At 42.0% G+C, this 57,671-nt stretch carries 52 protein-coding genes (1 of these 52 running past the window's edge); 18 read left to right on the top strand and 34 right to left on the bottom strand.

Annotation, left to right across the window (positions count from 1 at the left end; all coding sequences use genetic code 11):
- Window positions 1-563, top strand: the 3' portion of a protein-coding gene (locus tag C1E24_RS02030) for a penicillin-binding protein 1A (RefSeq protein WP_138478275.1). It extends 1,888 nt beyond the left edge of the window; 563 of the gene's 2,451 nt are visible here — the last part of the coding sequence; its start codon lies off the left edge, out of view; it ends in the stop codon at window positions 561-563.
- Window positions 564-646: 83 nt separating this feature from the next.
- Here C1E24_RS02030 and metL read toward each other — a convergent pair whose 3' ends face one another.
- The gene (gene metL / locus C1E24_RS02025) at window positions 647-2,995 is read right to left on the bottom strand and encodes a bifunctional aspartate kinase/homoserine dehydrogenase II (protein WP_138478273.1); all 2,349 of its coding nucleotides are present in this window, start codon (window positions 2,993-2,995) and stop codon (window positions 647-649) included.
- A 6-nt stretch (window positions 2,996-3,001) separates the two neighbouring features.
- Window positions 3,002-4,225, bottom strand: a complete 1,224-nt coding sequence (gene metB / locus C1E24_RS02020) for a cystathionine gamma-synthase (RefSeq protein ID WP_138478271.1) — start codon at window positions 4,223-4,225, stop codon at window positions 3,002-3,004.
- A 299-nt stretch (window positions 4,226-4,524) separates the two neighbouring features.
- Here metB and metJ point away from each other — a divergent pair, with 299 nt between their 5' ends.
- Entirely contained in the window at window positions 4,525-4,848 is a 324-nt protein-coding gene (metJ, locus tag C1E24_RS02015; RefSeq protein WP_058031143.1) for a met regulon transcriptional regulator MetJ, read from the top strand.
- An 80-nt stretch (window positions 4,849-4,928) separates the two neighbouring features.
- Here metJ and C1E24_RS02010 read toward each other — a convergent pair whose 3' ends face one another.
- Entirely contained in the window at window positions 4,929-6,182 is a 1,254-nt protein-coding gene (locus C1E24_RS02010) for a malic enzyme-like NAD(P)-binding protein (RefSeq protein ID WP_138478269.1), read from the bottom strand.
- A gap of 808 nt (window positions 6,183-6,990) precedes the next feature.
- Window positions 6,991-7,206: a 50S ribosomal protein L31 gene (rpmE, locus tag C1E24_RS02005; RefSeq protein WP_058031145.1), complete on the bottom strand. Its 216-nt coding sequence runs from the start codon at window positions 7,204-7,206 to the stop codon at window positions 6,991-6,993.
- Window positions 7,207-7,460: 254 nt separating this feature from the next.
- Here rpmE and priA point away from each other — a divergent pair, with 254 nt between their 5' ends.
- From priA to C1E24_RS01980, 5 genes are all read left to right on the top strand, one after another.
- Window positions 7,461-9,632, top strand: coding sequence for a primosomal protein N' (priA, locus tag C1E24_RS02000; RefSeq protein WP_138478267.1), 2,172 nt, complete (start codon window positions 7,461-7,463; stop codon window positions 9,630-9,632).
- Between the two features lie 7 nt (window positions 9,633-9,639).
- Window positions 9,640-10,173 (top strand): SPOR domain-containing protein, encoded by a 534-nt coding sequence (locus C1E24_RS01995; RefSeq protein WP_138478265.1) that lies wholly within the window; start codon window positions 9,640-9,642, stop codon window positions 10,171-10,173.
- Window positions 10,174-10,257: 84 nt separating this feature from the next.
- On the top strand, window positions 10,258-10,776 hold the full coding sequence (gene hslV / locus C1E24_RS01990) for an ATP-dependent protease subunit HslV (protein ID WP_058031148.1): 519 nt from the start codon (window positions 10,258-10,260) through the stop codon (window positions 10,774-10,776).
- 9 nt (window positions 10,777-10,785) lie between these two features.
- Window positions 10,786-12,114 (top strand): HslU--HslV peptidase ATPase subunit, encoded by a 1,329-nt coding sequence (hslU, locus tag C1E24_RS01985; protein ID WP_138478263.1) that lies wholly within the window; start codon window positions 10,786-10,788, stop codon window positions 12,112-12,114.
- A gap of 85 nt (window positions 12,115-12,199) precedes the next feature.
- A complete protein-coding gene (locus C1E24_RS01980; RefSeq protein ID WP_138478261.1) occupies window positions 12,200-12,583 on the top strand; it encodes a gamma-butyrobetaine hydroxylase-like domain-containing protein in 384 nt (127 codons plus the stop codon).
- Window positions 12,584-12,670: 87 nt separating this feature from the next.
- Here C1E24_RS01980 and C1E24_RS01975 read toward each other — a convergent pair whose 3' ends face one another.
- Both C1E24_RS01975 and C1E24_RS01970 read right to left on the bottom strand, forming a co-directional pair.
- Window positions 12,671-14,527, bottom strand: coding sequence for a methyl-accepting chemotaxis protein (locus C1E24_RS01975; protein WP_138478259.1), 1,857 nt, complete (start codon window positions 14,525-14,527; stop codon window positions 12,671-12,673).
- Window positions 14,528-14,657: 130 nt separating this feature from the next.
- Window positions 14,658-15,686, bottom strand: a complete 1,029-nt coding sequence (locus C1E24_RS01970) for a glycosyltransferase family protein (protein ID WP_138478257.1) — start codon at window positions 15,684-15,686, stop codon at window positions 14,658-14,660.
- 251 nt (window positions 15,687-15,937) lie between these two features.
- Between C1E24_RS01970 and rraA the strand changes: the two genes are divergently transcribed.
- A complete protein-coding gene (rraA, locus tag C1E24_RS01965; RefSeq protein ID WP_138478255.1) occupies window positions 15,938-16,447 on the top strand; it encodes a ribonuclease E activity regulator RraA in 510 nt (169 codons plus the stop codon).
- On the top strand, window positions 16,447-17,499 hold the full coding sequence (locus C1E24_RS01960; RefSeq protein ID WP_138478253.1) for a formimidoylglutamase: 1,053 nt from the start codon (window positions 16,447-16,449) through the stop codon (window positions 17,497-17,499). The genes rraA and C1E24_RS01960 overlap by 1 nt, the downstream gene beginning before the upstream one ends.
- 18 nt (window positions 17,500-17,517) lie before the next feature.
- On the opposite strand, the gene C1E24_RS01955 is transcribed toward C1E24_RS01960, so the two are convergent.
- Window positions 17,518-19,296, bottom strand: a complete 1,779-nt coding sequence (locus C1E24_RS01955; protein WP_240721920.1) for a GGDEF domain-containing phosphodiesterase — start codon at window positions 19,294-19,296, stop codon at window positions 17,518-17,520.
- Between the two features lie 31 nt (window positions 19,297-19,327).
- Window positions 19,328-20,551 (bottom strand): imidazolonepropionase, encoded by a 1,224-nt coding sequence (hutI, locus tag C1E24_RS01950; protein WP_138478251.1) that lies wholly within the window; start codon window positions 20,549-20,551, stop codon window positions 19,328-19,330.
- Window positions 20,552-20,663: 112 nt separating this feature from the next.
- Between hutI and hutC the strand changes: the two genes are divergently transcribed.
- On the top strand, window positions 20,664-21,383 hold the full coding sequence (gene hutC / locus C1E24_RS01945; protein ID WP_138478249.1) for a histidine utilization repressor: 720 nt from the start codon (window positions 20,664-20,666) through the stop codon (window positions 21,381-21,383).
- Window positions 21,384-21,390: 7 nt separating this feature from the next.
- On the opposite strand, the gene C1E24_RS01940 is transcribed toward hutC, so the two are convergent.
- Window positions 21,391-22,161 carry an NADP-binding protein gene (locus C1E24_RS01940; protein ID WP_431188311.1) on the bottom strand — a complete coding sequence of 257 codons (771 nt, stop codon included), beginning with the start codon at window positions 22,159-22,161 and terminating at the stop codon, window positions 21,391-21,393.
- Window positions 22,162-22,285: 124 nt separating this feature from the next.
- On the opposite strand from C1E24_RS01940, the gene C1E24_RS01935 reads away from it, so the two are divergent.
- Complete coding sequence (locus C1E24_RS01935) at window positions 22,286-24,316, top strand: methyl-accepting chemotaxis protein (protein WP_138478245.1); 2,031 nt, start codon at window positions 22,286-22,288, stop codon at window positions 24,314-24,316.
- A 107-nt stretch (window positions 24,317-24,423) separates the two neighbouring features.
- Window positions 24,424-25,794: an oxygen-independent coproporphyrinogen III oxidase gene (gene hemN / locus C1E24_RS01930; protein ID WP_138478243.1), complete on the top strand. Its 1,371-nt coding sequence runs from the start codon at window positions 24,424-24,426 to the stop codon at window positions 25,792-25,794.
- A gap of 71 nt (window positions 25,795-25,865) precedes the next feature.
- On the opposite strand, the gene envZ is transcribed toward hemN, so the two are convergent.
- Window positions 25,866-27,167 carry a two-component system sensor histidine kinase EnvZ gene (gene envZ, locus C1E24_RS01925; protein ID WP_138478241.1) on the bottom strand — a complete coding sequence of 434 codons (1,302 nt, stop codon included), beginning with the start codon at window positions 27,165-27,167 and terminating at the stop codon, window positions 25,866-25,868.
- A gap of 8 nt (window positions 27,168-27,175) precedes the next feature.
- Complete coding sequence (gene ompR, locus C1E24_RS01920) at window positions 27,176-27,895, bottom strand: osmolarity response regulator transcription factor OmpR (protein WP_138478239.1); 720 nt, start codon at window positions 27,893-27,895, stop codon at window positions 27,176-27,178.
- Between the two features lie 182 nt (window positions 27,896-28,077).
- Between ompR and greB the strand changes: the two genes are divergently transcribed.
- Both greB and C1E24_RS01910 read left to right on the top strand, forming a co-directional pair.
- A complete protein-coding gene (greB, locus tag C1E24_RS01915; RefSeq protein WP_058031162.1) occupies window positions 28,078-28,551 on the top strand; it encodes a transcription elongation factor GreB in 474 nt (157 codons plus the stop codon).
- Window positions 28,552-28,639: 88 nt separating this feature from the next.
- Complete coding sequence (locus C1E24_RS01910) at window positions 28,640-30,964, top strand: Tex family protein (RefSeq protein ID WP_138478237.1); 2,325 nt, start codon at window positions 28,640-28,642, stop codon at window positions 30,962-30,964.
- Window positions 30,965-31,175: 211 nt separating this feature from the next.
- On the opposite strand, the gene C1E24_RS01905 is transcribed toward C1E24_RS01910, so the two are convergent.
- From C1E24_RS01905 to bioH, 3 genes are all read right to left on the bottom strand, one after another.
- Window positions 31,176-32,081, bottom strand: a complete 906-nt coding sequence (locus C1E24_RS01905) for a putative metalloprotease CJM1_0395 family protein (RefSeq protein ID WP_138478235.1) — start codon at window positions 32,079-32,081, stop codon at window positions 31,176-31,178.
- A gap of 5 nt (window positions 32,082-32,086) precedes the next feature.
- Window positions 32,087-32,395: a hypothetical protein gene (locus C1E24_RS01900; protein ID WP_138478233.1), complete on the bottom strand. Its 309-nt coding sequence runs from the start codon at window positions 32,393-32,395 to the stop codon at window positions 32,087-32,089.
- Window positions 32,396-32,499: 104 nt separating this feature from the next.
- Window positions 32,500-33,237 (bottom strand): pimeloyl-ACP methyl ester esterase BioH, encoded by a 738-nt coding sequence (bioH, locus tag C1E24_RS01895; RefSeq protein WP_138478231.1) that lies wholly within the window; start codon window positions 33,235-33,237, stop codon window positions 32,500-32,502.
- Window positions 33,238-33,293: 56 nt separating this feature from the next.
- Here bioH and C1E24_RS01890 point away from each other — a divergent pair, with 56 nt between their 5' ends.
- The gene (locus C1E24_RS01890) at window positions 33,294-33,998 is read left to right on the top strand and encodes a ComF family protein (protein WP_171040724.1); all 705 of its coding nucleotides are present in this window, start codon (window positions 33,294-33,296) and stop codon (window positions 33,996-33,998) included.
- On the opposite strand, the gene C1E24_RS01885 is transcribed toward C1E24_RS01890, so the two are convergent.
- A complete protein-coding gene (locus C1E24_RS01885) occupies window positions 33,960-36,515 on the bottom strand; it encodes a M14 metallopeptidase family protein (protein ID WP_138478227.1) in 2,556 nt (851 codons plus the stop codon). The two genes, C1E24_RS01890 and C1E24_RS01885, sit on opposite strands and share 39 nt — an antisense overlap.
- A 146-nt stretch (window positions 36,516-36,661) precedes the next feature.
- Between C1E24_RS01885 and nfuA the strand changes: the two genes are divergently transcribed.
- Window positions 36,662-37,237 carry a Fe-S biogenesis protein NfuA gene (gene nfuA / locus C1E24_RS01880; protein WP_138478225.1) on the top strand — a complete coding sequence of 192 codons (576 nt, stop codon included), beginning with the start codon at window positions 36,662-36,664 and terminating at the stop codon, window positions 37,235-37,237.
- 2 nt (window positions 37,238-37,239) lie between these two features.
- Entirely contained in the window at window positions 37,240-37,515 is a 276-nt protein-coding gene (locus tag C1E24_RS01875; RefSeq protein WP_138478223.1) for a hypothetical protein, read from the top strand.
- On the opposite strand, the gene C1E24_RS01870 is transcribed toward C1E24_RS01875, so the two are convergent.
- The gene (locus C1E24_RS01870) at window positions 37,460-38,791 is read right to left on the bottom strand and encodes an MATE family efflux transporter (RefSeq protein WP_171040722.1); all 1,332 of its coding nucleotides are present in this window, start codon (window positions 38,789-38,791) and stop codon (window positions 37,460-37,462) included. The two genes, C1E24_RS01875 and C1E24_RS01870, sit on opposite strands and share 56 nt — an antisense overlap.
- Between C1E24_RS01870 and C1E24_RS01865 the strand changes: the two genes are divergently transcribed.
- Complete coding sequence (locus tag C1E24_RS01865; protein ID WP_240721918.1) at window positions 38,768-39,805, top strand: polysaccharide deacetylase family protein; 1,038 nt, start codon at window positions 38,768-38,770, stop codon at window positions 39,803-39,805. The genes C1E24_RS01870 and C1E24_RS01865 overlap by 24 nt on opposite strands.
- On the opposite strand, the gene C1E24_RS01860 is transcribed toward C1E24_RS01865, so the two are convergent.
- The 18 genes from C1E24_RS01860 to lexA all read right to left on the bottom strand — a co-directional run bounded on the left by C1E24_RS01860 (window position 39,795) and on the right by lexA (window position 57,251).
- Complete coding sequence (locus tag C1E24_RS01860) at window positions 39,795-40,826, bottom strand: protein-glutamate methylesterase/protein-glutamine glutaminase (RefSeq protein WP_138478217.1); 1,032 nt, start codon at window positions 40,824-40,826, stop codon at window positions 39,795-39,797. The two genes, C1E24_RS01865 and C1E24_RS01860, sit on opposite strands and share 11 nt — an antisense overlap.
- Before the next feature lie 8 nt (window positions 40,827-40,834).
- Window positions 40,835-41,452: a chemoreceptor glutamine deamidase CheD gene (gene cheD / locus C1E24_RS01855; RefSeq protein ID WP_138478215.1), complete on the bottom strand. Its 618-nt coding sequence runs from the start codon at window positions 41,450-41,452 to the stop codon at window positions 40,835-40,837.
- Between the two features lies 1 nt (window position 41,453).
- Window positions 41,454-42,266, bottom strand: coding sequence for a CheR family methyltransferase (locus C1E24_RS01850; RefSeq protein WP_138478456.1), 813 nt, complete (start codon window positions 42,264-42,266; stop codon window positions 41,454-41,456).
- A gap of 100 nt (window positions 42,267-42,366) precedes the next feature.
- The gene (locus C1E24_RS01845; RefSeq protein ID WP_138478213.1) at window positions 42,367-45,084 is read right to left on the bottom strand and encodes a methyl-accepting chemotaxis protein; all 2,718 of its coding nucleotides are present in this window, start codon (window positions 45,082-45,084) and stop codon (window positions 42,367-42,369) included.
- A 24-nt stretch (window positions 45,085-45,108) separates the two neighbouring features.
- Entirely contained in the window at window positions 45,109-45,594 is a 486-nt protein-coding gene (locus C1E24_RS01840; protein ID WP_138478211.1) for a chemotaxis protein CheW, read from the bottom strand.
- Window positions 45,595-47,700, bottom strand: coding sequence for a chemotaxis protein CheA (locus C1E24_RS01835; protein ID WP_138478209.1), 2,106 nt, complete (start codon window positions 47,698-47,700; stop codon window positions 45,595-45,597).
- A 14-nt stretch (window positions 47,701-47,714) separates the two neighbouring features.
- On the bottom strand, window positions 47,715-48,077 hold the full coding sequence (locus C1E24_RS01830; protein WP_058031180.1) for a response regulator: 363 nt from the start codon (window positions 48,075-48,077) through the stop codon (window positions 47,715-47,717).
- A 14-nt stretch (window positions 48,078-48,091) separates the two neighbouring features.
- Entirely contained in the window at window positions 48,092-48,358 is a 267-nt protein-coding gene (locus C1E24_RS01825; RefSeq protein ID WP_138478207.1) for an STAS domain-containing protein, read from the bottom strand.
- 155 nt (window positions 48,359-48,513) lie between these two features.
- Window positions 48,514-49,116, bottom strand: a complete 603-nt coding sequence (locus C1E24_RS01820; protein WP_431188310.1) for an SCO family protein — start codon at window positions 49,114-49,116, stop codon at window positions 48,514-48,516.
- Window positions 49,104-50,003 carry a heme o synthase gene (cyoE, locus tag C1E24_RS01815; RefSeq protein WP_138478203.1) on the bottom strand — a complete coding sequence of 300 codons (900 nt, stop codon included), beginning with the start codon at window positions 50,001-50,003 and terminating at the stop codon, window positions 49,104-49,106. Before cyoE ends, C1E24_RS01820 begins: the two co-directional genes overlap by 13 nt.
- Complete coding sequence (locus tag C1E24_RS01810) at window positions 50,000-51,001, bottom strand: COX15/CtaA family protein (protein WP_138478201.1); 1,002 nt, start codon at window positions 50,999-51,001, stop codon at window positions 50,000-50,002. The genes cyoE and C1E24_RS01810 overlap by 4 nt, the downstream gene beginning before the upstream one ends.
- Before the next feature lie 8 nt (window positions 51,002-51,009).
- Window positions 51,010-51,498 (bottom strand): transmembrane cytochrome oxidase associated protein, encoded by a 489-nt coding sequence (locus tag C1E24_RS01805; protein WP_138478199.1) that lies wholly within the window; start codon window positions 51,496-51,498, stop codon window positions 51,010-51,012.
- Entirely contained in the window at window positions 51,488-52,210 is a 723-nt protein-coding gene (locus C1E24_RS01800; protein ID WP_138478197.1) for an SURF1 family protein, read from the bottom strand. Before C1E24_RS01800 ends, C1E24_RS01805 begins: the two co-directional genes overlap by 11 nt.
- Window positions 52,211-52,230: 20 nt before the next feature.
- Window positions 52,231-53,100 carry a cytochrome c oxidase subunit 3 gene (locus tag C1E24_RS01795; RefSeq protein ID WP_138478195.1) on the bottom strand — a complete coding sequence of 290 codons (870 nt, stop codon included), beginning with the start codon at window positions 53,098-53,100 and terminating at the stop codon, window positions 52,231-52,233.
- An 8-nt stretch (window positions 53,101-53,108) separates the two neighbouring features.
- Window positions 53,109-53,660, bottom strand: a complete 552-nt coding sequence (locus tag C1E24_RS01790) for a cytochrome c oxidase assembly protein (protein ID WP_138478194.1) — start codon at window positions 53,658-53,660, stop codon at window positions 53,109-53,111.
- 1 nt (window position 53,661) lies between these two features.
- Entirely contained in the window at window positions 53,662-55,242 is a 1,581-nt protein-coding gene (ctaD, locus tag C1E24_RS01785; RefSeq protein ID WP_138478192.1) for a cytochrome c oxidase subunit I, read from the bottom strand.
- 2 nt (window positions 55,243-55,244) lie between these two features.
- Window positions 55,245-56,384 carry a cytochrome c oxidase subunit II gene (gene coxB / locus C1E24_RS01780; RefSeq protein WP_138478190.1) on the bottom strand — a complete coding sequence of 380 codons (1,140 nt, stop codon included), beginning with the start codon at window positions 56,382-56,384 and terminating at the stop codon, window positions 55,245-55,247.
- 249 nt (window positions 56,385-56,633) lie between these two features.
- Window positions 56,634-57,251: a transcriptional repressor LexA gene (gene lexA / locus C1E24_RS01775; RefSeq protein ID WP_138478188.1), complete on the bottom strand. Its 618-nt coding sequence runs from the start codon at window positions 57,249-57,251 to the stop codon at window positions 56,634-56,636.
- Window positions 57,252-57,671: the final 420 nt, after the last annotated feature.

The following is a 57,671-nucleotide window of genomic DNA, read 5'->3' as shown; positions in this document are numbered from 1 at the left end:
TCAGTGAACAAAATGCTTTTCTCGTCTCAAGTGCATTACATAGCGCGATTTGGGGTGGCGGTAGCTGGAAACACAAAACAGGATGGGTTGGTACAGGTTGGCGAGCGCAAGCTTTAAAGCGAAGAGACTTATCAGGTAAGACAGGTACCACCAATAACTCAGTGGATACTTGGTTCACAGGTTATAACCGTAATGTATTAACCACAGTGTGGGTAGGTTTTGATGATGCAAGTAAATCTCTTGGTCGCGCAGCCTATAACAGCAATTTAGGTAAAGGCCAAGCCGTTGGTGCTGAAGCAGGTGCGATTACCGCACAGCCAGCTTGGGTGCGCTTTATGAGAACGGCACTTCAAAATGAACCGCTCGCACCGATTGACCCTGCACCAGGCTTAACTTCTGTTAGAGTTGATTTAAAAACTGGCTTATTAAGTTCAAAAAACGATCATACTAGCCGTTTCGAATACTTTGAGTCTGACACTGTACCGACTAAATATGTTCAGCAAGATAAGTCAAAAACCCCATTCTCTTCTGACTCTTTGCCTGAACAAGATGAGCTATTTTAATTAACATACAGAATAGCCTTAACAAAAAAGCGAAGTGCTAAAAACACTTCGCTTTTTTGGCTCTAAATTCGCCTAGCTATCCACTACTTAAGATTCTGACATAACCAGAATAAGTCTGAGTGAATGCCCGCAGCGGTCACTTCTTTACCAGCGCCAGGCCCTTGGATAACCAGTGGGTTCGCGTCATACCATAGTGTTTTCACTACAAAGATATTATCACCCGGTGTTAAATTGGCAATCGCTGAGCCTTGCTCTGCAAACGCAATACCCACTTTTGCGTCAACTTTGCCATCTTCAGCGATACTTAATAAACCGGTATAACGCAGCTCACAGTTATTTGCTTTCGCCTGTGCAAACTTAGTCTCATAAAACACATCCAGCTCGTCTTTCTTAGCTAGAAAGTCTTGCCAGCTACCTGCAGCTAAATGCTCAGGCATTAATGGTTCTAAACCAATATCATCTACATCCAGTGACAGACCAAGCTCTCGAGCAAGAATTAACAACTTACGCTGCATGTCTCGTCCCGATAAGTCTTCGCGAGGATCTGGCTCGGTATAGCCCATAGCTTGCGCTTCTAGCACTAAATCTGAGAAAGCTTTGCTACCATCATACTCACTGCACAGCCAAGATAAAGTGCCCGAAAAAACACCCTCAACCTGAGTGATTTTATCACCACTATTTTGTAGGTCAGCTAGCGCAAAGTTAACCGGTAAGCCCGCACCAACACTGGTGTTATAACGCCATAGCAAATTGCGCTCTTCGAGCTGCTGACGCAAAGCTACATACCAGTCTTGTTGTGCAGTGCCGGCATACTTATTAGCACTGATAAGATGACAATCACGCTTCACGAACTCTGGGTATAAGAGGCTAAATGATTCACTCGCAGTGATATCAATGACAACTTTATGCTCGTAATCTAGCTCTTCAATACGCTCTAGTACTTCATTTTGTTCATATGCTTGCGCTTCATTTTGCCATTGAGTTTGCCAGTTATCTAAATTCAAACCACTGGCAGCAAATAGCATTTGCTGCGAACGTAATAAACCAACGACTTTTAAATCAAATTGCGCTTGTAAACGAGCAACCTGAGTTTGGCACTGCTCAAGGAAAACCTCACCAACATTACCAAGACCCGCAATGATAACCGCCAGCTCTCGGCCTTTATTCACGAGCTTGTCATGTAAAATCGCCAAAACATCGCTGTCAATCGCTTGGTCAGTCAAGAACAGTGCATAATCTTCATCACTATGTGCAAACCTGAGTACCACGTCTTGCTCTGCCAACACTGATTTAGCCTGCAGCTCTAATGCAGAGATATCGGATTTTGGTGCAACCAGTGCAAAGCCTTGTAAGTGGCTTTCAACCAAGGTGAGACGGCCAGCAAAATATTGGCTTACTTGATGTGTGAAAGCACCTGGTAGCAATAAAAACTCTTCGCCATTTTGTACAAAGTGATGAATGCTATGCTGAATAAGCTGACTCACTTCACGCACTTCATTAACACCTAAACGGTCAACACGCACAAGATCTAAATTATCAAATGACGTAATAAAACGTTTCGCCTTACTGTAACCCGCTTTGACGATTTCAGTACCTGGCGCTTCAGAGTCAAAACTGCTACGAACCTGTAACTTGATGCTGGTATTTTTCAAAGGAGATAAAGTTTTAGCATGCAATACAGGATTACCTAAACGCGCTAGTAAATTTGCTTGTTCACGACACACTTTAGGGTATTTAATTGCATTGCTGACTTTTCGTGGATCGGTGCTGAATACACCTTGCGTATCGGTCCAGATAGAGACTGCTTCTGCATCGCTATAATTTGCTAACAATGTTGCAGTGTAGTCACTGCCATTACGTCCCAGCGTCACAGTATTACCCTGGTCATCTGCAGCAATAAAGCCTGTGACCACAAAGATGTGATCGTTATCTAAGGTCGCTAAGCACGCTTGCTTATTTTGTTGATGCACTAACTGACCGTTATGCACAGTAAATAACGTTCTGGCATCAATCGCTTGGGCTTGTAAATCGGACTCTGATAAGTAGTTTGCTAGAATGCGCGCAGACCATAATTCACCGTGTGCTAATAGCTCAGCTTCATTTAGAGTTTTACTGTTCGCAGCTTGGGTGATCACTTGTAATTCAGTTAACAGTGTATCGGCCAATTGACGCTGCTTTTCCCCCTGGAATAGTGCGTTAATCAGTTCGACTTGATGGTTCTCAACCTGTAATAGAATATCGTTAAAACTTTGCTGCTCTTGTTGCTGATAACTCTGCCATAGTTTAACTAGGGTATTGGTTGTTTTACCTGCTGCAGAAACCACAACACAATCGCCCAACTGACACTGGCCAACCACGATCTGTGCGACAGCCTGATAACGCGAGGCCGAGCTTAAGCTCGACCCACCAAATTTATGTACTACTCTTGTCATTTTCTTTTACCAAAGTGCTGGATGGGCAGGTGTTAATTTACAGGCTTTGTTATCAGCAGACGCAGGAGCTTTACCTGGCTGTGTTTTAGCAAAAGCCGCTTCGAGGTCTGCAAGTAGATCTACTACTTCCTCAATACCGACAGAAATACGGATCAAAGTATCGCCTACACCCGCTTCTAAACGTGCTTTAGGTTCCATGCCTGCATGTGTCATGGTTGCAGGGTGACAAATTAAACTCTCAACACCACCTAAAGACTCAGCCAACGAGAACTCTTTCACTGTTGTTAAGAATGCCGCAGCATCTTCAAGACCACCTGCGATATCAAAACTCACCATGCCACCAAACCCTAACTGCTGTTTTTTCGCCAGTTCGTGTTGTGGATGTGATTCAAGACCTGGGTAATACACTTTGCGAACGTACTCAGACTGTTCTAAGTACTTGGCGATAGCTAAGGCATTTTCTTCGTGCTGCTTAAGACGCACTTTAAGAGTTCTTAAACCACGTAATGTCAGATAGCTATCGAATGGTGCACCAGTAATACCAATATTATTTGCCCACCAAGCCAGCTCTTCGCCTAACGCTTGGGTTTTCGCAATCACGGCCCCACCAACGACATCAGAATGGCCGTTAATGTATTTCGTGGTCGAATGCACCACAATATCAACACCAAACGAAATTGGGTTTTGTAGCGCAGGAGATAAAAACGTATTGTCAGCCCCAACTAATGCGCCCACTGCATGGGCTGCATTCACAACCGCCTCTATGTCTGTAAGACGAAGAATTGGGTTACTCGGTGTTTCAATCCAAACCAGTTTAGGTTTGATCTCTGCAATTTGTGCAAGGCTGTCAGCGCGAGTTAAATCTAAAACTTTTAGTTTTAACAAGCCACGCTTTTCAAGTGATGTAAATAAACGATAACTACCACCATAACAATCATGTGGAATAACTAAAGTATCGTCGTGATTTAAAAGTTGTGTTACTAGGTGTACAGCTGCCATACCGGTCGCTGTGATGATGCCTTTTTCTCCACCCTCAAGCTGCGCTAGTGCTTCAGCTAGAATATCGCGATTTGGGTTACCGCTACGGCCGTAATCGTAATCACGCTTAGTATCGAAGTCAGCGAACGAATACGTTGTTGAAAGATAAAGAGGAGGCACAACCGCACCATGATGTTTATCGGCTTCGATACCATGTCTGACTGCGACTGTTGATTTATTGCGTTGGCTCATATCACCACCTAGTATATGGATGTTTAGACGTCCAAAAGGTTAGATGATCAAATTAGAGAAGTCAAAACATTTATACTGCTAAATGGCTATTTAACTAGAATTTGACTATCTTTTTTAAACCGATAAAATTTCGCCACCTCGTTAACTAATATTGTTAATAAGACTGGGTTTTTGACCATAAATCGGTACATCAACCTTAGTTTGAGTTGGGCGTTAGTCAAACTAGGTCAATTAAAGCCGTCGCAAACGAGCGTAGTCTTATTGGCAGTAATTACTCTAAAGGCATCAGAAAAAATATTATGGCTAAATGGAATGGTGAATATATTCACCCTTATGCAGAGCATGGCAAAAAATCAGAGCAAGTGAAGAAGATCACCGTATCTATTCCTTTAAATGTGTTAAAAGTACTGACTGATGAGCGTACCCGCCGTCAAGTGAACAACTTGCGCCATGCAACAAACAGCGAGTTACTGTGTGAAGCATTTCTGCATGCCTTTACGGGCCAACCGTTGCCGAGCGACGAGGACTTACGTAAAGACAATCCGGAGAAGATCCCTGTTGAAGTGCGTAATATTATGAAAGAGATGGGCTTAGAGATCCCTGAGATTAACGAAGAAGGTTAATCAGCTTTTTTCTTATTACAAAGAAAACATAAAAAAACCTCGCCATTGCGAGGTTTTTTTTTGCTTAATCTTAGTATTGATCAGGCTTCAAATTGTGCCATGTAGTTTTCTGGTAAATCGATTTGCGCAACGCCAGAATCAATCGCAGCCTTTGCTACAGCTTTAGCAATGCGAGGCAATAAACGCGGATCCATTGGCTTAGGAATAATATACTCAGCGCCAAATTCTAACGACTCAACATCGGCCGCTTTAAGCACTTGCTCAGGCACTGGCTCTTTCGCAATACCACGAATGGCTTCTACCGCTGCGATCTTCATTTCATCGTTAATCGCTGTTGCACGCACATCAAGTGCACCACGGAAGATAAACGGGAAACATAAAACATTGTTCACTTGGTTAGGATAATCTGAACGACCTGTCGCCATAATTAAATCGTTACGTGCACCATGTGCAACTTCTGGATTAATTTCAGGGTCTGGGTTTGAACACGCAAACACGACCGGCTTGTCTGCCATAAGCTTTAGGTCTTCTGGAGAGAGTAAGTCAGGGCCAGATACACCCACAAACACATCAGCTTCTGCAATTACGTCTTGCAGCGTACGCTTATCAGTATTATTAGCAAATAGTTTTTTATATTCGTTTAAGTCATCACGACGCGTATGGATAACGCCTTTACGGTCTAGCATGTAAATGTGTTCACGCTGTGCACCACATTTAATCAGCAGTTCCATACATGCGATTGCTGCAGCACCTGCACCTAAACATACAATGATAGCGTCATGAATGTCTTTGCCTTGTACTTCCAATGCATTCAACATACCCGCAGCAGTTACAATCGCTGTACCATGCTGGTCGTCGTGGAATACAGGAATATCACAACGCTCTATAAGTGCTTTTTCAATCTCAAAACACTCTGGTGCTTTAATATCTTCAAGGTTGATACCACCAAAGGTGTCTGCAATATTCGCAACCGTATTAATGAAGTCTTCAGTGGTGCGGTGCTTTACTTCAATGTCAATTGAATCTAAGCCTGCAAAACGTTTGAATAGTAGCGCTTTACCTTCCATTACTGGTTTAGAAGCAAGTGGGCCTAAGTTACCTAAACCTAAAATTGCAGTGCCATTACTGATCACCGCAACCATATTGCCTTTACCTGTATATCGGTAAGCATTAGCAGGGTCTGCAGCAATTTCTCGAACCGGCTCAGCCACACCTGGGCTGTAGGCCAACGCAAGATCTTTAACTGTTTCGGCTGGTTTAGTTAATTCAACACTGATTTTACCTGGAACGGGATGAGCGTGGTAATGTAAAGCTTGTTCACGAAAGTCTGACATGACGCGATTTTTTCCTGCAAAGAAGTTAAAAGTGAGAGTGAAATAATTCGCAATAACTAAAAGATACTCGCTTTCTAGATATATTCAAGCAATTTCAGGTCTATCCACTTTTTAGCGAAATTTATCTGCAAGATGCCGTAATTTTGCAGATTTTATGAAACATTCTTTTAGCTTTTTTGACATTTTACTGACCTAAAAAAGGGTCAATACGTTTAATAAACCAGCAATTTATACGACTAAAAATGTCACCCTATCAATCACAAAAAGAAGCCTCAACTTAGCTACATTTACTGCATTTTAGACTCTTTTAAACACATTTAGATAACTTTAAATCTCAATCAAAACCAGTTTAAGCAGCCGTACCTTTGAGAAAGCTAAAGTCAATCTCAATAAAAAGTGCAAAGTTATGCATTTAGTTATTACGCCATTTTCTACGGCTGTGCTATGAAAAGGGTTTGATGTATCAGAAATAATTTTGCAGAAGAACGATCAGATAAGCAATGCTAAGCCAGCTGGAAATAATGAATATTCAGAGGATTAATGAGTTTTATACCAACCCTCAATAATACTCAATCATTTTGAGGGACTAAAACTGACGCTAGTTCCTTAATAATTTCTTATTTAGAACAACTAAATAGCAAAATTTTAGCCTTGCCTACATGGAAGTAGGTACCTCAGCGATAGCAGGACACGTGAGCGGTGCTATCGACCGGTTTTCCTTGCCTCAAAATAGAGCGCTTAATTAAGAGGATTGGTATTAGACATAAAAAAAGCACCCAAATGGGTGCTTTTCTCAAACAAGCGATGCTTATTTCTTGCTGCTAAGAGCACCGAAACGCTTGTTGAAGCGATCAACACGACCACCTGTATCAAGGATCTTCTGCTTACCAGTGTAGAACGGGTGACATGCAGAACATACGTCTAGGTGAATGTCTTTACATAGTGTTGAACGAGTTTCGAATTTGTTACCACATGAACAAGTTGCTGTGATTGACTCGTACTTAGGGTGGATACCTTCTTTCATAGTAAACCTCTAGGTTAGGCCGTATCGCTCTCCAAACCCGGAGTTTGGCACCATACGTAGTTATATTCAAATTAGTGGACGCGTATTTTATTGAAGTAGCCAGAGATCTACAAGCAATAATTGCACAAAAAGTAAATAAATCCCGTGTTCATTACACCTAATCCAATGAACAGCAATTTACCGAGCGTTTTTCACTGGGATTTCAAGGTCTGCTTTAGTACATTATAACCATCTACTGTCATGTTCGAGCATTCATGCTATTTGTTGAAGTTGCCCTAAAAGTCCCCCTACATAGAACCTTTGATTATAAAATCGATCCGAATATCACAGTTCAAAAAGGCTGTCGTGTATGGGTGACTTTTGCCAATAGAAAATTGGTCGCCATGGTCGTTGACATCAAGACTCAGTCTGATGTGCCCGATAATAAAATCAAAGCCATTACCTCTGTCATTGATGAGCGCCCGATTATCAATGATGCGTATCTTACCTTTTTGAAATTTACAGCTCGTTATTATTGCCACTCACTAGGCGAAACTATTTTTACTGCGCTGCCAGCATCTTTGCGTCAAGGTGAACACCCAGATAAAACCCAAGTGCCCGATTACACTCTCACTGAGGAAGGAAAAGCATCCCCCAAGCTTCGCGCAAAAAAGCAATTAGCACTGATTGAGCATTTAAAAGGCTCTGGCATAACGAGCCTCACTGAGTTAAAGGCATTAGGGTTTACAACACAACAAATTAAACCGCTCAAAGAGAAAGGCTTAATCACAGAAGCCATTAATCACTGTGAAGCTTGGTCATCACATACACTTGAGATTGCAAGCAAACCGCGTCTAAATGAAGAGCAAGCTGCGATTTGTGCCGCTGTGAATCAACAAGTGGGCTATCGCACTTTCTTAATTGAAGGGGTCACGGGCAGTGGTAAAACTGAAGTTTACTTACAATGTTTAGAGAAAGTGCTTAATGCCGGTAAACAGGCACTGGTTTTAGTACCAGAAATTGGCCTGACGCCGCAAACTGTTAATCGCTTCAGACGTCGCTTTCCAAATACACCCATTGATTTATGGCATTCAAACTTAACCGATAATGAGCGCTTACACACTTGGCGACGCGCTGAGCAAGGTAGTAGCGCGCTAATTATTGCAACACGCTCTGGAGTTTTCCTACCTTTTAAGAGCCTAGGCATGGTCGTAGTAGACGAAGAGCATGACGGGTCTTTCAAGCAGCAAGATGGACTGCGTTATCACGCTCGAGACTTGGCTGTTTACCGCTGTGCGACACAGCAAATACCACTTTTATTAGGCACTGCAACCCCCGCACTAGAAACCCTACACAATGCACTCAGTGACAAATATCAATTAGTGTCGCTCACCAAACGTGCACAAACCAAAGTTGATAACGCCTACTTGTTGGTTGATATGAAGGGCCAGCCGCATCAAAATGGTTTTGCACCAACCACTTTACAACATATTGAACATACGCTTGCATGTGGTAAGCAAGTCATGGTGTTTTTAAACCGACGGGGTTATGCGCCTACTTTAATGTGTCATGAGTGTGGCTGGCTCAGTGAATGTCACCGCTGTAGTGCTAGTGCCACCTACCATAAAGGCATGTCTCGTTTAGTCTGCCATCACTGTGGTGAGCAAAGCTATGTGCCGCCCCAGTGTGTTGACTGTGGCAGTACCAATATTTTGCCCGTGGGTTTGGGCACTGAACAGGTGGAACAGTTTTTAGAAGCACAGTTTCCCGACACGCCACTGAGCCGTATAGATCGAGATTCAACCCGCCGTAAAGGCGCACTCGAAGAAGCCCTCAATGAAATTAATGAAGGTGGCGCACGAATTCTGGTTGGCACTCAAATGCTGGCGAAAGGTCATCACTTTGCCGATGTCAGCCTAGTGGTTATCTTAGATGTCGACAGTGGTTTATATAGTAGTGACTTTAGAGCTACTGAGCATATGGCTCAGTTAATCACTCAAGTTGCTGGACGCGCTGGGCGTAGTGGCGAACCCGGCACGGTATTATTACAAACTCATTATTGCGAACACCCGCTGTTACAAGATCTAGTCAATAATGGCTACGGCGACTTTGCCCGTTATGCACTCAAAGAGCGTGAAGAAGTTGCCCTACCACCATTTAGTTTTTTGGCTTTAATACGCGCCGAAGCTAACAATGCCAAATTAGTCATCGACTTTTTATCGGATCTGGTTCCTGCAAGCCCATTCTCTGGTATACAATTGCTCGGACCAATTCCCGCGCCGATGGAGCGTGTGGCAGGAAAATATCGATATCAATTACATATTCAAGCGCAGGACCGTGCAATTCTACATAGTTACTTAACTCAGTTATTAACCTATGTAGATAAGCATCCATTAGCAAACCGACTGCGCTGGAGTATAGACATAGATCCTATGGATACTTATTAAGTAACTTATGGCACAACACGACTTTATAAATAAAAAGCCCAAAGGCAGAAACACCAAAAAACCGGCACCTAGCCCAAAACCCGTCTCAAAATTGCTTATCTTGCTAGCCTTACTGCTCGTTGGCGGTTTTGCATATGGTCTTTGGTATATCACACAAAATGCCGACCCTAAAAAAGTAGAAGAAGCCGCCAAACCCGTTGCTAAACAAGAGCAACCTCTAGAGAAGCCAAAACCTAGAGATCCTGATTTTATTCAAGAGATTAAAGACGCAGAAATCAAAGTTGAAATTAAAGAAATCAAAAAACGCGGACCATACCAGATGCAATGTGGTTCATTTAGAAAACACGAAGACGCAGAGAGCATGAAAGCACAAATTGCGTTTGTTGGCCTAGTTGCTGAAATCCGCAGAACCGAAGGGTCAAATGGTGTCTGGTTTAGAGTACGTCTAGGCCCTTATGAAAGTAAGAGACATGCGGAAAGCGATAAAAACAAGCTCAAACGTATCAACATAGTAAGCTGTGGAATTTGGGGTTGGACTTGATTTCTCACTAATAGCCCATATACCTACAGCAATCTAAGATATTTAAGTAAGACAAGTGTGAGTTAACGCACAGTAAGGAATTTTATGACTACTATCGTAAGCGTGCGTCGTGACGACAAAGTTGTTATCGGCGGCGACGGTCAAGTGTCACTTGGCAATACAGTAATGAAAGGTAATGCCAAAAAAGTACGCCGTCTTTATAACGGTAAAGTATTAGCGGGTTTTGCCGGTGGTACTGCAGATGCATTTACGTTATTTGAGCGCTTTGAAAGCAAACTAGAAATGCACCAAGGCCATTTAACCAAAGCGGCAGTTGAAATGGCGAAAGATTGGCGTAGTGATCGCGCTCTTCGTAAACTAGAAGCCTTGCTGGCAGTGGCTGATGAAACTGCTTCATTGATCATCACAGGTAACGGTGACGTAGTGCAACCAGAGCATGACCTAATCGCCATTGGTAGTGGTGGTAACTTTGCACAATCTGCTGCAACTGCACTATTAGAGAATACAGATCTAAGTGCACGTGAAATCGTAGAAAAAAGCCTGAAAATTGCTGGCGATATTTGCGTATTCACTAATAATTTCCAAACCATCGAAGAACTATAGAGGATTGCCATGACTGCGATGACCCCAAGAGAGATCGTGCACGAGTTAGATCAGCACATTATCGGTCAAGATAAAGCCAAAAAAGCCGTGGCAATTGCACTTCGTAATCGCTGGCGTCGTATGCAACTTAACGACGATTTACGCGCTGAAGTTACACCAAAGAATATTCTTATGATCGGCCCAACAGGTGTCGGTAAAACGGAGATTGCACGCCGTTTAGCAAAACTTGCAAATGCACCTTTCCTGAAAGTTGAAGCAACTAAATTCACAGAAGTGGGCTATGTAGGTAAAGAAGTTGAGACTATCATCCGTGATCTGGTTGATATCTCAATCAAGATGACTCGTGAGCAACAAGCGAAAAAGCATCAACATCGCGCTGAAGAAGCCGCAGAAGAGCGCATTCTAGATGCACTACTTCCACCTGCAAAAGACGCTTGGGGCGAATCTCAGCCTGCTGAAAATAACAGCACACGCCAGGTATTCCGTAAGAAATTGCGTGAAGGTCAGCTAGACGACAAAGAAATTGACATTGATGTTGCTGAAGTTGCACCTCAAGTTGAAATCATGGCACCACCGGGTATGGAAGAAATGACCAACCAATTACAAGGTCTATTTCAAAACATGGGTGGTGACAAGCGTAAGAGCCGTAAGCTGAAAATCAAAGATGCTTTCAAGCTACTTGTTGAAGAAGAAGCCGCTAAAATGGTGAATCAAGAAGAGCTGAAAGAACAAGCTATTTTTGCCGTAGAACAAAACGGTATTGTGTTCATCGATGAAATCGACAAAATCTGTAAGCGCGGTGAAGCACAAGGTCCAGACGTGAGCCGTGAAGGTGTACAGCGTGATTTACTGCCTCTAATTGAAGGTTCAACGGTCAGCACGAAACACGGTATGGTTAAAACTGACCATATTCTTTTCATTGCCTCTGGCGCGTTCCAAATGGCAAAGCCGTCTGACTTAATTCCTGAGTTACAAGGTCGCTTACCTATTCGTGTAGAACTTGAAGCTTTATCGGCAGCTGATTTCAAACGCATTCTTACCGAGCCTCATGCATCGCTTACTGAACAGCAACAAGCACTACTTGGCACCGAGCAAGTGACTGTCGACTTCACTGATGATGCGCTCACTAAGATTGCAGAAGCAGCATGGCAAGTAAACGAGAAAACAGAAAACATCGGTGCACGTCGCCTTCATACTGTGATGGAAAAGCTGATGGAAGAAATCTCTTTTGATGCTTCTGAGAAGACAGGCACAACGCTTTCTATCGATGCAAGCTATGTTGAGCAGCATTTAGATATGCTGGTACAAGACGAAGACTTAAGCCGCTTTATTCTTTAAATTTAGTAAAGAATATGCGTTATTATTAAGCGGGGCCTGTGCCCCGCTTTTTTGTAATACAAAAAAATATCCATTGAGAAACGTCATGTATATTGTCAATAAACTTCACTATCATACAGTATCTAAAACGCTCGACATTCATTTCGATGATGAGCAAGTATTCACGTTAAGCTGTGAGTATTTACGAACCCACTCTCCTTCTGCTGAAGTCCAAGGACATGGTAATCAATCTAAAGATCCACTGAATCTGGTGTTGAATAAACAAGAGGTAGCCGTCAAAAAGCTTGAGCCTGTTGGACATTATGCCGTAAAACTGGTTTTTGATGATGGCCATGACTCAGGTTTATATAGCTGGCAATATCTTCGTGCACTTTCAGAAGAACAGACTGAACGCTGGCAGAGATACCAAGCGAGGGTTGAGGACTATCATGCCAATAAAGATCGTATTCCAATCAAGTTCACGCCCTAGCCTAGAGCGCTAAAACTTGAATATAAAAAAACGCAGCAAACGCTGCGTTTTTTTAATTTTATTAGCAAGCTAGTAGCGGTACTAAATTTAGTATCTATATTTAGCAACCGCCTCATGTAGTACTTTGGCTTGCTCTGAAACCTCTTCACTACTTTGGGCGTTACTCTGTGCATGCTCAGATGCAACTTGCGCAATATCTCGAATACGAACAACGTTCTTATTCACCTCAGAAGCAACTTGGTTTTGTTCATCAATGGCAGTAGCAATGTGCGTGCTCATTTCCATGATGGTTTGCACATCTGCTGTAATCGAGCTTAACAACTCACCAGCCTTCTCGGCTTGGGAGACACTTTCACTACCTTGAGTACGGCACTGTTGCATGATACTCACAACAGACTGAGTGCGCTCTTGCAGAGTAGAAATGATACTCTCAATTTCTTGTGTCGAATCTTGTGTACGCTGTGCTAAAGAGCGTACTTCATCAGCAACAACAGCAAAGCCTCGACCTTGCTCACCTGCACGTGCAGCTTCAATTGCTGCATTCAAAGCAAGTAAATTTGTCTGCTCTGCAATGCCACGGATTACATCTAAAACCGAACCAATTGTTTCTGCATCACGCTCAAGTTGCGAAACAACGTCTGATGCGCCACCTAATGAATCAGATAACGCCATAATACGCTGAATTGTCGCGTCAACTTCTACTCGACCTTGTTGCGCATTACCATTGGTTGACTCAGCTTTATTCGCTGCAGCTTCAGTATTATGGGAGATATCTTGAATCGTCGCCTGCATCTCAGTCGCTGCAGTCGCCACCATATCTGCCTCGTGCAATTGTTCATGCATACCCGCACTGGTTTGTGCGGTGGTTTCACTTAAATGATGAGTCGCTTCATTAATCGTACCCAAAGCCGTGTTTACTTCTGAGATCAGAATCTTGAAGTCATCTATCAAGCTATTAAAATCTTCTGTCATCGTGGTAATTTCATCATTACCAGTAGACTCAATTTTAATTGCTAAGTTGTTTTCACGACGAATTCGCTCAATGGTTTGATAGACACGTTCCACTGGTCCAATGATTGAACGACTGGTAGACAGTACCAAAATCATAACGATAATCGCTGCGACGACAAATATACCTATGGCAGCAGCTTGCGTTGCTTTAGCGTTATCTTCGATAGCTTGCTTAGTTTGCAATACGATATTTTCAACCGTTGCATCACCTTGCTTTACAATTTTAACCATCTCGCCTAATGCACCGTTATCAAGTGATACACCTAGTTCGACTTGTGCATCAACAAGGTTAGTAAACTTGTTCTTATATTCCAGAAGTAAAGGTGATAAACCGTAAGGCTGTAACTTAGGATAGAGTTGATCATAAGTTTTATTGAATTTACCCAGATATTTAGTATCTAAACGAAGCATAAAATCTTTTTCTGCACGTCTTAGTTGTAGCATCAAGCTTAGTAATTCGAAGTTGTTGTGTTGCTTTAACCCTGTTTCTACTTCATGCACAGCAGAACGTAACGCACCATATAATGCATCTTTAGGGTGTAAACCAATTTTCTTTTGCAGAAAGACTACATTCTCAAACGTTTCTTTGTAAGATCGACTTAACCCTCGAAATTTTTCTAGTTCCCCTTGATCAATAGATAAATCATCCAGTAAAACATTTAATAGATCTATCTTTGTGATTAAGTGCTGATATTCTTTATCAAATTGACTAAGCGCTTCCGTGTCCTTATAAAATAGAAAATTCTTTTCATACTTGCGCATGGATAACTCATGTATTTCAAGCTCTTCAGCGTACAGAATTGCTTCATTGAGTTTCAGCATTGTGCGAGCTTCAAAGATAATCACCGCAAGCATTACCAGCATTGCAATGCCAACAACAATCGCATTGAGCTGTAAACGCCTTTTGATGGTTAAATTTTCTAATAAGGCCATACTGTTACCTAAGGTTATAAAACATATGTTTAGTATAGACCAAGGCTTAAAGTTAGGCTTTTAGATTTAACAAAAAAACAATAAAAAAGTGCCAACATGCGCAATAATTAAACTAGTTTACTATTTGGAACTATCCAACTTTTAATGAATTCCAAGCAAAATCATGCAATGCGGTAACATCATGCCATTGCTCAGCTTTAATCCACTCAACAAGGGCACACGGATCTGCTGAAAAATCCACCGACTTTTTAGGCACTGTGTCCAAAAAATCTTCAACCGCATTAGCATTTAAATAATGCATCTGCTTTGCCCAACCAAGCTTAATTAGCAAACTTGCATCAATAACCTGTGTGAGCTCTTGCTCAAGCGGTTTAATTAATAGGCTTTTCCCCATATTCAGTGCAGCGTTAATTACTTCAAATTGCGCATGTGCAATCACACCTTTGCAACTTTTCATATCATGTAATAACTGCTCATGATCATCGGGCCGGTAATGAATATTGCCCACCGATTTCACTTCTGCTGCTGGATGAAAACAATAAAACTCCGTATTTGGAAAACTTGCCAATAATACCTGTATCGCCTCTAATTTTTCTGACGGCAAATAAACGACCACCTTATTTTTAATACAAGTCGTGTGATAGCTTGGTACGATAGGCGGCAAAATATTTTTCGCAAAAGGGATCCAGTGAAACCCTACACGGTAATCAGCAGGCACTAACCATTGCTGCCAAATTCTCGTTAGATTCGCCCCTTCAAAAGGCAGTTGATGATGATTTATTGCGACATGATGCCCCAAAGCAAGCACAGGGATCCCTGAAAGCTTTGCCGACCAGGCGACAATCGACTCATTGTCAGTAATGACTAAGTCATAATTTGCGACTTTAAAATATGCTCGATGAGTAAAAATATCAGAAACTTTTTGTCTGAAGGTTTTCGTAAAGCGATTTGATTTATGCCGCACCAAGCAACTCCCCACTTTAAGCGCTTCAATTTCGGCAATTATCTGCTTGCTCATAGGGTTTGACAGACTATTACCGGATAGGATCACATCTGTGTTTACTTGATGCGCTTTGAAGCACTGAATCAACAAAAGTGTTTGCTGTAATTGTGCAAGATCGATGATTTTTGCTGCATATAACACTTTCAATGAATTCACCTTATTCGTTCCTTGTGGCAAGAACACCTGGGCGTTGTCAAAACTGGCACTTCTTACACAAAACCGTTGTCTACTGATTAAACTTTAGACTTTAAAAGTAACAGTTGGGTGAACTTTTTAAGACACTATTATGGAATTCAAAAGACTTTGATTGAACGCACAAAGTGCCTGCTTTTACAGCAATTTTGCCATTGCTATGAGCTTGCATCAGAGTATACTGGAACAAACACACACTCTCTGGAGAACTCAATATGGACTACAGCACATCTGACTTATGCGATCATTTTGCAGATGCAATCGATGTACTTGAACCCATGTTCATTAACTTTGGTGGACACTCTGCATTTTGCGGTCGCATCGTCACAGTGAAATGCTTTGAAAACAACGAACTGATTCAAGAGATTTTAGAACAAGACGGTACTGGTAAAATTCTATTAATTGATGGTGGAGGCTCTTCGCGCCGAGCACTGATTGATATCGAATTGGCTGAACTGGCTGTAGAGAATCATTGGCAAGGTATTGTTGTTTATGGTGCAGTTAGGCATGTTGATGAACTCGAAGAGTGTGATTTAGGCATACAAGCTATTGCGTCTATTCCTGTCGCAGCTGATAGCCAAGGCAGTGGCGAGCAAGGTGTCCCCGTCAACTTTGCAGGTGTTTCGTTTTATGAAGACGATTACCTATATGCTGATAGCACAGGGATTATCATTTCCGCCGAAGAGCTGGTACTTGAAGATGCGCTTGAAGAAGTCGAAGCATAATGAGTAACTGGTTAATTCGATATAGTGAAACCGATACAAAGTACTTTACTACCAGCAGAGCGAATGAAACTCGCTTTTGGCAATCAATCTCTTATTTAGATCAATCAGCTCCTTTAGAAAGTGCACTAAAAGATGCAGCTGAGTTTGGTATTAAATATGTTTTACTCGGCATTAACGAGGACATAGGCCCAAGAGCAAACTGTGGTCGCGGAGGCGCAACACAAGGTTGGCAAGCGTTTTTAAAACGCTTTTTAAACTTACCTAGTAATGAGTTCCTAGATCCCAAATCAGTATTGCTGTTAGGCGAAGTCAATTGTGATGATTTGCAATCACAAAGCAAAACATTGGATAACGCAAATGCCGAAGGTTTAGCACAACTAAGACATTTATGTGGCGAATTAGATGAGCGAGTGACAGCCGTTTTAAAACCTGTTTTTGATGCAGGTTTAGAAGCGATTGTCATAGGTGGTGGCCACAATAATTGTTACCCAATTTTAAAAGCCTTAAGCACCAGTGAAGCTAAGCCATGTAATGCCATTAACTTTGACCCACATGCTGATTTTAGGGCCATTGAAGGTCGTCATAGTGGCAACGGTTTCCACTATGCATATCAAGACGGATACTTACATGATTACCATGTAGTTGGCATGCATGAGCAAAAAAATAACCAAACCATTATCAGTTCACTGACTAATGCCGGGTTTACCTACACCACTTACCAAACCTTGCAAGTTATGCGTAGCCGTAGTTTAACTTCAGACTGCACACACAGTTTAGCCCGCTTTAAAATTGATAAGCCATTAGGTATCGAAGTTGATGTAGACGCCATTAGTGGCATGCCTGTCAGCGCTTTCACGAATTGTGGCTTTTCTGCCAGCGATGCAGAACATTTTGTCTATTTGGGTGCAACGCACAGCGCTAGCCGTTATTTACATCTGTGTGAGGCAGCACCTTCGACACACCCGAATGGCTTAGAGCAGGGCATAACTGAAGCTGGGCAAGTACTAAGTGGACTAGTCTGTAGTTATTTATTGGGTAAACTGCAAGGGTAGCACAATGCTACCCACTTTTTAGTGATCAACTAAATGATGATGCTCAAGCTGATACTGTTTTATCCAGCTCAGCATACCCACACTACTCAACGGCCTTTCGAAATAATATCCCTGAGCGGCAAAGGTATTTAAGCTTTGCGCAAAGTTAAGCTGCTCTTGGCTTTCAACGCCCTCACAAATAACCGCACAATCTAACTGATGCTGCATGTCTACTAGCCCTCTGACAATACCTCTGAGTGCACCTTGATGTTGATGGTCTCGGGTAAGAGACTGCCCTACTTTGACGTAATCAACGGTTAACTTAGGTAATTTAGCCAATACCAGCGGAGCCTCACCAAAGCCGTCCACACACAGACGGACACCGATACTGCGAAGACGTGCTATCATGGCCACGCCCTGTGCATCCAAAGACATAAACAACGCAGACGGACACTCTATTATCAAATCGCCAGCTTCAAGGTGGTGAGTCAGCAGCACATCGTCTAAAAACTCAATAAATTCTTCATGCAGCATTTCTGGACCAAAAACATTAACGCTCAACGCCATTTTGATCCCTTCCATTTTTAGCGCCATCGCAATCTCCGCAGCTCGTTCTATAACGAACTGAGCGACAGGCAAGGCCAACCCAGCAATGCGAATATCATCGATGAACTTACCAGCTGCTAAAATCCCCTGCTTTGGGTGCTGCCAACGTAACAATAACTCTAGGAACTCGATACCATTGTCGCTATGACGAATAATCGGTTGAAAATACAGCTCGAGTTGATCTCTAAAGTCATGATGAGTAAGCTCAGCCAAACGCGCTTGCTGCTCTTGTTTCGCTGTTCTCATGCTATTTTGATATTCAGTCACGACCTTATTAGGCTCTGAATCGAGCGCTAAAAATGCACACGTGATGGCATTATCAAAATCACTGACCTTATCAGCGAAAGAAACATAACTTGCCTTAGCTTTTATTTCTATGGTGCAATGACCTACGTTGAACGGCTTTAACGTAGTTTGCACTATGGCACCTATAACTTGTTCATGAAGATGTTGCTGATGGGCCAAGGAGCATAAGAACACAAAGTTTAACCCCCCTAAGTGCGCAAGCTTAGCGCATTCACCCCCTTGTTCTATATTTACAATGTCTTCGTTTTGCAATTGCTGCTTAATTCGGTTCGCAGATTGCGCTAGTAATAAATCGCCATACTCTCGACCTAAGTGAAAATTTATCTGTTCAAACCCTTCGAGGCGGATCATCACTAATACCATAGGAGAAGCATCTTGCTCTATGTGAGCATAATAAGCATCTCTCAGCGCACACCTAGGGGGTAAACCTAGCACATCCTGCTTTCTTAGTTCGCTCTGCTCTGGTATATCTGAGGCGCCATTATTACTTGGTTTTAAAGAGAACTCATAAAGCTGTGAAATATAAACCAAAAGTAAAGGTAGTAACGTTAACTGAATTGGCCAGTACCAAACTATCGCTCCCCCTAATAACAGTAAATATGCTGCAGCCGCGAGAAACGACACCATAAGTAAAGGTTTTGAACCAAGTTTAAGCGCTAGGTAGAGGTGGCCGAATAACACCAGAGAGATTGTATACGTTGCCCACATATTGGGAAGCAATGCGGTGAAAGCCACCAGCATAGTGACAACATGAAGTGCACGACTTGATTGCGAATGGGTAAGGATAATTAAAGCGATACTGCCCATTAACACTAACCCACCTAAAAATGCGGTTAGTAGTGCCAGCTCCCCCTGTTGCAATCCATTGAATACAGGAAAGCTGGTCAATGTACCTAGTAAGGTCATCACCAACTTTCACCTATAAATTAAATACTTCTTATTGGATCAGTTTACCTGAGATCCACAAATTTGATAGCTCATTTACACCAAATTGATAACTTAATTGCGCTGGTGTTGCAATATCCCATAGGGCTAAATCGGCTCGCATACCCACTTTAAGCACACCTCGATCTGCCAGCCCTAGTGCTTTCGCAGCGTTTACCGTTACTCCCAGCAAAGTCTCTTCAGGTGTTAATCTAAACAGAGTACAGCCCATATTCAGCATCAAACGTAATGAGCACAGCGGCGCAGTGCCTGGGTTGAAGTCACTGGCAATCGCCATCGGGACTTCATATTGACGAAGTAACTCAATCGGTGGCATTTGTGTTTCTCTCAGGAAATAAAAAGCACCAGGCAATAACACCGCCACCGTACCGGCATCAGCCATCGCTTTTACACCTGCTTCATCGAGATACTCAATATGATCTGCCGACAAGCCTTTAAACTCAGCAACCAACTCAGTGCCATGTTGATTCGATAATTGTTCTGCATGACACTTCACTGGCAAGCCTAACTGACGTGCTCTCTCAAATACCCGCTTTGTCTGCGTATAACTGAATCCTACATTTTCACAGAATACATCGACCGCATCTGCCAAGTTAAGCTCAGCCACTTTTGGTAACATGACATCGCATACTAAATCGATATATGCATCTGAGTCATGTTTAAATTCGGGCGGTAATGCATGTGCGCCCAAAAATGTACTTTGAATATCAACAGGGTGGTTGTCATTTAAGACTTTATTTACTTCAAGTAATTTAATTTCAGTGTCTAGATCTAAGCCATACCCCGACTTACTCTCAACCGTTGTTACACCTTCACTCATAAGGCTATTTAAGCGATTTTTCCCAGCTACAAACAAGGTTTCTTCATCCGCCTCTCGAGTTGCTCGAACGGTACTGGCAATACCACCGCCTTGTTGTGCTATCTCTTGGTAAGAAACACCATTTAGACGTTGTTCAAACTCACCAGCGCGGTTTCCTGCAAAAAGAATATGCGTATGACAATCAATTAGGCCAGGCGTTAACCACTGTCCTTTTGCGTTAATCACAGGTGTCGCTAGAGCATCGAACTCAGGCAAGTCACTTTGCTTGCCGAGCCAAGCAATTTTATCGTCTTTGATCATCAATGCGCCTTGCTCAATAGCACCATACGGGGCATCTACATTGCTATCCATGGTTGCCAAATTAACATCGGTGATCACTAAATCTGCTTCAAACATCACTGCCTCATTTGAGTTTGTTTAACTGCCTATAAGCCTATCATGCAAACTTGTATATACAAGAAATCTATGCCATTTTTAATGGCATATACTCTCTATTTAGTTATCTAGTATGGCCAACGAACCTAAATTTGCATTGATAAAGCAGCATATAACCGACCAAATTAGTGCCGGTATTTGGAAAGAGGACCAACGTGTTCCCTCTGAAAATGAACTTGCTGAGCAATTTAGTGTAAGCCGCATGACCGCCAGACGCGCGTTGAGCGAGTTGACTGACAGTGGTGTATTAACGCGAAGTCAAGGTCTAGGTACATTTGTAGCCAGCCTCAAATCACAGTCTTCTATGCTTGAGATTAAAAATATCGCCGATGAAGTAAAAGAGAGAAATGGTGCGTACAGTTCTGAGGTCTTGGCCCTAGAAGAAATCGCCGCCATGGCGCCTATCGCTATTGCACTCGGTGTTGATATAGACAGTAAAGTCTATCGCAGCGTGATTGTTCACCACGAAAATGGCCAAGCACTCCAAGCTGAAGAGCGCTTCGTCACCCCAGCACTTGCACCTGATTATCTGGCACAAGATTTTACTATCGTCACACCACATGAATACCTTTCGGCAGTGGCGCCGCTGACTGAAGCAAAACACACTATTGAAGCCATTATGCCAAGCCAAGATGTTTGTCAGTGGCTTGGCTTATATAACGAAGAGCCTTGCTTACAAATGATCAGAAGAACATGGAGTGCTAATGGTATTGTCAGCTTTACTCGGCTCATTTCGCCGGGCAGTAAATACCGTCTTGGCGGTCATCTCACCTTTAAGAAAAAGCTGAAATAACGCACAGTTAAATCTCAGCTTGATAGCTAAAACCCAAGGCTTCAATGGCTGAACCATCAATCACTCTTGCACTGGCGATGTCACTTGAAAATAAAGGGGGCTGTGTGCCTAACTTAGCGCATCTCTTCAAGTAATAATCTTGTCGAGTTGGATGATCAGGGTGACAAACATTATAAACAGCATTAGCTTCTGCCCAGTTCAGTATTATCGTCTCAATGGCGGCTACAACATCGGCTTGGTGAACCATATTTACAGCCGCTTGACTGCTACTTTTTAGAGTTTTACCTGCAACAAATTTCCCAGGTTCTCGATTTGGCCCCACTAACCCAGCCAAACGTAAAACCTTCCCTTTGCTATCAAACACTCTTTGCTCTGCTGCAAGCAAAATCTTTTTACGCGTGGTTCCACTGTCTAATTCACCACTTTCGGTATAGGTACCATCTTGCTCTGAATACACACCTGTACTTGAGCATAACAAAAACCCTTTACACGCTAAATCATCAGAAAGCCTTAACGCAGCAGATAGAGTTTCAAGATAATTGCTATCAGCATGACGTGCTCTCGGAGGAATAGCGCACACCCAATAAGCATCTGTTAAATCCACAGAATGGATTAATTTATCTTCTTGCAATGTAAACTGTCGAATGATTGCACTACTGGAGTTTAAACTACGACTGGTACCCTGCACTTGCCAATTCGCCTGTATGGCTCTCTCGATTATTGCACTTCCCAGCCAACCAGCCCCCAAAACAACTAGCTTCATCTCATACCTCTGTATTAATTTCAAACCGCAAGTGTATTATTATAGGAACAATATAACGTCAATCTAATGTTAACTGTGGTCAAAGCGACTCAGATATGATTTGATTGTGTAGTGCGGTTACCAATAAAAAGAATATATCATGCTTAACAACTTATCCCTCAGGAGAAAAATACTCCTACTGATCGGTGGTACAATTTCTGTGCTGCTTATTATCGCCTCCAGTTACTTTGTGAATCACCTAGCAACGATTTCTCGCGACAGTGTAGAACGTGAAGCGCAAAGCTACATTTATGCAGAAAAACTGTCGATGGAATCGTTTTTCGCCCAATACGGTGAACTAGTCAGCACCTTTGCACAAAGCGCCCATGTTGTAGATTTTTTTGAGCAATATACCGAACGTGAAGCTGAGTTATCAAGCCAACCGGGTTATGACCTAGTGAATAGAGATTTTGATAGGCTCACAGCAAGCAATGACAATGTATTGTCAACTTTTTTTGCGTCTGCTATCACAGGTGAGTACTTCAAAGAAAACGAACGAACTTCTCATTTCTCTGATGGTCGTCCATATTTTGCTTATAAGCGTGGATGGTGGCCAGAGGCTATGGCGATTGGTAAGTTGCATGTTAGCCCGGTTTCAGTCGATGCAAACACAGGCGACGTGTCTGCTGTGATCAAGCTACCTGTCTACAATTCATCGCGTAAGTTATTGGGGATCGCAGGTATTGATTTACAAATGGAACAAATCAATCAATTGGTTGAGCAGATCCGCTTCCAAGGCCAAGGTTACGGCTTCCTGCTAGACAACAATTTAAACGTTGTCCATTTATCAAAGCAAACTGGCCACAAGCTGTCTATTACCGATGAAGGTCCGAATGGAAAAGAAGGCCTAGACGGGCTAGAAAAACAGTTTTCAGATACCAGTGGATTCCGAGCATTAAACTCTGAAATTAAAAATAATGAATCAGGCACATCAGTTGTTACCTTCAAAGGCCAAGATTATTACGTGGTGTATAACAGCGTAAAACTCGATGAACCATTACTCGATTGGCATGTGGGTGTCATGATCCCAGTATCATTTATAGAAGAGCCAGTAAATGAAGCCGTCATGAGTACCGTGATCGCCTTCCTAGTGATTATCAGCATTGTGGTTCTTATGATCTTATGGGCGACACAGATGATCACTAAACCGATAGTGTCTCTTGCCGACACTATGCGTGACATTGCGTCAGGTGAAGGTGACTTAACACGTCGAATTCACATTGAGAGCAACGACGAAGTTGGTCAGCTTGCCTCTCATATGAACACCTTTATCGAGAAACTGCGTGCCATGATGCAAACCACGGCACAACAAGCCTCTCAGCTAGGTCATGCCTCTGAACAATTAAGCTCAGTGTCTGCCAGTACCAATAGTGAAATCCAACAAGAGAAAGAGCAAGTTGACAGTGTCAGTGCTGCAGTAACAGAAATGGCTGCAACTGTGACTGAAATCTCACGTAATGCACAAGAAGCCAGTCACGCTGCTGAGCAAGTGCAGCACATGACAAATGACGGCGCGACGCGCTCAAGCCAAGCACAAACAGTGATGACAGAATTGGCTAGCCACATCGGTGAGGCTGCGAAAGTTGTTGAAGGTCTTGAAAAAGAAACTACTAACATTGGCGCGGTAATTGACGTAATCAATGGCATTGCAGAACAAACCAATTTACTGGCACTCAACGCTGCGATTGAAGCGGCACGTGCTGGTGAACAAGGTCGAGGCTTCGCAGTAGTTGCTGATGAAGTGCGCTCGCTGGCGAGTAGAACACAAGAATCAACAGACGATATTCGCAATATGATCACACGACTACAACAAATTGCACAGCAAGCATCAACTATGATGCAACAAGGCCAAGATCAGGCTGAGGGCTCAGTATCACAGACACAAGAAGTGCTCGATTCATTGCAGGAAATCGCCAGCTCTGTGGCAACGGTTCAAGATCAGAGCCATCAGATTGCAACCGCAACTGAGCAGCAGACCATTGTGGCTGAAGACATTAACACCAGCTTAAATGCAATTAATGACCTAGTTAACAGCACTGCTAATCATGCTCACACTTTGGCTGATGAGGCACATGATCTAAATGGATTGGCTAAATCACTTAATAGTACGGTAAACCAATTCAAGCTTTAACTATTCTGAGCAGGGCATGATTTATGCCCTGCTTTGCTACAGATCAAAATCCACTTTCACTTCTCGTCATACACTACACGCTCTAATCTAATAGATGAGTGCGTATCGTGATTAATTTACCAACTTGGGATGAGTCCCTAATCAAAAAATATAATGTGTCTGGGCCAAGATATACTTCTTATCCAACTGCATTATCATTAGAAAGCGGTTATCAACAGACTGATTTACATACCGCAGTGAAGCAGTCAAAAAATCAGGCTTTATCGCTCTATATTCATATCCCATTTTGCCACCAGCTTTGTTACTACTGTGGTTGCAATAAAATCGTGACACGCCATCAGTCAAAAGCTGACGTCTATTTAGATCATCTAGAAAAAGAAGTACAGGCGCAGTCCTCTGTGTTTGCGCATTACCGTGTTGAGCAATTGCATTTAGGTGGCGGCACGCCAACGTTTTTAACTGCCGAGCAAATGACACGCCTGATTGATATTGTAGAAGCACACTTCAACTTCACTGAAGACGCGCAACGCGGTATTGAAATCGACCCGCGCTCTATTGCTGACGACATGTTAGTCACCTTGAAAAACTTAGGATTCAACCGAGTTTCGTTTGGTATTCAAGATTTCAATGATGAAGTACAAGCTGCGGTAAACCGTCCGCAATGTGTCGAAGAAGTTTTAGCACTGGTAAAGCAAGCAAGAGCACTCGGGTTTAAATCAGTCAATATAGATATGATCTACGGCTTACCTCACCAAACCCCAGAAAGTTTTAAGCAAAGCATTGAGCAACTGATAGCGCTGAGCCCAGACAGAGTGTCGGTGTTCAACTACGCTCACCTCCCTGATAGATTTGCCGCGCAACGCAAACTAAAAGAAGCGGACATGCCAAGTCCGCAGCAAAAGCTTGAGATCTTCAAAAATACGCTACAGCAAATGACCGAGGCAGGTTATCAGTTTATCGGTATGGACCACTTTGCTAAAAAAGACGACGAGCTTGCTGTTGCGCAAAGAAATGGAGAGCTTCATCGTAACTTCCAAGGCTATACAACACATGGTAATTGCGACTTATTAGGCCTAGGAGTGTCGTCTATTTCACAAATTGGTAATGCGATTTTGCAAAACCAAAAAGAGCTCAAAACCTATTACTCAGACATTAACGAGATTGGCTGTGCGACCCATAAAGGGATGCGCCTAAATAATGACGATGAGCTCAGAGCCGATGTTATCAAACAACTGATATGTCATTTTGAATTAGATATAAAGGCGATTGAGGCTAAATATAATATCGACTTTAACGATTACTTTAGCGAAGCCCTAGAAGCACTCAAACCACTGGCAGAAGATGAGCTCGTGACATTATCAGCGCAGCGTATTGAAGTCACCAGCAAAGGCAATTTATTCATTCGCATTATCTGTATGTGCTTTGACGCGTATTTACAACAGCAGATTAAAAATACGCGATTCTCACGTGTTATTTAAGCACTGCTCATCTAATAAATACGTACAAAAAAGGATGGCTGAGCCATCCTTTTTGCTTTCTAAATCAGATATTAGGCTAAAGCCGGTAAATATACTTCAGCACTTAAGCCGCCTTCTTGACGATTACGAAGCTTCACCGTACCGCCATGTGTCGCGACAATGCGTTTTATAATTGCCAAACCCAAACCACTGCCTTCACTGCCCCGAGCTTGGTCGCCTTGCTTAAAAGGCTCAAAGACACTTTCCAATTCAGCTTCAGGAATACCCGGCCCACGGTCTTTCACAGTGACAATCACCATTTTCTTACGTGGGTTGTATGCAGTGCTGACATCAATGGCCTCATCGGAATAACGAATGGCATTTTCTATCATATTGGTAACAACACGTTTTAACGCAACCGTATTCATGATCACTTTTGGTAAGCTATCAGCAGCTGTTAAGTTAATTTCACGTTGATGTTGCTGCTCAGCATGCACCACCTCAGACACTAGACTATTCACATCATCAGGGTGCATTTCCCCGCTGTTGTGGTGACGAAGATACTCGATAAACTGATCAATAATGGCATTCATATCTTCAATGTCATCAATGATCCCTTCTTTTAAGTAGTCTTCTTCGTCTGACATCATTTCGGTCGCTAAACGAATACGGGTCAGTGGTGTGCGCAAGTCATGAGAAACACCGGCCATCAAGAGTCGTCGGTCATTCTCGAGCTCAGCGATGCCTTTCGACATCTTGTTAAATGCTTGTGTTACTTCAACAACTTCCGTTGATCCTCGCTCCACAAGTCGAGTAGAAAAATCTCCCACACCGACTCGACCGGCTGCTGTTTGTAATGCTTTTAGTGGGCGGTTAAGATGCCTTGCAAACCACCAGCCCCCCAATACACTCAAAAAGCCAATACTCGACAGGTAGAAAATCAAAAACTCCATTTTTGTTTCACTAAAGCCTGTCAGCGGTACCCTCACCCAATAGCCAGGCGCTTGCGGCGCTTCTACCCAATAGACCACTGGGTCCCCTTGACTGATACGCACTCTTGCAGAGCCATTTAGCTGCTCAGACATACTCTTTGACAACAAGCTATATTCTTTGGCTTTCTCTAAACCGTTCATATAGGCTTGTCTTTGCGTCATCACTTCAATGCCAGTTATTTCAAAGAACTTATCTGAGGTTGCTTTATTTATTTCGACCCCTTCTTCCCAATCAATAAACACTGTTTTGACTTGCTTAGCCAACATCAAATTCACTTGCTCGAAGGTTGGCTTAAACACATACAGTGTCACGGTGATATAAGAAACGATCTGGTTGATAAGCAATAAAGCACCAACAAAGAAAACCGTTTGTCCAAACGCACTACGTGGAAAAAAGCTCATAAACGAAACTACTTTTCACCGTCTGGCACAAACACATAACCTAGACCCCAAACAGTTTGGATGTATCTAGGGTTCGCTGCATCTTCTTCGATCATGCGGCGTAAGCGTGATACCTGAACGTCGATACTACGCTCAAGGGCACTATAGTCACGGCCACGTGCAAGATTCATTAATTTGTCACGACTCAATGGCTCTCTTGGGTGCTTCACTAAAGCCTTCAATACAGCAAATTCACCACTGGTTAGTGAGATAACCTCATCACCCTTTTGCATTTCACGGGTCGCCAAGTTCAGTTTAAAGATACCAAACTCTACTTCGTTTTCTTCGGCAGCAGGCGCACCCGGTACTTCTTTCGCACGACGACGTAAAATTGCCTTAATGCGCGCCAATAATTCTCTTGGGTTGAATGGTTTCGGGATGTAATCATCAGCCCCTAACTCTAGACCTATAATACGGTCAACTTCATCACCCTTGGCTGTTAGCATGACGATTGGGATCTCGTTCTCTTTTTGGCGTAAGCGTCGGCAAATAGACAAGCCGTCTTCGCCAGGTAGCATTAAATCTAACACCATTAAATGAAAGTTTTCTCGCTCCAGTAAGCGATCCATTTGCTCACTGTTAGCTGCAGCACGAACAATAAAACCTTGCTCGACGAGATAACGTTCTAACAAACTGCGTAAACGCATATCATCGTCGACAACTAATACCTTGGTAGTTTCATTTCCCATGATTGATTTCTTCTTTTTATCCAATATCTTTGCTTAATATAATTGAAAATGTCATTTCTCGACACCATTACTATGAAGAGTTTTGTTACCGAACATTACAATTTTTTAATATTTTGCTAGCTCGACACCCAGATGATTTTTTATTACCGTGTCAGATGAGTAAAGATGACCCTAATTAGCGTATGAAAACTAACTTAATTACCCCTGAGGGTTATAACCAACTGCAAAAAGAGCATGACCACCTCTGGTATGAAAAACGTCCTGAAATCACCAAAATAGTGAATTGGGCAGCCAGCTTAGGTGATCGCTCTGAAAATGCTGATTACACTTTTAATAAGCGCTTATTACGGCAAATAGACCGTAGGGTACGCTATTTAAGAAAACGTTTACCCGACTTAAAGATTGTTCAATATGACCCACAACAAGCCGGCAAAGTGTACTTTGGCGCTTGGGTTGAAATTGAAAATGAACAAGAAGAAATAAAACGTTTCAGAATTGTCGGTCCAGATGAAATTTATGACCGAAAAGACTATATTTCTATAGACGCACCAATGGCACGAGCACTATTAGGTAAGGAAGTCGACGACGAGTTTGTCGTGCGCACACCAGAGGGAGAAAAGCTCTGGTATGTAAATACTATCGAATACCTTAAATAAGCTTCTTATTCATAGATGCTATGCTATGATCGCCCACATAAAATACGCTTAGACAGCACGTATACATCTGAATTTATAAGGATTTTGCATGAGCAACATCTCTGCACGTTTGGCACAAGAGCTAAATGCAAAAGAACAGCAAGTCATTGCTGCCACTGCACTTCTTGATGAAGGTGCCACAGTTCCATTTATTGCTCGTTACCGTAAAGAAGTAACCGGCGGTCTTGACGACACGCAATTGCGTCTTCTTGAACAACGACTTGGTTATTTAAGAGAACTAGAAGACAGAAGACGCTTCATTCTTGATACCATTTCAGAGCAAGGTAAGTTAAGTGATGCCCTTGCCGCTGATATCAACAGCGCGCAGAGTAAAACCGAGCTAGAAGATTTATATCTACCCTACAAGCCTAAGCGCCGTACTAAAGGTCAAATTGCCATTGAAGCAGGTTTAGAGCCACTTGCAGATGCCCTTTATAAGGATGCTGCCTTAGACCCTGAAAGCCATGCAGCTCAATTCGTAAATGCTGAAAAAGGCATTGAAGATGTCAAAGCGGCACTAGACGGTGCTAAATTTATTTTAATTGAACGCTTCGCCGAAGACGCTAAGTTACTGGCAAAGCTAAGAAAACAAATCGACACACAGGGTGTAATCGAAGCCAAAGTAATCAAAGGGCAAGAAGACGCTGGTGCTAAATACCGCGACTACTTTGAGCATTCTGAGAAGCTCACAAAAGTCCCTTCGCATCGTGCATTAGCTATGCTGCGTGCCCGCAACGAAGGCATATTACAGTTAAACATTAACCCTGAACCAAGCAGCGAAAACCCAGCACAGTATTGTGCACAAATCATCGCTGATCATTACCAATTAAATGTAAGTTCAGCAACAGCAAGTGCTTGGTTAATGTCAGTGGTTCAATGGGCTTGGAAAGTAAAACTATCTCTGCACCTAGAAAATGAGTTTTTAGGCACCATGCGCGAAAAAGCAGAGGCACAAGCCATTGATGTATTTGCCAAGAACTTAAAGGACCTATTGATGGCAGCCCCAGCTGGTCCTCGTGTCACTATGGGTATCGATCCAGGTCTGCGTACGGGCTGTAAAGTGGCTGTGGTTGATGCAACAGGTAAGCTGTTAACCACAAATACTATCTTCCCACATGCACCACAGAATCACTGGGACAAGTCAGTTCGTACTTTAGAGCAATTATGTCGTCAGCATAAAGTAGAGCTAATCGCCATTGGCAACGGTACAGCTTCTCGTGAGACAGATAAACTTGCAGCTGAACTACTAGCTAACAACAAAGAGCTCAACATGAGCAAAATCATGGTCAGTGAAGCAGGTGCATCTGTTTATTCTGCTTCTGAGTTTGCCGCGAATGAATTCCCAAATTTAGACGTATCGTTACGTGGTGCAGTTTCAATTGCTCGCCGATTACAAGACCCGCTTGCAGAGCTGGTAAAAATTGAGCCTAAATCAATTGGTGTAGGCCAATACCAACACGATGTTTCTCAAAGTCAACTAGGTCAGTCACTTATCTCTGTGGTTGAAGATTGTGTAAACTCGGTGGGCGTTGATGTCAATACCGCTTCGGTACCACTACTTACCCGCGTTTCTGGCCTAAACAAAACACTGGCTAGCAATATTGTGCAGTTTAGAGATGAGAACGGTTCATTTAACAATCGTACACAGTTGAAAAAGGTCGCGCGCTTAGGGCCAAAAGCATTTGAACAAGCAGCCGGTTTCTTACGCATTGTAAACGGTGCTGATCCACTTGATAGCTCAGCGGTTCACCCTGAAGCATACCCTGTGGTTAAACAGATCTGTACTGAAAAGAATATCGAAGTGAGCGACCTGATCGGTAACAGCGAAGTTTTAAAACAGCTAGAGCCTGCTCAATTCACTAATGACAAATTTGGTTTACCAACGGTTACCGACATCATTTCTGAACTAGACAAGCCGGGCCGCGACCCTCGACCTGAATTCAAAACGGCGGTCTTCAAAGCCGGTGTCGAAACCATTCAAGATCTTAAAGTCGGCATGATTTTAGAAGGCGTGGTCTCAAATGTGGCTAACTTTGGCGCCTTTGTTGATGTCGGCGTACACCAAGATGGTCTAGTTCACATTTCTGCGATCACCAATAAATTTATTTCAGATCCGCGCGAAGTCGTAAAAGCGGGCGATATCGTAAAAGTGAAAGTGTTAGAGGTTGATGTGGCTAGAAAGCGTATTAGTTTTACAATGCGCCTAGATGATGAAGTTCAGCAAGCTGCACCTCAGGGTAAGTCTACTTCGAACAAACCTTCACAAAACAAGCCGACTAATAAGCAAGCTAAAGGACAGCGTCCTAAAAAAGATGCTGGTAATGCTGCAATGGGTAATGCCTTTGCAGAAGCTTTTGCTAAATTGAAAAAGTAATAATGCTTTTAACAATAAACCAGCACTTCAATTAGAAGCTGGTTTATTGTTTGCTAAAGCTATCGAGCTTAGTAATTATTCCGATATTTTCTAAAACAAAAGATACATAAAAACACAGCAGCATTATCTACTACTCTCAGCTGGCTAGCATGTTCAATAAAAAGTGATTTGTGTTTTATTAAGCATTACATATGCTTTAAAAAATTGCTTTCTAAACGTTCAAAGAGAAATTACTGATAGGGTTTGGCACAGCGACATGCTGATAAAAATCGTTAATACGTAAAGATCTTGCCTGAATTTCTGGGTCTGCTGCTATAGGCAACGCAACAGAGTATGGTTCAGAAGCACTTTGTAAGGCTGCTCTATCATTAGGCTCAACTTCAGAACTTCTTTCTGAATCTTCACTCAAACGGCGGGTTTGATATGCGCCTATCGAAGAGGCTTTCTTTTCTTGCTCCTCACCGTTAATCGACTCTTTTGCTAATTCAGCTTGAGCTGATGCTAATTTTTGAGTTGCATCAGCGGCAATTGCTCGATCAGCGCCAGAGGGCTCAGCTGGGGCGAGTGCAGCTGCGCGAACTGTTTGCATCTTGTCTATGGTTGCACGTGGATTGTCAGGGATCTCAGCAACATCAATCATCACCTGACCGCCTATCGCATAATTATTGCCATCAGGCCCTCGCTGGAACTCATAACTTGGCGAGCCAGCGTATTGTCCGCCGACACGCGCATGCGCTTCTTCGTGAAGTCTAACCTCGCGATCTCGTGCCTTTAACTCTACAATTTGCTGCTGTTCGGCCTCTTCTTTACGCTGTTCTTGTTCTGTATTCTCTTCTTCAGAATTAGAGTTTTCTTGCTCTGAATTTTGATCCTCACCATCTTCTGCAATAACCTTATTTTGTTGCAACTGACCTGTACTGTCGTAAGTACCGCCGTCATCAGCAAGTTGAGGACGCGATTTGTCACCGTCATTCAATGCTTTATTTTCTGAGTGACTTGCATTGGAAGGGGCTGGTTTAGGTATCACTTCGCGCAGCTGGTTGTCTCGCCTAGCAGTTTCTGTGTAAACGTTTGAAGTATTAAGGTTAATCGCCGGCTGCGGCGTTACAATATTCATTAGAATTAGACTGAAATATCTATTATTGTTCCTAAAGTCTCGTCCGCTGTTCGGATCGATTGAGTGTTTGCTTTAGCATTAAACTCTTCAACTTTAAGATTAACTAAGGCCTCATCAATTTTTGCAGGCTGAGATACAGGCGCAGTGACGGCTTCGTCGGGACTAGCACCTTGCAACTGACGTTGTTGTGCAAGTTGAGATTCATCTTGTTCGGTTACCGCAGCGCGATTTATCTCTGCCGTAGCGCGTTCAATACCTTGACTGGCGCGGTTGTAACCGTCTATACCATTATTTAACACGTCACCAATTGGCATAATAAGCACCTTTGCAAAAATCTAAATATGTTTAATTATTGCGCAAATGTAGTGCAAAATAAAGTTTTCGGCAGTAAAAAGCGGCAATTTTTTGCCGCCTTTTACTAAAGTACTGATTTTAGAAAATTTAAACTTTCTGTTCGGTGTGAGATAAAAGGCGCATGTGACGCTTTTGATAAAACCTCTGCTTGGAAGTTAACGTTTAAGGCCTTCATTTTAGCAATGCTTCGTCTTGGCACTAAAGAATCTAACTTACCAAATAAGCCATATATTGGCTGTTCAAGCGTGCTAAAAACCTCCCGATAATCATCATTTAAAAGAATGTCGAGCCCTGAACTCAAGGCTTCGGAGTTTGCCTCTGGCGCTTCTAATAACCAAGCTCTTAATTGTTTAACATCTTGCTTAGCGTGTTCTGACCCCATAGCTTGTATCGCTAAAAAACGTTCTATGGTCTTTGCACTATTCTCAAGCAATTGCGCTTTAAAGTTTTCTAGCACCTCTACTTTAATACCAGACCAATTATCTGATTCGGCAAAAAACGGCGTTGAGGCAATTAGCACTACTTTGTTTACCTTTTGTGGATAGTACTTTGCAATATGAAGCGCAACCAAGCCACCAAGTGACCAACCAACTAAGGTTGAATTATCAGCTAATTGTTCAGCAACTTGCTCTGCAGCGGAGGCAAGAGAATAGGGTTGTTCTGGCATTTGAGCATGGCCAAAGCCCGGTAAGTCTAAACTTTTTACCTGCCCTTCAACAACACCTTGTAACTCTTGCTCTAATAACTGCCAAACCTGTCTGTTCATACCCCAGCCATGAAGTAGCACTATCTCTTTTTGCATTATTTGTACTCTAAACCAAACTTAAGCGTATGATACTGATACCAAGGATGAACACAATGTCACTATTAAGAAATTTAGCGGATGCCTTATTCCCAAGTCACTGCCATATGTGCCATAACCCACTTTCAAGTAACGAGGGGATCTGTCAATTTTGCCTCTCTGACTTTCCTTTTATCTCATTAGAGCAGCCAAACTTATTATTCCAGCCTGACATAGCACGCATGTTTAACTTGCCTCATTGTCATGGGTTACTGGCATGTGCTTGGTATCAAGGCGCAATGAAACAATGGCTGAGTGAATTTAAGTTTACCAAACAGAGCCATTATCAAACGGCTATCAATGCTGTTATTGCAACTCAACTCGCTCACTTTGAAAGTACATCTACCTTCTCACCCGATGTATATATCATTTTACCGCTGCATAAAAACCGCTTAATTCATCGAGGGTTTAACCAAGTTGCACAGACCTGGTTGAGTCATTTACCTCATACAAAAGTAAGTACCGATACTTTAAGACGCATTAATGCCACAAAAGCGCAAAGTGGTTTGAGTCTCAATCAACGCAAGCAAAATGTAAAACGCGCATTTGGAGTGAAGCAAAATCTACAAGGGAAAAAAGTGGCGATCATCGATGATGTGATCACCACAGGTTCGACTATCAACGCTGCTGCAAAAGCGTGTTATGCAGCAGGCGCTGACGAGATATGGGCTTATGCTACTGCATTAACGCCCTTGCACAGCCAAAGTGTGTCCAAAAAATAATGTGTTCGTTAGTAAGCGGCTGCTGCCTTTCCAGAAACCTCTAAAAACAGGGTTATCTATCATACCAACCACACTGCCCTGACCATAGCGGTGACCTATTAATGCTGCCGTGTTTGCAATTTGAGTAACATTCTCTGTCGCAGCATATCCTGCTAATAAAGGTTTTGGCTGATATTGGCTAACTGTTAAAAATGGCTTGTCAGGCATCTCAAACAGCTGTGTACTATTTTTAAATAACGGCAGCAATTCACGCTCATAACCAAAACTGAGTGGGTGTGTTAAATCAAGTTTTGACGCAAAGATAGCACCAGCAATACGCTGCTTACCAGATAAAACTTCTCTATCGCCATAACTTAAACCAGCAGTATCAAACTGCTCTGCCACCTGTTTAGACGATATCAATTGTGCGCTCAAAAGTTGATTATCAACTAACCATTTCGCGCCGCCTTTGTGGCCCCAGATCACCCCGCCTTTACTCACCCACGCTGCAATTTTAGTTTTGGCTTTTTCTGCCATACCACGATAACTGCCATGGGCCAAGATAATGTGTGTGTATTTAGAAAGATTTGCACGGTGAAATCTATCTTGTTCAATGAGCGTTGGCGCTATACCTAACTGCGTATCTAAATGATACCAAACTTCGCCCACTTCATATTGACTGCTGCCTGCCCCCCCTACTAGTAAGACTTTCGGAGCTTTAATTGGCCTTAACTGACGAGAACCTAGATCAACGCCTTCGCTGGTTAAGCCGCTTTGAATTGCATGAATTTGTACACCATAGTCAGCTTGTGCTCGTTGCATTAAGGCTACAATGTCAGATTGCTTTTGCACACCTGAAGCGACAACAATACTACCCGCTTTGAATTCTCGATTTCCTAGTGCCGTTTTTGCTTTAAAACTTTTAAGTGCAACACGTGCATCAATCCCCTGCTGTAAAAGTGCATTTAATAGCCTAGGCGCAGCGCTTGATTGCCAATCAAATGCATAAGCATAACTCTCTTTCACTGCAGGAAAACTTGTATCTTCTGATTGCCAAGCTTGCTTTGATACATCTAGTCCCCAGCGGCTAGATACTTGACCAAACTTTAAGTTATAAGCATGTGGTAGTGTCCAACCCGATACATCATAAAATGTATTATCTTGAAAACTTGTTTGCTCAGAAAAGATGGCTTTAATTAAACGGAATTGAGCTTGTTTCAGTGGAATATACACATCTCCCTGCATGAAGCTTTGATCAGAGGCTTTGATGGCTTTATTTAAGCCATAGGCTTTAATCTGATGCTGTGACAGCACAGACATAAACTCATTGAAACGTTGTGGGTCTTCCCCTTTGGCAACGACATAGCCCATAAACTTCTCTTTATCAGCTAAAGTTTCAGCTTGATGGTAGAAGTTATTCTTGTAGTCAATTAATTGCTGCTTGTTTGCCATCGCGCCCGCAAAAGTAGACAAGCTGGTTGTAACTTGGTTTTTAATGCTTTGTGCAAAAGTCAGTTGACCATTAATGGTCTCTTGAACATGGCCTCGACTACTTGCCTGCTCAAATAAAATGCCTACCGAGCCATTTATATCAGGATAAGTTGAGCCCTTGCCGTAGTAAAAGTCATCAAAACTCTCTTGTGTAAAATAAAGCTGATTTTGTGTATCTAAAGCTTGCGCATGAAAGTCTGCCAGCGCTGTTGTTAATTGGGTATTTTTCTTAGGTGTAAGCGGATGGGTTCGCGTCGGGATCCCCGGCTGAAAGAAATACGTGCTGTTAGGGCCCATTTCATGAAAATCAGTTAAAACATGTGGCTGCCATTTATGAAATGCAGCGATTCGAGCGCGTGATTCAGGATGCTGTAGTAACAGCCAGTCTCGGTTCAAATCGAACATATAGTGATTTGTACGGCCTGAAGGCCACTGCTCAACATGCTCTCTATGCTGCGGATCTGCCGATAAGGTTTGCCCTCTATTACTATTTGCCCATTGAGCGAAACGAGCCAAACCATCAGGGTTTAAGGCTGGGTCTAGTAACACCACAGAGTTATTTAGCAGTTGCTCTACTGCTTCTCCTTGTGCTGCAGCTAAGTAATAGGCAACTAATAAAGCAGCATTACTACCCGAAGATTCGTTACCATGCACGCTATAACCCATCCAGATAAAAGCAGGTAGATTGTTCGCCTGCTGCTTTTTAAATACTTGTGCATAATGCTGCTCTCGAAGCTGCTCCAGCTTAGCGATGTTGTCTGGCTGGCTAAACTTTAGTAGTAGCAATGGCCTTTGCTCATGGCTGAAGCCGATGGTCTCAATACTCACTCTTGGACTTTTTTCTGCCAATACACGCATATATTGTACTAACTGATCATGGCGGACATGCCACTGCCCAACCTGATAACCTAATACCTCTTCAGGCGTTGGAATAGCAGGATCAAACTGGACATTCTGTTGGAAGTAATAGGAAACCGGTTTTGCTATTGCACTACTTGAGAATAAGTAAGTGCAGCAAAACAATGTGAGTGCGAGGAGCGTGCGCATACTAAAACCTTTTGCTTAAAATTGTAGCAAGTAAGCTAACAAGCCAAATCAGATAAGCCAAATTTTTACGTTCAACACTGGCGACAATGCCACCAGCGGAGTATCATAGCCATTAACCGAGTAATTTAGTCAAGTATAGTTCGATTATGATCACAATTTCTGAAACTGCACAAAGTCACTTTGCCAAACTATTGGCTGATCAAACTGAAGGCACAAACATTCGTGTTTTCGTTGTAAACCCTGGTACTTCTCAAGCTGAATGTGGTGTGTCTTACTGTCCACCTGATGCTGTTGAAGAAACTGATATTCGCCTACCATTTAATGGTTTCGACGCGGTTGTTGATGAAGAAAGCGCACCATTTTTAGATGAAGCTGAAATCGACTTCGTAACTGACAAAATGGGCACTCAGTTAACACTTAAAGCGCCTAACGCTAAAGCTAAACGTCTTAAAGATGATGCTTCTTTAGCTGAGCGTGTTGAGCATATGCTAACGACTGAGGTAAACCCACAACTTGCCAATCATGGCGGCCAAGTAAGCCTAGTTGAAATTACAGCTGAAGGTATCGCTGTGGTGCAATTTGGTGGTGGCTGTAATGGTTGCTCAATGATCGATGTAACGTTAAAAGAAGGCATCGAAAAAGAGATGGTTGCTAAGTTCGAAGAGATCACTGGGGTACGTGATATCACAGAGCACCAAGCTGGTGAGCACTCTTACTATTAATTATGTTGAAGCCCATAATTTACCGTCTAGGGCAACAACCTAAACTCAGCCTCAAACGCTTTTTTATCGGTTTGGGGCTGTTTGCTGTCGCAGTTGCTTTTATTGCTTGGGGTTATTATCACCAACCCTGGGTGCAAATAATTGGCCTGGTATTTCTCGCGCCAGCAATTTTCTTTGCTGGTTGGGGCTATTTAGGTATCTTTGCTAACCGCTTCTCACAAGTTATTGCAACAATAAACCCTGCCGTTGAATTTGACGATAACGATAAGCCAAAGTAACGCCTCTCAATAACATAAAGCAACTCATGGCAAACCAAATACCATGGTTTTCATACTCTAATGTAAGCCAAATAGGCACCATAAACCCAAAAATAGCAGAAAAGAACATGCTATTACGCATATCTTGAGCTCGGGTTAAGCCGACAAAAATGCCATCGAATATAAAGCACCACATTGCCAATAGCGGTAAAAGAATAAGCCAGAATAGATAAGCTTTTGAGGCACTGATGACCTCTGGAATGTTTGTTAAAAGCTGAACGATGCTTAACCCAAACACAGCAAAGACTAAGCTATAAAGCAACGCGAACAGCCCCCCCCAAAGCAAACTTAACTTTACCCAGATTTTAACCTTTACTTCTGACCCTTCTCCCTTCGCCTGACCTACTTTTGCTTCTGCGGCATACGCAATGCCATCTAAAGCAAAACTCACCAACATTAAAAAGTTTAATAAAATGGCGTTGACTGCCAGTGTTGTTTCACCCAATCGTGCACCATAAAAAGTCATAAAGCTAAAGCAGAGCTGTAATAACAGTGAGCGAATAAAAATATCTCGATTCAGTGATAACAATGTCAAAAACTGCGCTTTGTTTGGCAGCAGCCAACGCCAATTAACTTGATGCTGTGCCAGTTGCTTTTTAATTAATACAATCGCGACTAGCAGTGCCGTGTAATCTGCAATCACAGATGCCCAAGCGGCTCCTGCCACTTGCCAATCGAAACCAATCACAAACAGGACATCTAAAATAATGTTAGTGATATTTGTAAATAGCAGTAAGTAGAATGGTCCTTTTCCGTATTGCATACCCAACATAAGACCCAAAAGCACCAAGTTCGTCATCGCCGCAGGTGCACTAAATATTCGAATTTCAAAATAGCTTTGTGCCTGGGAAAAAACATCTGGGGATGCATTCGATAAGGCTTTAATTGCATCCAACAACCAAGGAGAGATTAAGATTAATGAGATTGAGAAAGTCCAAGCAATCAATAAACTGGCTAATAACTGCTGTTGTAATCTAGGCCAGTTTTTTGCCCCATAAGACTGCGCAAGCACGCCCGTGGCACTCATTCTTAGAAAGCTTGCAAGCCAAAATAGCAATGAAATACTGCCCGACCCTAATGCGATACCAGCCAGAAAGTGAGCTTCTGATAAGTGACCGATCACCGCTGTATCAACTAACCCTAACAATGGCACAGAGATATTTGATAAAATCATCGGACCCGCTAGCAATAGCAGACTTATATGGTACGTTTTATGATTTTTAAATATCTCTTTCATTGTTTTGTTTTCGCTTTGTTATTGTTTTCAACCCCATCTCTATCAGCGGTGATTTTACAGTATCACCACGTCAGCGAAAAGCTACCAGCGGTAACATCAGTGAGTGAAGAAACGTTTCAAACTCACTTAACCTACCTAAAAGAAAATGACTTTAATGTTATTCACTTGGATAAGTTACTTCATCATACACAACAAGGTAAGGCACTGCCTGCCAAAACCGTGGCCATTACTTTTGATGATGGTTACGACAATAACATTGAGCAAGCGGCGCCTATTCTCGAAGCATTTGGCTACCCGTATACTATTTTTGTAAACCCTCAGCTTATCGATGAAAACAAATCATATGTGATGACTTGGGACGAACTCAGAGCTTTAGCAAAACGCGGCGCATTAATTGCTAATCACAGCGCAAAGCATGATTATCTACATTTAAAACAAGGCGGTGAAACCCAAACGCAATGGTTGAAGCGCGTCCGTGAAGATATCCTATTCTCAGAAAAGCGCATCAAAGAAGAAGTGGGTCATAATGTAAAGTTGCTCGCCTACCCCTATGGTGAGTTCAATAGACAACTACAAAACCTCGTGAAAGAACTCGGTTTCATTGGTATTGGGCAGCACTCTGGTGCGGTGTCAAAATTTACCGACTATACACGCGTCCCACGATACCCTGCATCAGGCTTTTACAGTAAATTAGATACCCTAAAAACCAAATTACACTCACTACCTTTTGCTATCTCGGAGCTTGCTTACACAGACTCTGTGACAACTCATCCAACACCTACTATTGAGATCGAGTTTGCCAGTAAAGATTTTTACCAATCTCAATTTGCCTGTTTCGTGTCAGGAATTGGGCGTGCTGATATTGTTTGGAAAAATGAGAAAAGGGTGTCGGTGACTTCACCTGAAGATATTAAAAAAGGCCGTACACGTTATAACTGTACAGCCCCTTCTATAAAACACCCCGGTCAGTTTTATTGGTTTTCACAACCTTGGGTGCTGCAAACTAACGACTAGTAGACTTGAGCAGATATGCTGCCACACTTTGTAGTGGTAGCACTTTTTGTGCAGCGTTCATATCTACAGCGGCTTTTGGCATCCCCCACACAACACAGGTTTGCTCATCTTGCGCAGCAGTTTTAGCTCCTGCTTCTAACAAACCTAACATCCCTCTTGCGCCATCGCTACCCATGCCTGTCAGTAGCACTGCTGATACATATTTTGCAAATGGCTTCAAGGAATCAAACAACACATCTACCGCTGGTTTATGTCTGTTTACGAGCTCACCATCGTCTAAAACACAGACTTTATTTAGCCCTTTACTGACCACTTTTAAGTGTTTATCACCTGGCGCAATATAAACTTTGCCAAACTCAAGAATATCTCCATCTTCGGCTTCTTTTACATGCATTGCACAGGTCTTATCCATCCTCATTGCAAACGACGTACTAAATACAGGAGGGATATGCTGAGTAATGACGATAGGTGGTGCATCTTTTGGCATCTGAACCAAAACCTCTTTAATTGCTTCAGTGCCACCTGTTGAAGCACCAATAGCAATAATTGAGTTTCGTTCGAACGCTTGCCCTGATGGTAGTTGCGCCTTATGCGCTGCAGCCTCAGACGTACGATAAGGTCGCAAGCGGGCAGTTGCAGCTGTGCGTACCTTTTCTTGCACTGTTTCTGCATAGTGTTGCAGCTGTTCAGCTACATTGACTTTGGGTTTGGCAATAAAGTCAACGGCGCCAATCTCTAGTGCCTCTAAGGTAATAGGAGAGCCTTGTTGTGTTAATGTAGAAATCATCACAACAGGCATTGGACGAAGACGCATCAAGTTTCTTAAAAAGCTAATGCCGTCCATTTTTGGCATTTCAATATCTAGCGTAATCACATCTGGATTAAGCGACTTTATCATCTCTCTAGCTTGGTAAGGGTCCTCAGCACTCCCTACCACTTCAAGATCAGTAGCCTGCTGGATCACCTCTGTCAGTATCCCTCGGATTAAAGGCGAGTCATCAACAATTAAAACTTTTATCATGCCAACTCCTAAAACAGCTCAATGTCTGTCTGTGCATCTTGCGATTCAATATCATGTAAATAACGCACTTCTCGTCTTTCAATCGTGTCGTTATGCATTTCTCTTAATTTCTTAACTTGTGCACGACCTGTTTGTGGATGAAATACCACCTTGCGTGGCCATGGACCACCGACATCATGAGAAACTAGCTCGAGTCCTTCCTCTTGTATGTAAGCATGTGCGAAACGAATATTGCCAACACCAATATCTGTCATAGAGCGAATTATTTTACCACCACCAAAAAGTTTAACTTTCAGATTAGCTTTTGATGCACCGTTCTTGAGCACTTCATTGATTAGGTATTCCATTGCCCAGTTTCCGTAACGGCAAGTTAAATCATCTGCATGAATTTCTTTAATCCCTTTTGCTGCTGGCAGCATAAAGTGGTTCATTCCACCTACGCCCAATTTATCATCATATACACAAGCAGCAATACATGATCCTAGTACAGTTGAGATTAGCTCATCATTTTTTGAGACATAGAACTCTCCTGGTAACACTTTGGCTATCACACAGCCTCTTCCTGAATCCCAAAAACGTTTGACGTGCTCAAAGCCGCTGATAACCGGCTTAAATCGATTATCCATACTATACCTTTTGATACATGGTGCGGCCTAAGTTCTTAAACTCATGGTGTTCTTTACCCATGGTTTCTGAGTGACCAATAAATAAGTGCCCATCTTCACCCAGCATTTGGTGGTAACCTCTAAACAACTTATCTTTTGTTTCCTTATCAAAATAAATCAGCACATTGCGGCAGAAAATCACATCAAAAGGCCCTTTCATTGGCCATTTTTCAAGTAGATTTAACCTTTTAAAAAAGATTAATGACTGCAGGTTTGGCTTAACCTTGTATGCTTGATTATCAGAGCTTTTCAAAAAATACTTTTTCAAAACATCATCATCAAGCCCAGTCACATTGACAGCATCATAAACACCACTTTGCGCCTTTGCGAGCACATTGGAATCTAAATCTGTTGCGAGAATTTTCACATCCCAGTCAGATGGGAAACGGTTTGCGATTGTCATGGCGATACTATAGGGTTCTTCACCTGTAGAACAGCCAGCCGACCAAATACGTATTCTCTTTGAGAGTTTATTTTCTTCTAGAAGCTTAGGAATAACCGTATTCGATAGATATTCAAAATGATGATTTTCTCGAAAGAATGAAGTGAGGTTTGTCGTGATAGCGTTAATAAATTGACTGAACTCTTGTTCTTCATTCTCTTCTAAGAAGCTTAAATATGAAGAAAATGAATCCAACTGATTTGCCCTAATACGCCTCGCCAGTCTTGAATAAACCATTTCCCTTTTATGAGGACCAAGAACAATACCACATGCTTTATATACTTTTTGTGCAATGGTCTGAAAATCCTGATCAGATAGTGCAAATTCTCTCATCATTTATCCTATAAACAGGCAACACTGAAACGAGTGATTCAACAAGAAAGGTGATTTAAGATTTGAAGGTGCTCACAATAAGCACCTTCTTCATACCTAATTAAAACTCTTCCCATTCATCAGAGCTATCTGCGAATTGATTAGCAGTCGCTACAGGATTCACAGGAGACTTCACTGGTGACTGGATCTCTGGCTTAGTTTCTTGAACAGCCGAAGGCGTCGGAGCTATTCTCGCTGGTGCTTTGTTTGGCTTAGCCTCTGAAAGCATCATCGATGTTGAAGTCGAGTCATCGATTGTAAAGAAATTAAGCAAACGGCGCATATCATTAGCTTGCTCTGCCATAGACTCACCTGCAGCAGATGCCTCTTCAACTAATGCTGCGTTTTGTTGCGTCATTTCGTCCATTTGTGTCACGGCTTTATTGACTTGCTCAATTCCAGAACTTTGTTCAACAGATGCTTCAGCAATATCTGAAATCATGTCAGTAACACGCTTCACCGACGCGACAATGTCTTTCAACGTTTCACCTGACTCATTCACGAGTAGTGTTCCGTCTTCAACTTTACTTACACTATCGCGGATCAAGTCTTTGATTTCTTTCGCAGCACCTGCTGAACGCTGTGCCAAGTTTCTAACCTCACCTGCCACAACTGCGAAACCTCGTCCTTGTTCACCAGCTCTAGCCGCTTCCACAGCTGCATTTAATGCAAGCAGATTGGTTTGGAAAGCAATCTCATCAATAACCCCAATGATATCAGCAATCTTTTTACTAGATTCATTAATCCCAGACATACTCTGTACTGCACGGTTCACAACTTCGCCACCTTGCATTGCCTTGGAGCTTGTTTCTTCTGCAAGTTCATTGGCAACTTTTGCATTATCTGCATTCTGACGAACAGTACTTGTCATTTGCTCCATACTTGAAGCTGTTTCTTCAAGCGAAGATGCTTGTTCTTCTGTACGCTGACTTAGGTCTGCATTACCTTGCGAGATTTCTTCAGCCCCACTGGCCACAAGAGTCGCGGACGAACTAATACGATTAATGACCTCAGTTAATTTATCCGCTGTCACATTCGCATCGCGTTTCAACTTATCAAATGAGCCGTGATATTCCTGCGTAATTCTTTGTGTTAAATCACCATTCGCCAACGCATCAAGCATTTGTGCAGTGTCTGTTACTGCATCATCAACAATGCTGACCAGTTGATTTAAACCTTGTGATAATCTGAGGTAGAAGCCTTCCTTACCCGATTCATTAATTCTCTGAGTCAAGTTACCTTCAGAAGCTGCACTAACAAGATCTGCAACCTCTTTCTCTATTACAACTTCACTTGTTCTATCATTCCATTCTACGATGGTGCCAATTCTTTCATTTTCATCGTTGAAAACTGGGTTCGCAACCAAAGCAAAAGTTCTTCCACCGACAACGATTTCTGTTTTATAAGTAGAACTTAACCTTTCTAGCATCGCCCTTTGATGCGCTGGATTCTTATGGAAAATATCTATATTAGCACCCAATAACTTGGATGAATCAAAGTTAGGCAAGTCTTTCTTCAGGTCACTTTCTGCATTGCGCATCATGCTTACAACAGCGTCATTTAAATACACAATGTTAAATTCAGCATCTGCTATCATTGCATTTGTGGTGACATTATCGAGTGCACTCTTAACACGAGCGTTTTCATTCGCAAGCTTCGTTGCAGCTTCTTCTGCTGCAAGTCGTTGGGTCTTATCGTCCCACTCAACTACGGTACCTACTTTCTCGCCTTGTTCATCATAAACAGGGGTTGCGATTAAACCAAAAGTAAACCCAGCAACATTAATATCTGTTTTATAAGTATCTGTTAAGGCATTAAGCATCTGTCTTTGGTGCGCTGGGTTTGCATGGAAAACATCAATGTTCTCACCAATTAAATTACTTGCATCAAAGTTTGGCAGTGCCGTGCGTAACTGCGCTTGATTATTACTCAGCATTTCAAGTACTGAGTGATTAGCAAAAACAATATTTAGATCTGTGTCAGCCAACATGACATTTGCTTGGCAAACATCTAATGCACTTGTAATTCTGGCATTGTGCGCTGCAGAAATTTGTTTTTCTTTCTCGAAGGCAATTTGTTCAGTGAGGTCTTTCCATTCAACAAGCGTTGCTATGCGCTGTTGTTGGTCATCAAACACGGGGGTGGCTATAAGATCAAATGTTAAACCTGCTACGGTAATTTGTGTTTTATAAACCGTTCTTAAGTTGGCTAGTAAGCCCCTTTGATGACTTGGATTTTTATGGAATACATCAATATTCTGGCCTACTAGAGAAGCAACACTGAAGTTCGGCAGATCTCTTTGCAATTTATGTTCATTGGCAGAGAGCATGTCCGTTACTGAATCATTCAAGTAACTTATGTTTAAATCAGCGTCGGCAATCATAATATTTGCCTGACATACTTGTAGTGCACTAATCATGCTTTCAACAAGTTGCCCATCATCCACCATCTCTGCTTCTGTATCGTCTGCAACCAACACAGTTCGTAATTGAGGGTAGGCATCTAAGTGTAATCGCTGTGCGGCTTCTTCATCTTTAAACTTTAACAAGTTTATTGCACTATCAACCGTTTCTAATTGTGCAGCATAAGTGCTGAAACTTTGCTTTAAATAAAACATGACCGCTAGAGTGATGACGAAAGGCAAGGCTAACCCAACCGCATTTTCACCACTCAATGGCACACCTAAAATTTGTAGTGCAATTGCGATTGACGCCACTATAACTACCGCTGCTATCAATAGCTTATTGGTTATTTCACTTTGAACGTTTCTACCACTCATTTTGACCCTACCCGTGCTTATTTTTTACTCTAAGTTTAAAACGCTTTCCAAATTAAGAAGAACAACCATTTTCTCCCCAACATTAACCAATCCATGAACAAACTCGGCGTTATCTGAATCTTGAAAATCAGGCACATCTTTAGCCTGCTCTTCAGAAATGCTATATACATCTGAGACAGCATCAACCACGATACCCATCACTTTGTTCTGACCATTTATTTCAACTGCGACAACAATAACAACAGTAAGTGGACCATACTCATTATCTGCAATACCAAATCGTAGTCTTAAATCTATAATCGGCACAATTGTGCCACGAAGGTTAATGGCACCTTTCACAAAGCTTGGTGAATTAGGGATTGCAGTGACATCTTCCCATCCACGGATCTCTTGTACAGCCAGAATATTCATTCCGTACTCTTCACCTGCCATCATAAATGTCAGGTATTGATTCTCGTCGTGCTGACCTTCCAAGATCAATTGCTGATTTTGTTCTGCCTGTTCTGACATTTATGCTGCCCCCCCTACTGCGTTTTGCTCGACAATTAAGTCTTGGGAACCTGGTCTTTTTAAACCACTTAATTTAATTAAACCACTGATATCAATAATCAAGGATACTCTGCCATCACCTAAGATAGTTGCCCCAGAGATACCATCAACTTTTTGGTAATTCGCTTCAAGGCTCTTAATGACCACCTGCTGTTGAGCAAGTAAATCATCGACCAATAAGCCAACTTTATGGTTATCACTTTCAACAACCACGAGTAATGTTTTATCTAACTCCTCAATGGCACCGTCATGATTGAAAATATCGTATAATCGAAGTATAGGAATATATTCATCTCTAAGCCTTAGCACATCGAGGTCTTTCCCAACTCGGCTGACTTTACTAATATCTATTTGTAATGATTCAACAATTGAAATGAGCGGGATTATGTAGGTATGTTGCGCAACCTTAACTAATTGCCCATCCAAAATAGCCAACGTAAGCGGCAAGCGAATTGTAAAGGTTGATCCAACTCCTGGTGCCGAGGCTACTTCAACCGAGCCGTTTAACGCTTGAATATTTCTTCTGACAACATCCATGCCTACGCCTCGGCCAGATATATCACTTACTTCATCAGCCGTAGAAAAGCCTGGCATAAAAATTAGCTCGTTTATTTCATCTGGCGAGAGTTCATCAGTTTCTTGAATAAGACCATTAGCGATGGCTTTACTTCTTATTTTTTCAGTATTTAAACCTTGTCCATCATCCATTATCTCAATGACAATGTTACCGCCTTGATGGAACGCATTTAACGTGACAGTACCAACAGGATCTTTACCTGCAGCAATACGCTGCTCAGGTGTCTCTAACCCATGATCTAAAGAGTTTCTAACAAGGTGAACCATGGGATCTGATATTTTTTCCATTACGGTTTTATCAAGTTCAGTTTGTTCACCTAATAATTTCAGTTCAACTTGCTTACCAAGTTTTTGAGATGTGTCTCTTACTAGTCTTGGGAATCGACTAAACACGAAACTAATCGGCAGCATGCGGATCCGCATGACATTTTCTTGCAAATCCCTTGTATTATGTGCAAGTTGAGCTAACCCTTCTTGTAATGCTGTAATCGTTGACTCGGTAATTTCTTGCTCACCAATTTGGCTCAACATGGCTTGTGTTATCACAAGCTCACCCACCATATTAATTAACGAATCAACTTTATCTATGCCAACACGGATAGAGGTTGCTGAAGAGTCGGATGGTTTCTTAGCCTCTGCTTTTTTCACAACAGGTGCATTTGTCACGTTTGACGTGACCGCTTTGCTTTCAGGCTCAGAGGTTTCTAATCTACTTTCAGATTCAGTGGACACCGGAACTGAGGGAGTGGAGTCTTCATCATTTGATAAGTCAGATTCAAATAATCCACCACATAAAACGATGTCTATATCGGCATCGTCTTCAACCCACTCAAATATTTCAGAAATCGCAGATTCAGGCTTAGATGTCGTTAAGAAAAAGCGCCACGCTAAAAAGCACTCTTCAGCATGTAATGAATCTATATCGGGTATGGCATCATAAAATGCTTGAGTCTCTAACTCACCTAGCTCGGCAAGTTCTGAAATCATATATAAGGGTTCGTTACCCGTTTTAAATAAATGAGGATGAGGCTTAAAGTCAATTTGGTAAGTATTTTCGCTTTGTGTTTCTGGAGTATCTGAGTTGGTTGAATCAATATCTTCAGAAAGACCCAAAATAACTTCAAAGCGCTTTCTAATTTCATCGGCTTCTGTTAAGTCTGGCTCTTGCTCTGCCTGTAACGCTGCCAACATGCCTCTAAGGCAATCAACTGACTTCAGTAAAAGGTTTACATGTTCCGCTGTTAATGCACGTTGACCATCTCTGATTTGATCTAATAATGTTTCTAATACATGTGTGAAATCAGAAACAGAAGTAAAACCGAATGTGCCACTTCCTCCTTTTATAGAGTGCGCAGCACGAAAAATAGTATTGATGGTTTCCATGTCTTCATTGCCGGGCTCTAAGTTTAGGAGCTCCGCTTCCATTGCATCTAAACCTTCGAGACTCTCTTCAAAAAAGACCTCGAAAAACTGACTTAAATCAATACTCATAATGACATCCTAGCTTAGCGAATAACTTTTTTAAGAACAGCTAGTAACTGATCTGGGTTAAAAGGTTTAACAATCCACCCTGTTGCGCCTGCGGCTTTACCTTCAGTTTTTTTGTCTAAACCTGATTCGGTCGTAAGCATTAGTAGTGGTGTAAACTTATAGCTAGGTAATGTTCTAAGCTCTTTAATAAGTGTAATCCCATCCATCACAGGCATGTTGACATCGGAGATCACGGCATCAAAGCTTTGTTGCTTAGCAATACCTAAAGCCTCACTGCCATCCTTTGCTTCAACTACTTCAAAACCCGCTTTCTTTAAAGTAAAGCCAACCATTTGTCGCATAGATGCTGAATCATCCACTGCCAAAATCTTTTTCATAATGACCTCTTAATTCACGCCGATAGGGCGAGTAATTCTGTTAAACCAAGCTCATCAACCGCTTTATTAAGCGACTGACTTTCACCATGCCAACGAATTCCATTGTTAATTTCAAGAAGATGCTTTTGCAAAGCACATAAAACTTGTATTGATGCTGTGTCTACACGTATCACATCTGACACATCAATACTGACATCGTGCTCAGCATGAAGCACTTGCAATACCTGTTGATGAAACTCTTCAACATGACTTATTGTGAGTTCTGAAGGAAGTTTTAACATGCGCGATGCGCTCTCCTTGTGTAATTTTTATATTTTTAGCTTAGACCCAGTTAGCAGAAATGCCATAAAAGTTATTAACTAAAAGCTAAAAATAATTAGGGTGTTAGCTCGATTTATGAATAAATCACAAAGTCCACCCAGTTTATCCAAGCACTCTAATACACGATAGCATTAAAATCTTTTATTACTTGCGCTGCATCAATTAATGGTACTTCATTCGCTGCAAATTTAGCCTTAAAAATACCACTTAGATTTCCCTGTGGGTTAATCAGTGCAACTGAAGCACTATGATCCACATAATATTCTCTTTCCTTACTGTTATTGATTGCATATATCAAGCCGATATTTCTGACAAAAGGAAATAGGTTTGCATGCTCTGCCGATACCGCCTTAAAGTCTGAGTTGAAATAGTCTATATATGCCTTGCGCTGTTGCTGAGTATCTCTATTAGGATCGACCGAAACAAACCAAACTTTAACATTATGTTGTTGTGCTAATTCAGTATGTATCTCGGTAAGCTTTGCTAGTGTCATTGGACAAATATCAGGGCAACTTGTGTATCCCAAAAATATCAATGTCCACTGCCCAAGTAAGTCTTGCTTTGTGACTGTATTGCCATGCTGATCTTGCAAATTAAAATCTTGGATTTCTTTTGCTTGTTTATAGTGAATAGCATGCTCTGAAACAGGTACACCTTTATCACATCCAAACAATAATAAAGCTAGCAAAAACAATATGTAGCGCATCAAAGGATCCATTTATCAATAAATAGCGATATAAAGAGTAGCAGCAAATAAGTAATTGAAAAATGAAAAAGTGCCATCGCAGCTTCATCTGAACGTTTTATATACAGAACAATGCTTTTATATAAAAAAATACTGTTAAGTATAAGTACACAAAGCAAATATATGTTGCCTGACATAGTAACTAGATAAGGCAACAAGCACACTACAAATAAAAGTATTGAATAAATTACAATGAAGAATCGAGTAAACTCACTACCATGTGTCACAGGTAACATAGGTATATTGGCGCGTTTATAGTCATTCCTTCTTGCTATGGCCAAAGCCCAAAAGTGTGGAGGCGTCCAAATAAAAATGATCATGACTAACAGCCAAGCTTGCACATCGAGCTGACCTGTTTCACTGATCCACCCCAATAATGGTGGCATTGCACCCGCTAAGCCACCAATAACAATATTTTGTGGTGTGGCTCTTTTTAAAAACATGGTGTACACCACCGCATAACCGACTAACGCGCCTAGAGTCATAAAGAGCGTTAAGGTATTGCTCCAATAAAATAACGCCACACTTCCTATCAAACCGATGAGTGCTGCAAACCCAAGCGCTTGTTTCACGCTAAGCTGAGTTTGCGCTAACGGCCTATGTCGTGTTCTTGCCATTTTTTTATCTATCTCGCGATCTACGACATGATTTATCGCAGCGGCCGATGCTGACAATAGCCCTATACCTAATAAACTCATGCTTTGCTCAAAGAGCGTTCTGTTCATATCAGGTGCAAGCATTAATCCAACCCAAGCAGTAATGACTAGCATCACGACTACTTTTACTTTACAAATCCCCAAGTACGCAGATAAATTAAATGATTGGAACAGTGCTTCGGGCTTGAGAGTAAGACTTTTCATACTGCCTCCTTGGTGATTTTATAAGTAAGTAAAAACCATAAAAATAAGCTAACAATCAGCAAACATGCCGCCATTAAATTATGAAAAAGTGTAATTAATATTGGAAATTGCAGGTGCACGATCAATGCCCCTAAAAACAGCTGAAGAACTAAGCCTGCAATAAGTAAACTTGCAGTATTCTTTAATAGTTTTTCTTTACTGTTAGCCAGCACATGCCATGCCCATAAACCAAGTGTAAGTACTGTGACAACAGCCCACACTCGATGAACCATGTGTATGGATAGCCGAGTTTCAAATGGCAATACACCATATTCATAGTTCAACTCACCAATGGGAAGATGAAATAAACTTTCTACAGAAAATAAATGGATATTCTCACAAATAGGCAATCCGACACAGTGTGGCGCCGCATAATTAGCAGCGACCCAGCCGCCTAACGCGATTTGTAACACCAAGACAATCAAGCTAATTGCTGACAACCTAGCAGGGATTTTTGTAGGAGATACGAGAAAACGCTTTTCTGATGTAAATAAATAGAAACAATGCATTGAAAGTAGAGCCAGAATAGTAAATCCCCCAAGTAAATGGCCCATCACTATAAAGGGCTGCAGATTCATTGTGACTGTCAGCATGCCTAACTTACCTTGCAGTAAAATCAACACAAACAAAGCTATAGTTAACTTCTTAGGCACTTTTTCAACACGCTTCCTGAGCGCAAAATACAGCAAGCCAATCACCAACAGACCTAACGAAGACGCAAAATAACGATGGATCATTTCAATCCAAGCCTTAAAAGGTTCAACTGTACTGCCTGGAAATGCATTAGCTGCCGCTTGTAACTCATCTGCAGTGTTAGGCACCGTTAGAAAACCATAACATCCTGGCCAATCTGGGCACCCTAACCCCGCATTACTCAGGCGAGTATAAGCTCCTAAAGCAACGACACAAAAAGTAATAAATGTGCTAATTACAGTGAGGTAAATATATTTTTTATTCATTATTCCTCCTAGCTACTGCGCGCATAATTAAGTAATTTCTTTAGATCCGATAACAACCCTTTATGTAACACTCTACTTTTTTGCTCGCTTTCTTCGTATGGATAAGCAAGCACAACTAAACCATGATGATCGACAAGATAAAGCCAACCAGCTTGCAACTCTGGTAGTGCCGGATACTGAGTAATTTCATTATTTTCCGCCTCCCCCAAAATCACGAGACTTACTTTGTCTTGTTTTTTACCCAAAGCTTGATACACATTTTGTAAACGTTGATTTTGTTGAGTACACACTAATCCGCAGTCAACTGGGACAGACAATGCGATGCTCCAAAGCGCATGCTCATCAGCCTGCCAGTTGGGTACTTGTATATCGCTACTAAGAAGACGTCCTTTATTCGTTGTGTTGTTTGGTAGCCAGTTTGTCTGAATTGCCGCATACGCTAAAATAAATGGCGTAATGCAACAAATAACAAACATCCACATAGGTTTAAGCTTCATTCGGCACCTCTGTTCTTGTTGCTTTGAATGCGATGAAAGCCGCTGCGACTGCAATTAAAAACCACTGCAAAGCATAGGCATGATGTTTTTCAGGTCTCATTACTACTGGCTGATAGTGTGGTTCAGCAATCACTGCTGAGTTAGGTAATTGATAAAAAATGGCAGGGTAGATATCTTTACCTGTTAAGTTTGATAAGTACAAATGATCTATAAACTGCAACCGCTGAGAGTGAGCTTCAAGCGCTGACTTTGCTAAAGTAAAGTGCTCTAAATGGCGACTTTTTATCACTAAATTTAAGTTTTGAATTTCGTCAAAAGAGAGTGTTTCAGGTTGCCCTCGGCCTTGAAGCGGTATAAACCCTAAATTAACCAAGAGATACTTTTCTAAACCAGCAACTTTAAAAAGAGAAATGACATCAACACCGACACGTCCATCTACAATTCTATTATCTAAAAACCAGGTGTATTGTTGCTCTAGTCTTCCCATTAAAGAAACGGCTTGTCCATGCAACCCTTCAATAGAGCGATTTTGCAATGCTTGGATAAACTCGAACGAAGTCAGCTCAACTTGACTAAATTCATCAAGTTGAAGCTGCTTTTCTTTTGCTCTAGAAAACTGCCAGTAAGACAAACCTAGACACGTTGTCACAACCGTGATGCATACTAGCCAAATGATTATAGCTTGCCATGGCAGCGCTTTGATTAAAGCCATATAAATCCCTCATTTCGCACCTATAAAACGTAAACGAAAACAAATAAACACACCCACACAACATCGACAAAGTGCCAATACCAAGCAGCGGCTTGAAAAGCGAAATGTTTGTCTTCGGTAAAATGTCCTTTTGCCACTCTTATTAATACAATCGTTAATAAAATTGCGCCTATGGTGACATGCATGCCATGAAACCCAGTTAAAAGATAAAAGGTATTGCCATAGATACCTGACTGAAGTGTCAAGTTGAGTGCTTCATATGCATGAACGTATTCTTGGGCTTGAAGCGCTAAGAATATAAAACCAAGTATTACCGTGATTAGTAAGTAAATCGTAAGCGGTTTACGCTTATTTGACTCTATGGCTTTATGCGCGAAATGTAAGGTAACAGATGAAGTAAGCAGAATAACCGTATTAATAAGTGGCAAGCCATACCATGGCATACTCTGTGTTACATCACCGGCGGGTGTAGTAAGTAGCGGCCACATTGCTTCAAAGTTTGGCCATAAAACCTCATTCGTCATCTGGTTATTACTGGCTCCCCCTAGCCAAGGTACAGAAAATACCCTCGCATAAAGAAGCGCACCAAAGAATGCAAAAAAGAACATCACCTCAGAAAAAATAAACCAGCTCATACCTTGTTTGAATGAGCGATCCATTTGCGCTGAATATAAGCCTTTATCTGATTCTTGGATAACATGCTTAAACCACCCAAACAGCATATAAAGTAGTATCAATACACCTAAACTTAGAATAAGAACACCACTTAAATCTTCACTACCCAATTGCATGACGGTCAGGCCTGCCCCAACGGCAATAAAGAACATAGCCACAGCACCTATAATTGGCCAAGGACTTTGGGCGGGCACATAATAACTTTGAGATTGCATAATTCCTCCTAACCTTTGTAAGGTTCGGTTTTCGCGTCATCACGCGCTAACGCGACATCACTGATATCAAAAATGGCGTAAGATAAGGTTAACTCTTGAACGTCTTGAGGTAACTCTGTATCAACATAAAATACGAGCTTAAACTCAACTTCTTGATTAGGTTCGAATGGCTGTCTATCAAAGCAAAAGCAAGCTACTTTATGTAAGTATTTGGCTGCTTTTCCCGGTGAAACAGACGGTATTGCCTGCATCACTCTCTGATATTCACTTAAGTTTTTAGCGACAAAAACAAGCTCTGACATCTCCCCTGGCTTTACAGCGACAGAAAACTGTTTTGCTTTTACGCTAAACGGCACGCCTTGCTTGGTTTGAGTAATAAAACTCACATCAACCATTCTTGATTCATCCACTAGACTACTGGCCTGTGCCGCTTCCATATCAGGCTTTCCGTTTAAGCCTGTTACTTCACAAAAGACGTCGTAAAGCGGCACCAATGCAAAAGCAAAAGCAAACATGCCTACAACAGCAATAATGAGTTTCTTAACAAGTGCCGCATGCATACTATTTAACCTCTGGAGGGGTACTAAATGTATGCAAAGGTGCTGGAGAAGGCACCTCCCACTCTAGCCCTTCTGCACCATCCCACACTTTAGCTGGCACCGATTCACCACCTCGAGCACATTTGAATACGCACCACACAAAAATGAGCTGGGAAAGGCCAAAGGCAAAACCACCAATGCTAATGATGGCATTGAAATCAGCAAACTGAAGTGCGTAATCAGGTATGCGTCTTGGCATACCAGCAAGACCTACAAAGTGCATAGGGAAGAATAAAATATTGACGCTTATTAATGACATCCAAAAATGCCATTTCGCGGTGGTGATGCAGTACATGTGGCCTGTCCATTTAGGCAACCAATAATAAACAGCCGCCATTATGGAAAATACAGCCCCTGTTACCAGTACATAATGGAAGTGCGCCACAACAAAATAAGTATCATGGTATTGGAAATCTGCTGGAGTGATCGCAAGCATCAATCCCGAGAAGCCACCCAATGTAAAGAGCACGATGAATGCGATAGAAAACATCATTGGAATTTCAAAGCTTATCGAGCCCCGCCACATAGTGGCAACCCAATTAAAGACTTTGACTCCCGTAGGTACTGATATCAACATAGTCGCATACATAAAGAAGAGCTCTCCCGCTAACGGCATGCCCGTCGTAAACATATGATGCGCCCAAACAATAAAAGACAAAAAGGCAATAGAAGAGGTCGCGTATACCATGGAAGAGTAGCCGAATAGCTTTTTCCGGGAAAAAGTAGGCACTATGGTCGATATAATGCCAAATGCAGGCAGTATCATGATATAAACTTCAGGATGGCCAAAGAACCAAAAAATATGCTGGAACATAACCGGATCCCCCCCCCCTGCGGCATCAAAGAAGCTAGTACCAAAATACTTATCGGTAAGTACCATAGTTACTGCGCCAGCCAATACAGGCATTACAGCAATCAATAAAAAAGCGGTTATTAACCAGGTCCATACAAAGAGAGGTAACTTCATCCATGTCATGCCAGGGGCGCGTAAATTGACAATGGTTACAATGACATTAATTGCTCCCATGATTGAACTGATGCCCATTATATGAACTGCAAACACAAACAATGCAGTATTGTCGTTACTATATGTTGTGGATAAAGGCGCATAGAAAGTCCATCCAAATGCTGGACCCCCTCCTTCCATAAACAGTGAAGCAAGTAAGATTGCAAATGCAAAAGGTAAAATCCAAAAACTCCAGTTGTTCATTCTAGGGAGCGCCATATCCGGTGCGCCTATCATCATGGGGATCATCCAATTAGCTAGGCCTGTAAAGGCAGGCATAACAGCGCCGAAGACCATGATCAAACCATGCACTGTGGTCATTTGATTAAAGAAATGTGGGTCAACTAGCTGCAGTCCAGGCTGAAATAACTCAGCTCTGATCACCATGGCCATGGCCCCACCAATCAAAAACATCACTAACGAAAAGATTAAATAAAGAGAGCCAATTTCTTTATGATTCGTCGTAAACAGCCAACGCTTTATACCTGTAAGATGCTCCTCATGAGCATGTTCTGAACTTTGAACCTGAGTACTCATGATTATTCTCCTGACGTTTTATCGATAAATGCTTGAACTTGGCTAGGCTGGATTACTTCACCCGTATCATTACCCCAGCTATTGCGTTTGTAAGTGATAACAGCCGCAATTTGTTTGACTGTAAGTTGCTTTGCAAATGCCTGCATTGCTGTACCTGGGCGACCGTTTAGCAGAACATCTATATGCTCATCTAGCTCCCCTTTAACAACCGCATTATCTTTAAGACCAGGGAAGACACCGGGCAGACCCAATCCTGTCGGTTGATGACAAGCTGCACAATATCCCATGTAAACTGTCTGACCTTCTGTCATCAGCTCTTCTTTACTTAGAGTTTGTGACAGTAGAGCTTCGGCCTCTTTCACTGCTTCTGTTTTGGCTAACTGTTGTTCAGTTAACCATTGTTCGAATTTTTCAGGTGAGACAGCTTCAACGACAACAGGCATGAAGCCATGATCTTTACCACATAGCTCAGCGCACTGACCTCGGTAAATACCTTCTTCATTTACTTTGGTCCAAGCTTCATTGATAAACCCCGGATTGGCATCTTTCTTCACTGCAAAATCAGGTACCCACCATGAATGAATAACGTCATCTGACGTCATTAGAAATCTCACTTTTTTGTTTGTAGGTATTACCAGCGGTTTATCTACATCCAATAGGTAGGTCTCTGTTTTTTCTTCCTCATTATTAACCTGAGATAAAGGCGTAGATAACACAGAAAAGAAATCGACGTCATGACCAAGGTATTCATAGTGCCATTTCCACTGTGACCCTGTGACCTTGATTGTTATGTCAGCCTTGCTGGTATCCTCCATAGCAATTAAAGTCTTAGTTGCAGGGATCGCCATGATGACAAGAATAAGAAAAGGAATTGCAGTCCAAACAATTTCTACTTTAGTACTTTCATGAAACTGTGCGGCAACAGCACCTTTTGACTTTCTGTGCTTTATTAAAGCCCAAAACATAACAGAAAATACAATCAAGCCAATGACACAACAGATTAGAAAAATGGTCATATGCAGTTCATAAACACTATGACTTACATCAGTAACTCCTTTTCTCATGTTGTAGTCACTATTGGCTAATGTAAGTGGACTTAACAACAAAAAAGTGAGCAAATAAGCAAATTTACTTATTCTCATACGACGCCCCCATTTATCGACTTCAGCTAGAAGTTCGCAGTTAGAATTATTGGATGACCGTCATAGGATCCGACTAAAGTCGAAGGCAATACATGACCTATTAACAATTAGTCAATAAATATACAATTAGCAAGAAAGGGAAATAGAAGAATTTGATATATAAAAATGGAAAGCAAGAAGAGAAATGGTTAGCTGGCTGAAGAAACTAAAGAGAAGTGCAGCTAACCTATTGTAAAAACAATATTGACGTTACATCCAATTAGAATTTCTTATAACACCTACAGCAAGGCCTTCAATAGCAAAAGACTCATGTTCTAGGTCAACCTCAATTGGGGAAAACTCTTCATTTTCAGCATGCAGAAGTACTTTTCTGCCTTTTTGTTCTAACCTCTTAACCGTTACATCGTTGTCTACTCGGGCAACCACAACTTGACCATTTTGAGCAACTTGCGCTTTATGTACAGCTAAAAGATCGCCATCAAGGATTCCGATATCTTTCATACTCATTCCATCTACACGTAGCAAGTAGTCTGCAGCAGGCTTAAATAAGCTCGGGTCAACTTCATAATGACTTTCGATATGCTCTTGAGCCAAAATTGGCTCTCCTGCAGCGACTTTACCAATCAAAGGGAGGCCAGCATCTTCAGAAGAGCCATCATCGACTAGACGTATTCCGCGGCTAGCCCCTGGCACCATTTCTATCACCCCTTTCTTAGCTAGAGCTTTTAAATGCTCCTCGGCCGCATTAGCACTTTTAAAACCAAGCGCATCTGCTATTTCAACACGAGTAGGAGGCATACCTGTATCTTTTATGAAGACTTTGATGAGTTCAAATACTTGTTCTTGTCGTTTCGTTAGTGGTCGCATACAACTGGTTTTCCATACAGGTAAAGATACTGTGAGTATATACAGTTGTGTCAAAATGGCAAACTAAATCTGGATAGATTTAATGCAATTAAGTGCAAAGTGTTAACGACAATGAGCGAAGCGAATACGTTTGCTTTGCGCAAGGTGAGATAAACCAGTTTAGCTGATGTTGAGACCGTCAGGATTAACCACGGTGAAGGTTGCTCATTTCACCTTGCGCTTATGGTGCAAAATTAGCGACTGCGAACACAGTGAGAGCGCTTCTTTTGCGCAAGGTGAATCAATCCATTTTAACAAGCGCTGAAACACTTATACATATCGATGCGAAAATTCTGCACATAGCAAAAACCCGCTGCATTGCTGCAACGGGTTTCTTTAAGTGCTCGGGGGCGCCTAGCTGGGGCAACCTTTGCTGGCGAT

It is taken from the genome of Pseudoalteromonas phenolica, assembly GCF_005876835.1.
Lineage (GTDB): Bacteria > Pseudomonadota > Gammaproteobacteria > Enterobacterales > Alteromonadaceae > Pseudoalteromonas > Pseudoalteromonas phenolica_B.
This window is presented reverse-complemented; position numbering and strand designations above follow the sequence as displayed.

Coding starts and splice junctions, on each gene's coding strand:
- cyoE (WP_138478203.1), bottom strand. CDS start 50,003: ATGAAAAGTCTTACTCTCAAGCCCGAAGCACTGTTCCAATCATTTAAT.
- C1E24_RS01960 (WP_138478253.1), top strand. CDS start 16,447: ATGAGTAACTGGTTAATTCGATATAGTGAAACCGATACAAAGTACTTT.
- C1E24_RS01850 (WP_138478456.1), bottom strand. CDS start 42,266: ATGAGAGAATTTGCACTATCTGATCAGGATTTTCAGACCATTGCACAA.
- C1E24_RS01910 (WP_138478237.1), top strand. CDS start 28,640: ATGAGCAACATCTCTGCACGTTTGGCACAAGAGCTAAATGCAAAAGAA.
- C1E24_RS01800 (WP_138478197.1), bottom strand. CDS start 52,210: ATGGCTTTAATCAAAGCGCTGCCATGGCAAGCTATAATCATTTGGCTA.
- C1E24_RS01890 (WP_171040724.1), top strand. CDS start 33,294: ATGTCACTATTAAGAAATTTAGCGGATGCCTTATTCCCAAGTCACTGC.
- metJ (WP_058031143.1), top strand. CDS start 4,525: ATGGCTAAATGGAATGGTGAATATATTCACCCTTATGCAGAGCATGGC.
- C1E24_RS01830 (WP_058031180.1), bottom strand. CDS start 48,077: ATGAAAAAGATTTTGGCAGTGGATGATTCAGCATCTATGCGACAAATG.
- C1E24_RS01805 (WP_138478199.1), bottom strand. CDS start 51,498: ATGAAGCTTAAACCTATGTGGATGTTTGTTATTTGTTGCATTACGCCA.
- C1E24_RS02010 (WP_138478269.1), bottom strand. CDS start 6,182: ATGTCAGACTTTCGTGAACAAGCTTTACATTACCACGCTCATCCCGTT.
- hslU (WP_138478263.1), top strand. CDS start 10,786: ATGACTGCGATGACCCCAAGAGAGATCGTGCACGAGTTAGATCAGCAC.
- C1E24_RS01980 (WP_138478261.1), top strand. CDS start 12,200: ATGTATATTGTCAATAAACTTCACTATCATACAGTATCTAAAACGCTC.
- bioH (WP_138478231.1), bottom strand. CDS start 33,237: ATGCAAAAAGAGATAGTGCTACTTCATGGCTGGGGTATGAACAGACAG.
- C1E24_RS01790 (WP_138478194.1), bottom strand. CDS start 53,660: ATGCATGCGGCACTTGTTAAGAAACTCATTATTGCTGTTGTAGGCATG.
- C1E24_RS01885 (WP_138478227.1), bottom strand. CDS start 36,515: ATGCGCACGCTCCTCGCACTCACATTGTTTTGCTGCACTTACTTATTC.
- C1E24_RS01825 (WP_138478207.1), bottom strand. CDS start 48,358: ATGTTAAAACTTCCTTCAGAACTCACAATAAGTCATGTTGAAGAGTTT.
- C1E24_RS01835 (WP_138478209.1), bottom strand. CDS start 47,700: ATGAGTATTGATTTAAGTCAGTTTTTCGAGGTCTTTTTTGAAGAGAGT.
- rpmE (WP_058031145.1), bottom strand. CDS start 7,206: ATGAAAGAAGGTATCCACCCTAAGTACGAGTCAATCACAGCAACTTGT.
- C1E24_RS01900 (WP_138478233.1), bottom strand. CDS start 32,395: ATGCCAATTGGTGACGTGTTAAATAATGGTATAGACGGTTACAACCGC.
- hutI (WP_138478251.1), bottom strand. CDS start 20,551: ATGTTTGAAGCAGATTTAGTGATCACCGATGTTAATTTGGCAACCATG.
- ompR (WP_138478239.1), bottom strand. CDS start 27,895: ATGGGAAATGAAACTACCAAGGTATTAGTTGTCGACGATGATATGCGT.
- metL (WP_138478273.1), bottom strand. CDS start 2,995: ATGACAAGAGTAGTACATAAATTTGGTGGGTCGAGCTTAAGCTCGGCC.
- ctaD (WP_138478192.1), bottom strand. CDS start 55,242: ATGAGTACTCAGGTTCAAAGTTCAGAACATGCTCATGAGGAGCATCTT.
- C1E24_RS01810 (WP_138478201.1), bottom strand. CDS start 51,001: ATGAATAAAAAATATATTTACCTCACTGTAATTAGCACATTTATTACT.
- cheD (WP_138478215.1), bottom strand. CDS start 41,452: ATGGATAATCGATTTAAGCCGGTTATCAGCGGCTTTGAGCACGTCAAA.
- C1E24_RS01875 (WP_138478223.1), top strand. CDS start 37,240: ATGTTGAAGCCCATAATTTACCGTCTAGGGCAACAACCTAAACTCAGC.
- rraA (WP_138478255.1), top strand. CDS start 15,938: ATGGACTACAGCACATCTGACTTATGCGATCATTTTGCAGATGCAATC.
- metB (WP_138478271.1), bottom strand. CDS start 4,225: ATGAGCCAACGCAATAAATCAACAGTCGCAGTCAGACATGGTATCGAA.
- nfuA (WP_138478225.1), top strand. CDS start 36,662: ATGATCACAATTTCTGAAACTGCACAAAGTCACTTTGCCAAACTATTG.
- C1E24_RS01845 (WP_138478213.1), bottom strand. CDS start 45,084: ATGAGTGGTAGAAACGTTCAAAGTGAAATAACCAATAAGCTATTGATA.
- C1E24_RS01955 (WP_240721920.1), bottom strand. CDS start 19,296: ATGACCTTACTAGGTACATTGACCAGCTTTCCTGTATTCAATGGATTG.
- C1E24_RS01870 (WP_171040722.1), bottom strand. CDS start 38,791: ATGAAAGAGATATTTAAAAATCATAAAACGTACCATATAAGTCTGCTA.
- greB (WP_058031162.1), top strand. CDS start 28,078: ATGAAAACTAACTTAATTACCCCTGAGGGTTATAACCAACTGCAAAAA.
- priA (WP_138478267.1), top strand. CDS start 7,461: ATGCTATTTGTTGAAGTTGCCCTAAAAGTCCCCCTACATAGAACCTTT.
- C1E24_RS01995 (WP_138478265.1), top strand. CDS start 9,640: ATGGCACAACACGACTTTATAAATAAAAAGCCCAAAGGCAGAAACACC.
- hutC (WP_138478249.1), top strand. CDS start 20,664: ATGGCCAACGAACCTAAATTTGCATTGATAAAGCAGCATATAACCGAC.
- hslV (WP_058031148.1), top strand. CDS start 10,258: ATGACTACTATCGTAAGCGTGCGTCGTGACGACAAAGTTGTTATCGGC.
- C1E24_RS01795 (WP_138478195.1), bottom strand. CDS start 53,100: ATGCAATCTCAAAGTTATTATGTGCCCGCCCAAAGTCCTTGGCCAATT.
- C1E24_RS01935 (WP_138478245.1), top strand. CDS start 22,286: ATGCTTAACAACTTATCCCTCAGGAGAAAAATACTCCTACTGATCGGT.
- envZ (WP_138478241.1), bottom strand. CDS start 27,167: ATGAGCTTTTTTCCACGTAGTGCGTTTGGACAAACGGTTTTCTTTGTT.
- C1E24_RS01975 (WP_138478259.1), bottom strand. CDS start 14,527: ATGGCCTTATTAGAAAATTTAACCATCAAAAGGCGTTTACAGCTCAAT.
- C1E24_RS01860 (WP_138478217.1), bottom strand. CDS start 40,826: ATGATAAAAGTTTTAATTGTTGATGACTCGCCTTTAATCCGAGGGATA.
- C1E24_RS01840 (WP_138478211.1), bottom strand. CDS start 45,594: ATGTCAGAACAGGCAGAACAAAATCAGCAATTGATCTTGGAAGGTCAG.
- lexA (WP_138478188.1), bottom strand. CDS start 57,251: ATGCGACCACTAACGAAACGACAAGAACAAGTATTTGAACTCATCAAA.
- coxB (WP_138478190.1), bottom strand. CDS start 56,384: ATGAGAATAAGTAAATTTGCTTATTTGCTCACTTTTTTGTTGTTAAGT.
- C1E24_RS01865 (WP_240721918.1), top strand. CDS start 38,768: ATGATTTTTAAATATCTCTTTCATTGTTTTGTTTTCGCTTTGTTATTG.
- C1E24_RS01905 (WP_138478235.1), bottom strand. CDS start 32,081: ATGAATATTGTAACGCCGCAGCCGGCGATTAACCTTAATACTTCAAAC.
- C1E24_RS01820 (WP_431188310.1), bottom strand. CDS start 49,116: ATGGATCCTTTGATGCGCTACATATTGTTTTTGCTAGCTTTATTATTG.